The organism is Pseudomonas sp. HLT2-19-2 (genome assembly GCF_054898005.1).
In genome coordinates this window covers 1881470-1938551 of record NZ_CM142712.1, presented here as the reverse complement: position 1 = coordinate 1938551, position 57082 = coordinate 1881470, and the positions used below count along the sequence as shown (strand labels likewise).

Below are 57082 nucleotides of genomic sequence, written 5' to 3'. Positions count from 1 at the left end.
GGGCTTTCGCTACGAAACGGTAGAGTTTGCAGTTGTAACGAGCGCAGGTGACATGAGGCCTGAAGCATGCCGCAAAGCAGAGTTTTCACTCGCCTTGCGAGCAAATATTCACGGCCAGTTCACAAAGTGCAGTCAGCGACGAACAACCCCGAGCGAACGCTTCGGAAACAACGCCTAAATTAGCCATGATGCGTGACCTCCCCTTTCGGAGCTCACGGTAAATGCCAACCCGCTGCGGATTCTGCGCGCGGCAGCACCCGAATTATCAGGGATACGTGTAGGGTGGAGATGCACAACCGCTGGACTGTGTAGCAATAGGCTTTATCAAGACGCTTCATCTCGTCCACAGCCGCTGGTTGATTCCTCCTCCTGACTGAGTGCTTAAGTAGCCACAGCAAGCAGGACGCGTACGTCGCGACGCCGGCCCAATTGGCCGGGGTTCGCTAGACACTGGAGTGTCCAACCACTCCTGACGCACCTGACACCGACCATGAGAAGTCGTGTGTGCCGAACGCCGTTTCCGGCAGCCCGGAAACCGACGGTACTACATGAAAAGAATGCTGATTAACGCAACCCAACCCGAAGAGTTGCGTGTTGCACTGGTAGATGGCCAGCGCCTCTACGACCTGGACATCGAATCCGGTGCACGCGAGCAGAAAAAGGCCAACATCTATAAAGGCCGGATTACTCGCATCGAACCAAGCCTTGAGGCTGCCTTTGTCGATTTCGGCTCTGAGCGCCACGGCTTCCTGCCCCTCAAAGAAATCTCCCGCGGATACTTCAAGAAAGCCCCCGAAGGCCGCGTCAACATCAAAGACGTCCTGAGCGAAGGCCAGGAAGTCATCGTTCAGGTCGAAAAAGAAGAACGTGGCAACAAGGGCGCCGCCCTGACCACTTTCATCAGCCTGGCCGGTCGTTACCTGGTGCTGATGCCGAACAACCCGCGTGCCGGCGGTATCTCCCGTCGCATTGAAGGTGAAGAGCGCAACGAACTGCGTGAAGCCCTGAACGGCCTGGTTGCGCCAGCCGACATGGGGCTGATCGTTCGCACTGCCGGCCTGGGCCGCAGCAGCGAAGAAATGCAGTGGGACCTCGATTACCTGCTGCAACTCTGGACCGCCATCAAAGAAGCTTCGCTGGATCGTTCCGCGCCGTTCCTGATCTACCAGGAAAGCAACGTGATCATCCGCGCCATCCGCGATTACCTGCGCCAGGACATCGGCGAAGTGCTGATCGACAGCGTTGAAGCCCAGGACGAAGCCCTGACCTTCATCCGCCAGGTGATGCCGCAGTACGCCAGCAAGATCAAGCTGTACGAAGACAGCGTTCCGCTGTTCAACCGTTTCCAGATCGAAAGCCAGATCGAGACCGCTTTCCAGCGCGTCGTTGAACTGCCTTCCGGCGGCTCCATCGTTATCGATCCGACCGAAGCCCTGGTGTCCATCGACATCAACTCGGCGCGCGCCACCAAAGGCAGCGACATCGAAGAAACCGCCCTGCAGACCAACCTTGAAGCCGCCGAAGAAATCGCCCGTCAGTTGCGCTTGCGCGACATCGGCGGCCTGATCGTCATCGACTTCATCGACATGACCCCTGCCAAGAACCAGCGCGCCGTGGAAGAGAAAGTCCGCGAATGCCTGGAAGCCGACCGCGCTCGCGTGCAAGTCGGTCGCATCTCGCGCTTCGGCCTGCTGGAAATGTCCCGTCAGCGCCTGCGTCCATCGCTGGGCGAAAGCAGCGGCATCGTGTGCCCGCGTTGCAACGGCACCGGCATCATCCGTGACGTTGAATCGCTGTCACTGGCGATCCTGCGCCTGATCGAAGAAGAAGCCCTGAAAGACCGCACCGCCGAAGTTCGCGCACAAGTGCCAATTCCGGTCGCAGCCTTCCTGCTCAACGAGAAACGCAACTCGATCACCAAGATCGAACTGCGCACCCGTGCCCGCATCGTCATTCTGCCGAACGATCACCTCGAAACGCCGCACTTCGAAGTTCAGCGTCTGCGTGATGACAGCCCGGAAGCCAGCATCAATCAGTCCAGCTACGAAATCGCTGCTGCCGCTGCCGACGTCGAAGAAGTCCAGCCAGCCGCTGCGACACGTACCCTGGTTCGTCAGGAAGCCGCGGTCAAGACTGCACCGGCCCGCGCCAACGCTCCGGTTCCAGCCGAAGTCGTCGCTGCCGCACCTGTTGCAGCACCGGTCGCCGTGCCAGAGCCAAGCCTGTTCAAAGGCCTGGTGAAGTCGCTGGTCAGCCTGTTTGCGACCAAGGAAGAGCCTGCTGCTCCGGTTGTGGTTGAAAAACCGAACGCCGAGCGTCCGGCCCGCAACGAAGAGCGTCGCAACGGTCGTCAGCAGAGCCGCAACCGTAACGGTCGCCGCGATGAAGAACGCAAGCCTCGTGAGGAACGTGCACCGCGTGAAGAACGCGCACCACGTGAACCACGCGAAGAAACTCCAGCTGTTGTAGCCCGCGAAGAACGCGCCCCACGTGAAGAGCGCGCCCCACGCGCGCCTCGTGAAGAACGTGCACCGCGCGCTCCTCGCGAAGATCGCAAGCCACGTGGCGATCGTGAAGAGCGTCCGGTTCGTGAACTGCGTGAGCCTCTGGATGGCGCTCCGGTCGCCGCTGCTACCGCTGAAGAGCGTCCAGCTCGCCAGCCACGTGAAGAACGTGCTCCACGCCCACCGCGTGAAGAACGTCAGCCGCGTGCCGAACAAGCCGCTGCCGCAGTCGCTGAAGAAGAGCTGATCACCAACGAAGAGCAACTGCAGGAAGACGGTCAGGAAGGCGCCGAAGGCGATCGTCCACGCCGCCGTTCCCGTGGCCAGCGTCGTCGCAGCAACCGTCGTGAGCGTCAGCGTGATGCCAACGGTAATGTGATCGAAGGTTCGGAAGAATCCGAGTCTGCCGAAGGTAACGAAGCTGCCGACACCGACGAAGCGCCAAGCGCTGCCGATCTGGCCGCCGGCCTGGCTGTTACCGCAGCCGTTGCCAGCACCGTAATCAGCGCTCCAGCCGAAGCACAGGCTAACGAGCAAGCCGAACGCGCGACTGCTGCAACCCAGGAAACTGCTCCAGTGGAAGCGCCAGTGGTTGAAGCAACGACCCCGGTCGAAGCCACCGCTGCTCCGGAAATCGAAGTGGCCCCGGCTCGTGAAGCACAGCCTGTATTTGAAGCTGCCGCTGAGCCAGTGGTTGCCGCAGAACCGGTTATCGAAACATCAACCGAAACAGTGACCGAAGCTGTCCGTGAAGTTCGCGAAGAACAAACCGCGTTCAACTGGGTTGCCGAGCCAGCAGCCGCCGAAGCGCCAGAAGCGCCAGAAGCGCCAGAAGCGCCAGAAGCTGAGGCCATGGTGTCCGAGCCAGTGGTTGCTGCTGCCGAGCCTGCCCCGGTAGTTGAAGCGCCGGTTGTTGCCGAAGTGGCTGCACCGGAAGTCGAAGCCGCTCCTGTCAGCACGCTGACGCCAAGTGGCCGTGCGCCGAATGACCCGCGTGAAGTGCGTCGTCGCCAGCGTGAAGCCGAGCGTCTGCAGAAGGAAGCCGAACTGACTGCCGCTGCTGCACCCGTTGAAGCGGTTGTCGCTGCCGAGCCTGCACCGGTTGTTGCTGAAGTGGTCGAAGCTGCTCCTACTGCTGAGTCGGTCATCGAAGAAGCGCCGCGCTCCGTACAGGAAGCGGTCGAGCAACACGAACAAGCCCTGGAAAAAGAACACGAGCCTAAACCCCTCGTCTGATTCCATCGGCCACTAAAAAGCCCCGCCTGGTGATCCAGGCGGGGCTTTTTTTGTCTGATCGTTCCCACGCGCGTGGGAACGATCATTACTGGTAGAGCAACGCCGCCGGCACATCCACATCCCACAACACCCCGGGATCGTCCACAGCCGACTCGACCACCCTCGCCTGCGCAAACAACGGCTTGGCACCATGATCACCCGATAACGCCATCAACCCCGTCCCGAACGTGCGTCCGAACCCCACCGGATGCCCATACTCGCCTTGATGCACCGGTACACTGACGGCGTCATCGGTAATTCCCGCCACCACCCGCTCGATACTCGACGGCAAGATAAACGGCATATCCCCCAGCACAATCAGCCAGCCACTAAGCTGCGGACACGCCGCCACCCCGGCCGCGATGCTGTCACCCATCCCCGTCGACTCGATCAGCACAATCTCGCAGCCATAAGCCTTGGCCATGCGGATCACTTGCGGTCGATCCTCTGTGGTGACCAGGACGCGCTTCTCAAAGGAGGCCGGCAGATTCACCAGCACTTGCTCGATCACCGAACGAACAGTCCCATCGCGACCCGTACAATCCGCCAGCAGCTTGTCCTTCTCGGCACCCGCCGCCTGTCGAAACCGACTGCCCTGCCCCGCCGCCAACACGATGACGCCGATAGGTTCACTCATACGACCTCCTGCAACAGCTGCTTCTGCTTCAGTTCGACGCCGTTCTTGATCGCGACAATTTCGGCCAGCAGCGACAAGGCGATTTCCGCCGGTGTGTGGCTGCCAATGTGCAAACCGATCGGGCCATGCAGCCGCTCGATGGCCTGCTGTGACAAGCCTAGCTGAGCCAGGTTCTCCCGGCGCTTCAAGCTGTTGACCCGCGAGCCCAGCGCACCGACATAAAACGCCTTGGAGTCCAGGGCCGTGAGCAATGCCATGTCATCCAGTCGAGGATCGTGGGTCAGTGCAACGATGGCCGTACGCTCGTCGGTCTGGATGTTCAGCACCGCTTCGTCGGGCATGCCCGAGACAAATCGCCCGTGTTGCTCTTCCCAACCGTAAACGAACTCGGTGCGCGGATCGCAGATCAACACTTCGAAATCCAGCAGCCGCGCCATCTCGGCGACATAACGGGACAGTTGCCCGGCGCCGATCAGCAACAAGCGCCAACGCGGGCCGTAGATGGCGCGCAAGGTCTGCCCGTCAAACGTCAGCACATCAGCCTTGTTGGCCGGTTGCAAAACCACTTCACCGGTCTCGAGATTCAGTTCGCGCGCAACGATTTCATGGGCCTCGCAGCGCCTTAGCAACTCCGAGACCCACGCCGGGTCGCCGACTCGCTCCTCGGTCAGGCGCAAGGTGCCGCCGCACGGCAAACCAAATCGCGCCGCTTCCTCGCGGGTGACGCCATAGGTGATCAACTGCACCGGCGGTCCATCCGCAGGAATCCGACCGTCGTGCAACCGGGCGATCAGATCGTCCTCGACACAGCCACCGGACACCGAGCCAATCACCACGCCGTCTTCACGCAAGGCCAGCATGGCGCCAGGTGCCCGGGGCGCGGTACCCCAGGTCTGGACCACGCTGTACAACACCACCCGCTGACCGGCGCGGCGCCATTCCAGCACGCTGCGCAGGACGTTCAGATCAACGCTGTCCATCAGGCCTGCGCCTTCTGCCAACCTTGCAGCTGATAGCGAACCGGCAGGTCGCGGATGCGCTTGCCGGTGGCGGCAAAGATTGCGTTACACAGCGCTGGCGCAATCGGTGGCACGCCCGGCTCACCGACACCGCCTAATGGCACTACGCCCGGTGGTGTGACCAGATGAACCGCAACTTCCTTCGGTGCCAAGGACATGCGCGCCACTTCGTACATGTGGAAGTTGTCCTGCTGAACCTTGCCGTCCTTGAAACTGATTTCCCCCAGCACTGCGTTGCCCAGGCCCATGACGCAGGCGCCTTCGAACTGCGCACGAATCCGCTCGGGGTTGATCTGCGGACCGCAATCCACGGCGATATCGGCCTTGTGCACGATCAGCGTGCCGTCGTCTTTGACTTCAACCTCGAGCACCGCCGCCACATAGGTGACAAAGCTGTAATGCACCGCCAGACCCAAGCCTCGGCCCTTGGGCATTTCACGCCCCCAACCTGCGGCTTTGGCAGCGGTCTCCAGCACCGTGCGCAGCCGCGCCGTGTCGATCGGATACCGCTCGGGCGATTCGCCGTAGTTCCACTCTTCACTCAAGGTACGCGGATCGATCTGCCGGTCCGGGCCGAGCAATTTGATCTGGTACTTGAGCGGATCCTGGCCGGCCTTGTGCGCCAGTTCATCGACAAAGCTCTGAATCGCAAAACCGTGAGGAATGTTCGACACCGAGCGATACCAGCCCACTCGCGTGTGAATCGCCGCTTCCGGGTTTTCCAGGCGCACGTTGGGGATCGCGTAAGCCATGTTGGTAAAGCCCATACCCAGTTCGAAGGCCGCCTCGTGGTTCATGCCCGGCGCAAACAGCGCGGTGATGCTCGGCGCCACGGTGCGGTGCAACCAGCCGGACGGCAGACCGTCCTTGTTCAGGCTGGCCTTCAGGTATTCGGCCGACACCGTGTGGAAGTAGGAACAGTGGATGTCGTCTTCACGCGTCCATTGCACCCGCACAGCCTTGCCGGGGAATTCCTTGGCAAGGATCGCGGCTTCGATGATGAAGTCCGGTTTGGATTTACGACCAAAACCGCCGCCCAGCAAGGTGACGTTAAAGCTGACGTTACCGAACGGAATACCAAGGCGTTCGCCAATCCGTTCGCGGGTGACTTGGGGTGCCTGGCTGGGGGCCCAGGCTTCGCACACACCGTCCTTGAAGCGGGCGATGGCGACCATCGGTTCCATTGGCGCTTGCGTGAGGTGCGGCAGGTAGTAGGACGCTTCGAGCGTGCTGTCAGCGCTGCCCATGGCCTCGTCGATGTTGCCGGTATTGCGCACCACTTTGCCGGGTTTGAGGGACGCGGCTTCCAGTTCCTTGCGGTAGGCAATCGAGTCGTAACTGGCATGAGGGCCGTCATCCCACTCGATTTTCAGCGCCTCGCGACCTTTGATCGCGGCCCAGGTGTTGCTGGCCACCACGGCCACGCCGCCCAGCGGTTGAAACTCCAACGGCAGCGGACGATCTTCGATCTGCAGGACCTTGATCACGCCCGGGACTTTCATCGCGGCGCTGGAGTCGACGGACTTGACCTTGCCGCCGTAAACCGCTGGGCGCGCTATGGTGGCGTAGAGCATGCCGTCGAAGTGTACGTCTGCACCGTAAATGGCGCGGCCATTGACGATGTCGGCACCGTCGATAGCCTTGGACCCTTCCTTGCCGATGTAGCGGAATTCCGACGGCTGCTTGAGCCGCAGGCTGTCACGCGCCGGTACTGGCAACGCACCGGCAGCAGCGGCCAGGGCACCGTAACCGAGTTCACGGCCGGACGGTTTATGGATGACTTTATGCAGCTGTGCATGGCATTCGCTGACCGGCACTTTCCACTGTTCGGCAGCCGCTTGTTCGAGCATGGTCCTTGCGGCAGCACCGCAGCGACGCATCGGCTCATACCAGTGACGCATGCTGCGCGAACCGTCGGTATCCTGGTTACCGAAGCGCACTTCGTCGCCCGGCGCCTGCTGCACCTTCATCATCGCCCAGTCCGCATCCAGCTCATCGGCCACCACCATCGTCAGGCTGGTGCGCACACCCTGGCCCATTTCCGAACGGTTGCACACCACGGTCACACTACCGTCAGCGGCGATGCTGACGTAGACCTTCGGATCATCAATCCAGCCGTGGGGCATGCCGTCGGCGCCGAATTTCTTCTCTTCTTCAGCGAAAACATCCTGCCAGCCCCAACTCGCGGCCAGCACCAGCGCACTGGTCGCACCGGCGCCCTTGAGGAAGCCACGGCGACTGAGGTTGCTCAGCGCAAAATCATTCGGTAACTGGCTCATGCCTTGGCTTCCTTCAGGTGAGTGGATGCCTGGCGGATGGCGGTCTTGATGCGGTTGTAAGTACCGCAGCGGCAAATATTGCCGACCATCGCCTCTTCGATCTGTTCGTCGCTGGGGTTGGGGTTGGTCTTGAGTAGCGCCGTGGCGGACATGATCTGCCCACCTTGGCAGAAACCGCACTGAGCCACGGCGGTGTCGAGCCAGGCTTGCTGAACGATTTGCCCGACCGGGTCGGCGTGCAGATTATCGATGGTGGTGACGTTCTGGCCAACGACCGAACCGATCGGCGTGATGCAACTGCGCGCTGGAGCGCCTTCGATATGGATGGTGCAGGCGCCGCACAGGCCCATGCCGCAGCCAAATTTGGTGCCGTTGTAACCGGCCACGTCGCGGATCGCCCAGAGCAGCGGCATGTCCTCGGTGACATCGAGTTGATGGTCTTGACCATTGAGCTTCAGGGTGATCATGGGCACGCCCGCCATATTTTTTCTATTAAGAGATTGAGTTATGGGGTCGAGCAATCTGCCGCCGGGGTCGACGGTTGGTATCACGCAGATCGGCTCAGGCTAATGAGGCTCTCTTATGCGGACGATAGCGTCTGCAGCGGGCCTTTGATGGAGCAAACGTTTGCATCGTTAGGTGGCTAAGTTAACTCAGCATTAACAAAAAAGCCCTGCACATTTGCAGGTGTGCAGGGCTTTGAAATCAGTCTGGAAAGCATAGCCTCAATACCGATTGGGCTCCATTTCCAGGTCGACATGGAAACGTTCCGAAATGTCTTTCTGGATGCGTTGCGCCAGGTTCAGCAATTGCAGACCGGTCGCGTTGCCGTAGTTGACCAGCACCAACGCCTGCAATATATGCACGCCGGCATCAGCGTCACGGAAACCTTTCCAGCCGGCCCGTTCGATCAGCCAGCCCGCCGCCAGTTTCATTTGTCCGTTGGGTTGCGCGTAGGCGACCAGATCCGGGTACTCACCTTTGAGCCGAGCGACCAGCGCAGCGGGCACCAACGGATTTTTGAAAAAGCTGCCGGCATTGCCCAGCACCGCCGGGTCCGGGAGCTTTTCATTGCGGATACTGCAAATCGCCTGGCTGACGTCGGTGGCGGTCGGGTGATCGATGCCTTGCTCGGTCAGGCGCTGACGAACCGGGCCGTACTCCAAGTGCAGGCGCGCGGCGCGGTCCAAAATGAATCGTACCCGCAGGATCAACCAGCGCCCCGGTTCCTGTTTGAACAGGCTGTCGCGGTAGGCGAAGTTGCATTCTTCCAGGGTGAAGTCCCGCAGTTCGCCGCTCTTGCGATTCAAAGCCGTCAGGCCGGCGAAAACATCTTTGATCTCCACGCCATAGGCGCCGATGTTCTGCATCGGTGCAGCGCCGACGGTGCCAGGGATCAAGCTGAGGTTTTCCAGACCGGACAAACCCTGCGCCAGCGTGTGTTGCACGAACGGATGCCAAGGCTCGCCCGCCTCGGCTTCTATAACGACCTTGCTGCCGTCATCACTCAGGATGCGAATCCCGCGCGTGACCATGCGCAGCACCAGCGACTGGATATCAGCCGTCAGCAGCAGGTTGCTGCCTCCGCCAATCACCAGCAGCGGCACGTCATGTTCCGCCGCATAGGCCAAGGCTTCACGCACGTCGGCATCGCTATGGGCTTCGGCAAATAACCGGGCTTGAACGTCGACACCAAAACTGTTGAACGGTTTGAGCGAAACCTGGGGTTGAACCTGCAAACTCATAACCGTCCCTTCAATTCGATCACCAACAAATCACTGGCGCGCTCGATCAGGTCCAGCACCTGCTCAAAGCCTTGGTCGCCGTCGTAATACGGATCCGGCACTTCATCGATTTCCGACTGATAGCGACGCAGGAACAGATCCAGCTCGGCCTTGCCTTTGGCCGGTTGCAGGGCCTTGAGGTTGCGCAGGTTGCTGTTGTCCATCGCCAGAATCAGGTCGTAGGTGGCGAAATCCGCACGGGTCACTTGCTGGGCGCGCTGAACAGACAGGTCATACCCGCGCAGTTTCGCCGCAGCCTGGCTGCGCTTGTCCGGGGCCTTGCCGACATGCCAGTCACCGGTGCCGGCGGAGGCGACTTCGATTTGATTGGCCAGCCCCGCTTCGCGCAGTTTGTGTCGCAGCACACCTTCGGCCGTGGGTGAACGGCAAATGTTGCCCAGGCAGACGAACAAAACCCGCATCAGGCCTCCAGCAGGCGACGAATGCGCTCGAGGTCTTCAACGGTGTCGACGCCCGTGGGCGGTGCGATCAGCGCGTCGGCGACGTGAATCCGCACGCCGTGCCACAGGGCACGCAGCTGTTCCAGGGATTCGGTGTTTTCCAGCCAGCATGGACCCCAGCTGACGAAGTCATGCAGGAAACCGGCGCGGTAGGCATAAATGCCGATGTGGCGACGATACGGCACGCCTTCCGGCAATTGCTCGCAGCTTTTGGCAAACGCGTCCCGGGCCCACGGCAACGTGGCACGACTGAAGGTCAGCGCCAGGCCATTGAGGTCGCTGACGACCTTGACCACATTGGGGTTGAACAGGGTTTCCACGTCTTCGATCGGTTCGGCCAATGTGGCCATGCGCGCTTCGGTGTGAGCGGCCAGGTTGGCAGCCACCTGATCGATCACGCTCGGCGGGATCAACGGTTCGTCGCCCTGAACGTTGACCACAATGGCGTCCGGCGCCAGGCCCAGTTTCGTGGCGACTTCGGCCAGGCGATCGGTACCGGAATTGTGATCTTCGCGGGTCAGCACCACTTCCGCGCCAAACCCGTTGCAGGCCTCAACGATGCGCGCGTCGTCAGTGGCGACCACAACACGCTCGGCACTGCTTTTGCTCGCCTGCTCCCAGACGTGCTGGATCATCGGCTTGCCGGCGATCAGCAGCAGCGGCTTGCCCGGCAAGCGGGTGGAGGCGTAACGCGATGGAATGACAACGGTAAAGGCTGTGGTCATTTGTCCAGACGCTCGTCGGTGGTCAGGGTGCGGGCTTCGGTTTCGAGCATCACCGGGATGCCGTCGCGAATCGGGTAAGCGAGACCTGCGCCCTTGCTGATGAGCTCGGTTTTGTCGGCACTGAGCTTGAGCGGGCCTTTGCAGACCGGGCAAGCGAGGATATCGAGCAATTTGGTGTCCATGAGCATTCCCTGGATAAAAACGGATTTAAGGCAAAAGACGAGCCGGCAACAGGCGCATCAGCTGCGTATCGAACCAGGCCACGAAGGCCGGCGATGGCGCAGCATCGACCGCCAGGTACCACCAATCGGCGGCGGCGAAGGCACGGCACTTCACCGCGTCCTTTTCGGTCATCACCAACGGCAATGACGGTGTGAAATTCAAGGCCTGCACGCTGTATTCGGCGTGGTCGGCAAACGCATGCGGGACTGGCTGCCAGTGTAGCGTTTCGAGGGTCTTGAAGAAACGCTGCGGATTGCCAATCCCGGCCACGGCGTGCAGCGCTTGGCCAGCGGGGAAGTGGTCGAGGGGACGACGTTCATCGCTGTGCAGATTGACCAGTTCGGTGGGTTGAAGCTGGAAGGCAAAACCGTCTTCGCGATCCTCGGCGGCGCCGTTGAACAACACGGCGTCGACGCTTTGCAGTCGTTCGACCGGTTCACGCAAGGGGCCGGCCGGCAGGCAACGTTTGTTGCCCAAGCCTCGGGCGGCGTCGATCAGTACCAGTTCCAGGTCGCGGGCCAGCCGGTAATGCTGCATGCCGTCGTCGGACAGGATCAGGTCCAGCGGCTCACTCGCCAGCAACGCTTTGACGGCACTGCTGCGATCCGGGTCGATCATCAACGGCACGCCGGTGCGCTGGACGATCAACAGCGGTTCATCGCCTGCGATCTCGGCGCTTTGATCTGCCTCAACCCGCCACGGCAGTTGCGGCGGTTTGGCGCCGTACCCGCGGCTGACCACACCGACCCGCAGACCGCCGCGCTGGCAGTGCTGGATCATCCACAGAATCAGCGGCGTCTTGCCGGTGCCGCCAACAGTGATGTTGCCGACCACGATCAGCGGCACCGGTGGCTGATAGATTTCCCCTTCACCCGCCAGGAAGCGCTTGCGCTTGCTCATGACCACGCGCCGATACAGCCACTCCAGCGGCTGTAACAACTTCAAGGCCGGATGACCTTGGTACCACGCGTTGAGCAAGCGATCGGACATGGCCATCAGGGCGCGGGCGGCGCCGCCTCGACAGTGGTCATGCGCAAGTGGCTGAAACCAAGCTTGCCAGCGGCGTCCATGGCGGTGATGACGGACTGATGCTGAGTCTTGCCATCAGCGCTGATGGACAGCGGCAGGTTGGTGTCGCCACTGGATTCTTTCTGCAGCGCGTCCATCAGGGTCGCCAGGTCGTTCTTGGGCAACACCTGATTATTCACCGAGAACGCGCCTTCGGCACTGATGGCAACGTCCAGGTGTTTGACCTGCTGGTCTTCGGCAGGCGAACCGCTGACCGCTTCCGGCAGATCAACACGCAACTGGGTTTCACGGGTAAACGTGGTGGTGACAACGAAAAACAGCAGCAGGATAAACACCACGTCAATCAGCGACGCGAGGTTGATGTCTACATTCTCCCGTTGCTTGCGGCGAAATCTCACGCTTTGCCCCCATTCAAGTCAACATCACGGTCACCCTGTACCACCTCGACCAGCTTGATCGCTTCCTGCTCCATGCCCACCACCAGTTCATCGATCCGGCGTTGCAGGAAACGGTGGAAGAACACCGCCGGGATACCGACCATCAGGCCTGCTGCCGTGGTTATCAGCGCCTTGGAGATACCACCGGCCAATACGGCGGCGTTGGTGGTCATGCCCGAGCCCATGAACGCGCTGAAGATATCGATCATGCCCAATACCGTCCCCAACAGCCCCAGCAACGGGGCCATGGCGGCGATGGTGCCCAGCGCATTGATGTAGCGTTCGAGCTCGTGAATCACTCGCGCGGCAGCTTCTTCAATGCACTCTTTCATGATCTCGCGACCATGCTTTGAGTTGGCAAGGCCAGCCGCCAGGATCTCGCCCAACGGTGAGTGGGCGCGCAGTTCCTTGAGTTTGTCTTTATTGAGTTGTTTGTCCTTGATCCAGACCCAGACCTGCCCGAGCAAATGCTCCGGGGTCACACGGCTGGCTCGCAGGGTCCAGAGGCGTTCGGCGACGATCGCCATTGCCGCGATGGAACTCAGAATGATCGGTATCATCATCCATCCGCCGGATATGACCAATTCCCACACAGTGACAGTCCCCTCGAAAAAGTGCGCCACTCTAACATAGGGGGTGAGCGCACCGAAGACTGTGATGTCGCATCCGGTCGGGCTTTAATAGCTCCGGGTTATTGCGCAGAGCGCCAGAAACGCTGTTCTAGACGCATCGTCCACGGCTGCTTGAAGCGTCCCAGTTGCAGACGGATGGCACCCTGTTCGGCGCTGTCATAGATCAACATGCCGCGCTTTTGATAGCGCGCCATGACCGTGGGATGGGGATGACCGAATGAATTGCCCTGTCCGCGGGAGATCAGCACCGCTTTGGGTTGCAGCCCGTTGAGCAGCGCCATTGAAGATGAACTGCGACTGCCGTGGTGCGGCGCCTGCAGCCAGTCCGTAGGTACCGCCAGTGGACTGTCAAGCAGGGCTCGCTCGGCTGCGGCGTCTATATCACCGGTCAATAAAAGACGCTCACCGTTGGCTTCTATCTGCAGGACGCAGGATTTTTGATTGCTGTCGTTGGCTGAAGACCATTGCCAGAGCTGGAACCTCACATCGTCCCAGACCCATTGCTTGCCGCTCTCGCAGCCCTCTGCCTGCAACTCGGCAGGCAGTGCCAGGGGATCGCCACTGACGACCCGCTTCACCGGCAGACCATTGGCTACGGCCCGGGCGCCGCCAGCATGATCGGCGTCGGCATGGCTGATCAGCATCAGATCGAGTCCGTTCACACCCAGTTTGCGCAACGAAGGCAGGACCACCCGTTCGCCCAGGTCGAAATCGCCGAAACGTGGCCCGGTGTCATACAACAGCGTGTGATGACGGGTGCGCACCAGGATTGCCAGACCCTGGCCGACATCCAGCTGCCAGACTTCGACGATGCCTTCAGGCAAGATTTGCCGGGGCGCAAAAACCAGCAACAGCAGCATCGGCCAGCCCAACGCGCGAAACGGCACACCTCGAGGCATTAATAGTAGAAAGGCACCCAATGTGCCGAGTGCCCATATCCACAACGGGATCGCCACCGGCACCCACGCGGGCAAGAACCCGGCGATCAGCGCCAGGCCCTTGAACAAAAGGTCGATCAAACCGCCTGCCAACCACAGCAGCCCTTCGCCCACATAAGGAAGGGGTAAAAACAACGTACCCAACAACGCCGGAGGCAGCACGACCAGACTGATCCACGGCACCGCCAGCAAATTGGTCACTGGCCCGCTGAGGCTGATCGGCAACCCGAGCACCAGCAGCAGGGGGCACAGACCGATCGCGATCAGCCATTGAGCTCGGGTCCACGTTTGCCACCAACGCCATGGGCCCAACCGACCACCGAAGGTGAAGATCAACACCGCCACCGCCGCGAACGACAACCAGAACCCCGGTTGCAGACTCGCCAGCGGATCCAGCAGCAAAACACAGTCGAGCGCCAGCATCAGCGGCCACCAGGCGCCGAGGTGACGAAATCGCAGGCGCCACAACAGCACCAGACCGATCATCACGCAGGCCCGCCGCACCGGCACCTCGAAACCGGCCAGCAGCCCATAACCGAGAGCAGCCGCGAACGCCAGTCCACAGGCCCACGGCAGCCAAGGCAAGCGTCTGGGCCACAGGCCATAACGTGCCAGCCCGGCGATCAACAGATACACCAGCCCTGCCAACAACCCGATGTGTTGTCCGGAAATCACCAACAGATGGACGGTGCCGGTGTCTTGCAGCACCTGCCAGTCTTCGCGACTCAATCCGGCGCCATCCCCCAGCACCAACGCTGTCAGCGCACCGGTTCGCCCCTGAGCATCCACGGACTGCAAACGCTGGCGAATGCCGTCGCGCCAGGCCCACCGGGTTTCCATCAGCCGCTCGCCATCCTTGACCGTCCCGGTAGCGCCGATGCGTTGCGCCAGCAGCCAGGCGTCGTAATCGAACGCATGGGGATTGAGCCGCCCGGCAGGACGCTTCAACTTGATTGCCAGTCGCCATCGTTCGCCGCTGAGCACCGGCGGTCCGTCATACCAAGCCAGGCGTATCAGTTGCGGCAACTTACCGTGTCGAGACCGGGCGTCCGCCAGTTCGAAACGCACGACTGCCTCATTGTTCTGGGGCAATCCCACCACCCGCCCGTCAACCCAACGGGTTTCGCCATCGAGGCTCATCGGCAGCCGATCATCCAGTGCCCACTGCGCCTGCGCGCACGCCCAACTGAAGCCGAACAGCAAAAATGCCAGTGGATAGCTGCGAAACGGCAGCAACATCAAACCTATGAACGGCAGCAACATCCAAAACCAGACCGGCGGTAATACCGGTAAAAAACGCAGGATCAGCAGACCCAACGCCAGCGCCATCATCCCTGTGCGCATACGCCCGTCCTTGAGAGTCCCCTCCTAGGCATAGCCGGCTATCCGCACGGGCATCGTTATTAATTGTCACAAAGTCTGAATGGGCGGTTCATAAAATCCAGACATACTTGCCGCCTTAACCGACCGAGAAGCCTTATGCCCCGGCGCTTGTTCAAACGTTACATGCCAGACCCGACCAGCATCAGGGAACACAAATCCTTACGCTTTCTCGGCACGCTGCTGCATGACCCGAACCTCTGGCACCTCAACCGCCATTCCGTCGCACGGGCCATGGCTGTTGGTCTGTTCGCGGCATTCCTGCCGATTCCGTTGCAGATGCTGGTCGCCGCCATACTGGCAATCATGGTCCGGGGCAACATGCCAATTGCCGTCAGTCTGGTCTGGCTGACCAACCCGATCACCATGCCGGCTGTGTTCTTCTGCACCTACCAGACCGGTGCCTGGTTGATGGACGTCCCTGCACGCCATCTGCCGGATGAACTGACCTGGGAATGGATCAGCGGCGAACTCTCCTCCCTGTGGCAGCCGTTTTTGCTCGGCTCGGTGGTGATGGGGCTGGTACTGGGTGCCCTCGCCTATTGCCTGACCATGATGTACTGGCGCTGGTGGGTTGGGCGGCAGTGGCGGCGGCGCAAGCGCAGCCGGATGCAAGAATGAAAAACGGCGCCTGGAAAGGCGCCGTTTCTGGCTTGGAATACTTTTGTAGGAGCTGGCGAAGCCTGCGATCTTTGAGCGTCAGCTCAAGCAGCGCAATTCAAGATCAAGATCAAAAGATCGCAGCCTGCGGCAGCTCCTACGTACGCATCCCGCGACCGCTGACCAGCAGCCGTGCGCAACCGATATACAACACGATGGTCGCCACCAGCATGAAGGTGATCGCCACGCTGATCCTGATGTCCGAAACGCCAAGAATGCCGTAACGGAACGCGTTGACCATGTGCAGCACCGGGTTGGCCAGAGACACGGTCTGCCAAAACGGTGGCAGCAAGGAAATCGAGTAAAACACCCCGCCCAGGTACGTCAGCGGTGTCAGCACGAACGTCGGGATGATCGAGATGTCATCAAAGTTGCGCGCAAACACGGCGTTGATGAAGCCCAGCAGCGAGAAGATCGTCGCCGTCAGCACCACCACCAGAATGGTCACGCCCAGGTGATGCACCTGCAAATCGGTGAAGAACAGCGACAGCAGGGTCACGATGACCCCGACCATCAAGCCGCGCAGCACGCCGCCCAGGGTGTAGCCGATCAGAATCGTATGCGGTGATACCGGCGACACCATCAATTCTTCGATGGAACGCTGGAACTTGCTGCCGAAAAAACTCGAGACCACGTTGCCGTAAGAGTTGGTGATCACCGACATCATGATCAGCCCCGGCACGATGTACTCCATGTAGGTGAAACCACCCATGTCACCGATCTGCCGACCAATCAGATTGCCGAAGATCACGAAGTACAGAACCATGGTGATTGCCGGCGGCAGCAGCGTCTGCGGCCAGATCCGGGTAAAGCGTTTGACCTCTCGGTAAACGATGGTATTGAGGGCAACGAGGTTGGGTTGCAGCTCGGAACTCATACCGCCACCTTCGACAGATTTTTCTCCACCAGGGACACGAACAACTCCTCGAGGCGATTGGTTTTGTTACGCAGGCTCAGCACTTCGATGTTCTGTTGCGCCAATTGGGTGAACAGTGCGGTGATGCCCATGGCCTTGTCGACCTGAACTTCAAGGGTGTGGCTGTCGAGCAGCTTGGTCGGATAACCGAGCAACTGCGGCGCGGTTGGCAGCGTGTTTTTGATGTCTAGCAGGAACGTTTCCACATGCAGTTGGCCGAGCAACTGTTTCATGCTGGTGTTCTCGACGATGGTGCCGTGGTCGATGATGCCGATGTTGCGGCACAACTGCTCAGCCTCCTCCAGGTAGTGGGTGGTGAGGATGATGGTGATGCCTTTCTTGTTCAGCTCGGTGAGGAAGGTCCACATCGAACGTCGCAGTTCAATGTCCACACCCGCCGTCGGTTCGTCGAGGATCAGCAGGCGCGGTTCGTGAACCAGCGCACGGGCGATCATCAGGCGACGCTTCATGCCGCCGGACAGTGAACGCGACGGCGTATCGCGCTTGTCCCACAGGCCCAGTTGGGTCAGGTATTGCTCGGCGCGTTCCTTGGCGATTTTCGGCGGGATGCCGTAGTAACCGGCCTGGGTCACGACGATATCGAAGGTCTTTTCGAACTGGTTGAAATTGAATTCCTGGGGCACCACGCCGATGGAGCGCTTGAGCTGCGCGGGATTCTTGTCCAGGTCGTGACCGAAGATATTCACCGTCCCGCTGGTCTTGTTCACCAGGGTCGAGAGAATGCCGATGGTGGTGGATTTGCCAGCGCCGTTCGGGCCGAGCAAGGCGAAAAAGTCACCTTCGGCGACGTCCAGATCGATACCACTCAGGGCCTGGAAACCGTTGCCGTAGGTTTTGGTTAGCTGCCGGATGGACAGAGCGGAACTCATATCGGATTTACGCACCAAGAAGGGGAGAAAGGGACAATTAAGGGCGGGCGGCGACGAATACAACCGCGGCGCGTGAGCGCAATGGTGCTTGTCGCTGCCACACAAGTACAGTCAAGTGTGTCGATAGTGAGTATTAAGTCAACGCGGTCATAACCGCTTGCTGATACGCCGGACGCTGTTTCAGGCGTGCATACCAGGCTTGCAGATGAGGCTGCGGCGCGCGCTCGATCGGCATCTCGAACCAGGCATAAATGAAACTGCCCAAAGGAATGTCGCCCATGCCGATCTCATCGCCGGACAGGTACGGTTGAGTCGCCAGCGCCTGCTCGGCCATCGACAGCAAGCCTTCGCACTCCTTGGTCGCGGCGTTGATTGCCGGCCAGTCCCGTTGACTTTCCGGCGTGCGTAATACACCCCAAAACACAGTGCGAAACGGCCCGGCAAAGCTTGAAGTGGTCCAGTCCATCCACTTGTCGGCAGAGGCTCTGGCCTGCAGATCCTTTGGATACCAGGCTGTGCCGTTGGCGTGACGAGCCATCAGGTAACGCACAATGGCGTTCGATTCCCACAGCACGAAACCATCGTCTTCAATCACCGGCACGCGGCCATTGGGGTTCATCGCGCGGTACTCCAGCGTATCGACTACACCAAAGGCGCCGCCCGCATCAATGGCTTCATAAGCCAGGCCCAGCTCCTCGGCGGCCCACAACGGTTTTCTGACATTCGATGAGTTTTTCCGACCCCAGATCTTCAGCATGACCGCCTCTTTATGGATGAACGCGCAGGCAGCATACGCCGGATCAGGCGCGACTCAAATCGCTCTGCATGTCACCCAGCAACACTGGCAGTGTGTCGCTGAACAGATGCGGATAGCACTTCTCCAGGTGCTCGAAAAAGAACGCTTCAGGCACGTCGGTGAACTGGCCGTGGTCGACCAGGTACTCCATCAACTGCTCGCCGTCGCGATTGAAAGGATGGAATACGCTGTCGTTGATTCCGTCGAATTCCAGCGGTGCGACGTTGAACAGTTCGCAGAGTTTTTGGTTGAACGCCGGCGTGGCTTTGACCCAGCGACCGTTCAGATGTAGCTCCGTATAACCGTGCATGGCGAACACATCGCTCTTGAGCAACTCGAGCAACCGCGGCGTCGACAAATGATTTCGCACGTCCGCCAGACCGATCCGCGCCGGAATCCCGCAATGCCGGGCTGCGCCTGCCAGCAGTGTGGCTTTGGGCACGCAATAACTCTCCCCCGCTGCCAACGCATAACTGCCGCGCAAGGTGTCTGGGTCGCGACTGAAGGTGTAAGGGTTGTAACGCACAGCTTCGCGCACGGCGTAATAGAGATTGATCGCCTGCTCGAGCGGGTCACGACGGCTGCCGCGATGTTTTTCGGCGAACTCCACCACTGACGGGTGGTCACTATCGATGAAGCGGCCGGAACTCAGATACTCGTGCATGAGAACAATCTCCTGGGGAAGCCACGAGTCTAGCGACAGGTTCAGCACAGAGATAACGACGTTTCGGCCAAACATGGACGCTTTGCCGCCCGCCCAACGAACGATTTGCACGGCCCGGTGCCAACCGGTCCTACAGAACTCATCGAAGGTTTCCCACAAATTCAATCACATCGCTCTGACCACCCTGTTTTGCGGATGCCGTCTAAGCTCTGAAGGTTGGTTTTACCCTGGTTTCACGGAGGATTAAATATGCTGCTGTTATGGATACTGGTTCTGGTTGTCGGGATTGCGTATTTAGCCCACCGTCGTATCGCCCCACTGCCCGCCCTGTGCGTCGTTGCCGTGTACGTGGTGGCGATGGGCGCTTTCAGCCGCGCGCCAGGCTGGTTACTGCTGGTTCTCTGGGTGTTGATCGCGGCTGTCGCAGCGCCCTTGTTGCTCCCCGACCTGCGCCGTAAATATTTCAGTGCGCCGCTGTTCAGCTGGTTCCAGAAAACCCTGCCGCCAATGTCGGAAACCGAACGCGATGCGATCGATGCCGGCACCGTGTGGTGGGACGGCGAACTGTTCAGCGGTCGCCCGGACTGGAACATACTGCTGTCCTATCCAAAAGCGCAGATGAGCGAAGAGGAACAGGCCTTTATCGACGGCCCTACCGAAGAACTCTGCGCCATGGTCAGTGACTGGCAGATCGGTCAAGCCATGGACCTGCCTCCCGAGGCTTGGACCTTCATCAAGGAAAACGGCTTCTTCGCCCTGATCATTCCCAAGGAGTTCGGCGGCAAGGGCTTCTCCGCCTATGCCCACTCCCAGGTGGCGATGAAACTGGCGACCCGCAGCGGCGATCTCGCGTCCACCGTGATGGTCCCCAACTCCCTCGGCCCGGCGGAATTGCTGCTGCATTACGGCACCGACGAACAACGCAACCATTACCTGCCACGACTGGCGCGCGGTGACGACATCCCGTGCTTCGCACTGACCGGTCCACTGGCCGGCTCTGATGCCGGCGCCATGCCCGACACCGGGGTGATCTGCAAAGGTGAATGGGAAGGCAAGGAAACCTTGGGCCTGCGCCTGAACTGGGAAAAGCGCTACATCACGCTGGGTCCGGTCGCCACCCTCCTCGGCCTGGCCTTCAAGGCCTACGACCCGGATCACCTGCTGGGTGAGGAGGAAGACCTGGGTATCAGTCTGGCGTTGATCCCGACCGATACCGCCGGTGTTGAAATCGGCCGCCGTCACTTGCCGTTGGGCGCGTCATTCATGAACGGCCCGAACTCCGGCAAAGATGTATTCGTACCGCTGGAGTTCCTCATCGGTGGCCAGGAAATGCTCGGCAAAGGCTGGATGATGCTGATGAACTGCCTGTCGGTGGGGCGTTCGATTTCGTTGCCAGCGGTCGGCACCGGTGCCGCCAAGTTCACCAGTCTGGTGACCGGCCAGTACGCTCAGGTCCGTGAGCAATTCAATGTTCCTCTGTCGGCATTTGAAGGGATTCAGGAAGCGATGGCGCGCATCGGCGGCAACGCCTGGATGATGGACGCCGCGCGGATGCTCACCGCCAACGCGGTGGACCTCGGTGAAAAACCGTCGGTGCTGTCGGCGATTCTCAAGTACCACCTCACTGAACGCGGCCGCGAGTGCATCAGTCACGCCATGGATGTTCATGGCGGCAAGGCAATCATCATGGGGCCGAACAACTACCTCGGTCGGAGCTGGAATGGCGCACCGATTTTCATCACCGTGGAAGGCGCGAACATTCTCTCGCGCAACTTGATGATCTTCGGTCAGGGTGCGATTCGCTGCCATCCATTCGTATTGAAAGAAATGGCCCTCGCCGGCCGTGAAGACAAGGATCAGGCACTCATCGAATTCGACGGCTTGCTACTCAAGCACATCGGTTTTGCCGTGAGCAACGCCGCTAGCACCCTGGTGCTGAACCTTGGTTTCGGGCATTTCGAACACATGCCGGGCAACAGACTCAGCCAGGGTTACTTCCGCGCGCTCAACCGTCAGGCTGCCGCGTTCGCCATGCTGGCTGACCTGAGCATGATGTTGCTGGGCGGTGAACTGAAACGACGCGAACGTCTCTCGGCTCGCTTGGGGGATGTGCTCAGCAACATGTACCTCGCCTCCGCCGCGCTCAAGCGTTACCACGACCTCGATTCACCGGAACACATGGCGCCACTGTTTACCTGGGCCATGGAAGAAAGCTTGGGTCAGTCGGAACGCGCGCTGGATGAACTGCTGAGCAACTTCCCGAACAAGGTGCTGGGTTGCCTGCTGCGGGTCATCGTGTTCCCGTTTGGGCGTCGTCACAAAGGGCCGTCGGATAAACTCGGCGCCGAAGTGGCTGCGGTGATCGGCCGGGCCAAGGGCGATCCAACTCTGGAAGAGTTGCTCGGCGGTTGCTACCGTCCGCAATCGGCCGAAGACGCCGTCGGTGCTCTTCAACACGCCTGCAACCTGTTGAACGCAGCGCAGCCGTTGCAGAAAAAGCTGCATGTGGCGCTGAAAAGCGGTCAGGTCAAACCCGTCGCCGGGGAACACGCCATCGATGCAGCGCTTGAGGCTGGCGTGTTGCAGCCAGTGGAAGCGCAAACCCTGCGTGACGCCGAAGCCGCACGGCGCAAGGTGATCGATGTCGATGATTTCGACAAAGAGGAGCTGGCGCTGGCAGACGGAAAGGTCCGCTGATCCATGTTGTACTCTCCACCATGTAAAAACGGGCGCAGGGGCTTTATACTCCTGCGCCCGTTTTGCTCTTGAGGACTTATCTCGTGTCCAATGTCGTTGCCGACCATCTCGTCTTGCTTGACCACTTGCGCAGCATCCTGGTCGCCGTGGGTGAGGCCGAACAGGTTCCCGAAGAAAGCCATGCCTTGTTCCTGGAGCGCTTCGACGAACTGCGTGCGTTGCTGCCGGTCGACCCGATCGAAAGCCAATACCTGGGCCAGGACATTCTGTGCCAGGTGATCACCCGCTATCCGCAAATTGCCCACCTGGTCCCGCGCGACCTGTTGTGGTACTTCGCCGGTGACTGCCTGCATTACATGCCCGACGATGAAATCGACTTGTACCAGGCGCTGGAAGAACGTCGTTTCGAAGCCGAACAAAACGACGAACCGTTTGACTGGAACCAGGAAAAACAGCTGCTGGCGATGTCGAACCAGGACAGCAAGCACTGATCCACAGTCTGAAATGCAAAAGGCCCGCATGGTTGAACATGCGGGCCTTTTTTTGATCTTCGCTTCAGAGCAACCCATCACTCTCCGGCAACTCATACTCCGCCGCGACCTTGCCCGAATCACTCAACTTGCCTGGCTTGCTCAGGGTGGGTTCCTTTTCCAGGCACTCCACCAGGTAGTCAATCAGCACCCGTAACTTCGGTGGTAGATAACGGGTTGGCGAATGCAGCAGCCAGGCACCGCCGTGGTAAGACGCCAGAAAGGTCCAGTCCGGCAGCACTTGCACGATCAGCCCCTGCTCCAGCGCATAACGCGCGGTGAAATACGGCAGGCTGCCAATCCCGATGTGCTGCAACACCGCGCCCAACCGTACGCCGGTGTGATTGGCCGCATAACGTCCGCGTACACCAACAGTTACAGCCTTGGTGCCTTTCTTGAATTTCCAGCGCGCATCGCTCGGTGTTTCGCCCAGGTAGATGCAGCTGTGGTTGAGCAAGTCGTGAGGATGAGTCGGTGTGCCGTGTTCGGCCAGGTATTGCGGCGTTGCACAGAGCAAATGATCGATGGTCAGCAATTGCCGCCCTACCAGCCCCGCGGGGGGGCGATCAGTAATACGAATCGCCAGATCAACGTTGTCGTCGATCAAATCCACCTGGCGGTCTTCAAGCAACAACTCCACATCCACTTTGGGATAACGGCGCAGAAATTCCGGCATATGCGGATGAATCACGAAACGCCCCACCGCCTTCGGCACGCTGACTCGCACCAGTCCTTCCGCCTCATGGGTGAACTGACCGCTGATTTCCATCACCGACTTGGCCGCGCTGACCATCTCCTGGCAACGCTTGAACACCTCTTCGCCACCGTCGCTCAAGCGCAACTTACGCGTGGTTCGTTGCAGCAAACGAGTGGCGAGCGCCTTCTCCAGACGCGAAATGCTGCGACTGACCGCCGAGGGTGAAGCACCCAACTGGCGAGCTGCCTCGGAGAAGCTGCCGGTCTCGACAACCTTGACGAAAATCGCCATTTCACCGAGCAGCGGCAGTGGAAGATTTATGCTCAAAACGCAACAGTCCTTTGATGTTTGAACGGATTATCACGCAATTCCACGCTTCATATAATAAAAATAGAATTATTACTAAGGGCATGGAATATGACGCTTCGCCTCTTTTTCCATAGTGATGACCTCAAGGCCAATGTGGAAGTCCTGGATTGCACGCCCCACGAGAACGAATTTGCCGTGGTGCTTCGCGCCACGTTGTTTCACCCCCAAGGCGGCGGACAGCCCTTTGACACCGGCTGGATCGGTGAAAGCCGGGTGCTGCGCGTGGTTCAGGATCCGGACCGGATCATCCATTTCGTCGACCACCCGATAAAACTCGGCATGACTCAGATTCGGGTCGACGAACAACGCCGCCAGTTAAACACCCGCCTGCATTCTGCCGGCCATCTGATCGGCCACTTTGTCCAGGCCATGGGCTGGATGCCGATCAAGGCTCATCACTGGCCGGGCGAAGGACGTGTGCAGTTCAAACCGGCGGATTCAGCACAGGACGTTGATGCCCAGACCCTTCAGTACGGCATTGAGCAATGGATCGCCCATGACTTGCCGCGTCTGACGTCACTTCGCGATGGCGCCCGGGAAATCGGTTTCGGTGAATTGCCCGCCTACGGTTGCGGCGGCACCCATGTCCGTAGCCTGAAGGATTTGGCCACGGTCACGATCGTGTCCCTTTCGCAGAAAAAAGGAACGCTGTCAGTCCACTACAGCGTGGATTGAGCATTTGGGCGATGCCGTTCTCGTCATCGCTTGACGCCGGGGGAACCTGCGTTCGCGGGTTCTGTTGACTTTCTGATAGATGGACCTAATACATGATGCTTGACGTCGAGCGTCTCGATGAGACGTGCATAAAAAAACTGGCCAATGAAGAAGTCCTCGCCATCCGCCTCAAAGGCTTGTTGCCCAAGCCACTGGCGATTCAGATTGGCGACAAGATCCTCGCCCCTGGCTTCGAAGGCTATATCAATGCGCCGAGCATCGGCCGTATCGGCATGGCGTTTTATGAAGCGGAAAACCAGCCGCTGCTGATTGAAGATTATTTCGAACGCGCCACCCGCAACATTGCGGAATTGCGCAACCGGTGTGCGCCCTATTCGTCCCCCGTCGACACCCTGCGCTGCATGCTCGATGAGTCGTGGCCGGCGGGGGCGCACCTGGAAAACCTCTACGGTCGCAAGATGTACGTCGGGCTGTCCCGGGTGGTGAAACCCGGAATCTGCTTTCTGGCCCACCACGATATTTTCGCCAAGGACGCGCCGGACAGTTACCAGGCCAAAAGCCTGGAAGCGCAGTTTGCCTGCAATGTTTACCTGAACATGCCCACCGAGGGGGGTGCACTGCAGATGTGGGACCACGACATTTCTCCGGATCAGTTCGACGAAATGCGTGGCGACAGTTACGGCATCGATCCGGCTCTGCTCGGCACTCCGACCCTGGAGATTCGTCCCGAACCCGGTGATTTCATCATGTTCAATTCGCGCTGCATGCACTCGGTGACACCGGGTGTGGCCGATCCGCGCTTGAGCCTTTCGTTCTTTGTCGGCTATCGCGGCAATGCTTCACCCCTTACTTTCTGGAGTTGAGATGCTTTCGAATTACCTGGGCGAGTTTCTGGCGCTGGCAACTATCCACTTTCTGGCCGTTGTCGCACCCGGACCGGACTTCGCAGTGACCATCCGTCAGAGCGTTCGCTTCGGTCGATTGGTCGGGATTTGCACGGCGCTGGGCATCGGCGCAGGCATTTCTGTGCATGTGCTTTACACCCTGCTCGGGGTCGGCGCGTTGATGCACACCACGCCCTGGTTATTGACGGTGGCCAAGGTGGTGGGCGGTGCCTACATTCTGTACCTCGGCGTCAGCCTGGTGCGCAGCAAACCCAAAACCGTACTGGAGGGCGACAAGGGCGCAGACGAGCCGGTTATCGAGCAAACGATGCTGAAGGCCTTTACCACGGGTTTCCTGACCAACGCCACCAACCCGAAGGCCACGCTGTTTTTCCTGGCAATCTTCACCACCATCATCAGCGCTACGACACCTCTGAAAATTCAGGCGCTGTATGGGGTCTGGATGTGCTTCGTGAACGCGCTGTGGTTTGTCATCGTCGCGCTGTTCTTTTCCAGCACCCGGGTGCGCTTGCTGTTCATGCGCATGGGGCACTGGTTCGAGCGGACGATGGGGGTGATTCTGATTTTGTTCGCTGGACGCTTGATTCTGTCGATGTAACACCTGCACCCATGGAAAAGGCCCGCTCAATCAAACTGGCGGGCCTTTTTCGTTTCTGCGTCGCTTTTGCATTTCTGTGCGACAGATCCCACTTCAGGGACTCCCCTACCGCTCCCTCGTGGTGTTAGCTTGGAAACGTTTCTATCTCATCGATCAGAAACTTCTCACAAACTGCCTGCAAAGGAATGCCCCCAGCAATGAATTTCTCACTCAAGCACCTGGCTGCGTCAACCCTGATACTGGCCAGCTTTTCGTCGTTCACCCTGACAGCGCACGCCAACATCACCCCGCAACAGAACGCGGCCATCCTCAAGACTTTCAGTGACGCATCGGTAACGGATTTCAGGCAGTTCCTGCGAGGCCTGGCCAAGAGCGACCTCGCCAAAACCGACGATCTCGGCCCGGCCATCAGTACCTTCCTCGACAACAAGCCGCTTTCCGCTGAACAGCAGAACGAAATCCATCGCCTACTGGGCCTCTACACGCGCGTGAAGTACGGCAAACAGGCCCTCGAAACGCTGCGCGAACTAGTGGAAATCCCGACCTTCCGCAAGGAAGGTGTCGCTCAGCACGACAATCCGGAATTTCTGAAGATCGCCGACAAGATCAAAGACCTGGCGAAATCGTTCAACCTGAACTTCCGCAACATCGACAACCGCGTCTATGAAATATCCCTCGAAGGCAGCGGCGATGAAGTGGTGGGCATCCATGCTCACGCTGATGTGGTGCCGGTGACGCCGGAGAACTGGGTGCTGAAGGATGGCACCAAACTCGATCCATTCAAGATAACGCTGATCGGTGACCGCATGTATGGCCGGGGCACCGAAGATGACAAAAACGGCATCGTGGTGACGCTGTACGCGATGAAGGTGATCAAGGAAGAGAAGCTGCCGCTGGCGCGCAATTTCAAGCTGCTGGTGGATACCACCGAAGAAACCACGGGCGACGCCATTCCTTATTACTTCGAACAAAACCCGACCCCCAACTACAACATGGCCCTGGATGGCGGCTACCCGGTGGTGATTGCCGAGAAAGGCTACGGCACGGTGATGGCGAACTTCCCCAAACGCAAAGCCGAGGGCAAAGGCGCGGAAATCATTTCGATGACCGGCGGCCTGGCCAGCAACCAGATTCCGTCAGCCTCGGTCGTCATATTGTTGACCGACAAGCCCGCCGAACTGGCCGCCAGCCTGCAAAAAGCCGGTACTGAATATGCCAAGCGCAATGGCGGCGACTTCGAAGTGAGCGCCAAGGTCGACGGCAAAGACGTCAAACTGACCGTCACCGGCGTCTCTGCCCACTCCTCCGAGCCAGAATCCGGCGTCAACCCGGTGGCGAGGATGCTGGACTTCATCCACAGTCTGGACGGCAAGGTCGCGCTCAAGCACAACCACATCACGGACGCGGCCCGCTACGCCACCGACAACTGGGGCCTGGACTACAAGGGTGGCAAACTGGCCGTCGGTTTTTCCGATGCGTTCATGGGCCCGCTGACCACGTCCCTGACCTACGTCGGAATGGATGAAAAAACCTTCAAACTCGCGGTCAACCTGCGGGTGCCGAAAGGCAAATCGCCGGAAGCGCTCAAGGCGGAAATAGCCGAGAAGATTGCTGCCTGGAGCAAGAAAACCCATGTTGCCGCGACCTTTGACTACTCGATCGCCGAGCCGATGTACCGCAACCCTGAGGGTGAATGGGTCAAGGCGCTGCTGGCCGTGGCCAGCGAAAACCTTGGCATGGAAAACAAATACGGCACCTCCGCCGGCGCCACCTCGGTGCATGAACTGCCCAATGGCGTGCAATTCGGCTTGGCGCGTCCCGAGGTCAAGTACACCGGCCACACCGACAGCGAGTTCAAGACCGTCGACCAGTTCCTGCTGGATCTGCAGATCGTGACCGAGATGATGGGCCGCATCGGGCAGTTGCCGAAACTCTGATCCTCTTTCGGACCCGCTGTTCAGGCGGGTCCGACGCTTTGATCGTGTTGATTTCAATAAAAACAAAAAAAGGACCTTAAGGTCCTTGTTTATGGATGACGCACAAACAAAAACGCCGCTCATTGCTGAGCGGCGTTTTCGTTAAATATGGAGCGGGAAACGAGACTCGAACTCGCGACCCCGACCTTGGCAAGGTCGTGCTCTACCAACTGAGCTATTCCCGCAAATGGCGTCCCCTAGGGGACTCGAACCCCTGTTACCGCCGTGAAAGGGCGGTGTCCTAGGCCACTAGACGAAGGGGACACGCTAACTGAAACACATGGTGTGTATTTCAGTGCCCAAATCCGCATCCGAAGATACCGGTTCTGGTTTCACTCAGCCCTGCCCGAAAGCAACGCTGTTTAAAATTGGAGCGGGAAACGAGACTCGAACTCGCGACCCCGACCTTGGCAAGGTCGTGCTCTACCAACTGAGCTATTCCCGCAAATGGCGTCCCCTAGGGGACTCGAACCCCTGTTACCGCCGTGAAAGGGCGGTGTCCTAGGCCACTAGACGAAGGGGACACACGTACAACATTCACTCCCTACCGCGTTTCGCTGTGTGCTTTACGCTGTAAGTGGCGCGCATTCTATGGATGGATTGAGGGGTCGTCAACCCCCAGATATAAATTTATTTAAATCAATGACTTCGCCCTGCTTTGCGACTCTAATCCGGCTTTTCTGTCGCCCGGCGTTTGACGCCTATATTCTGACACCCACCAAGACGTTATAGTCCGCCCACCAAAGATGATGGCAATGTGCACCTCGCACGCTATTACTTATATAAGCAGGAACGCGGCCGATACAGGCAGTGCAGTAGCCGATTCAACTCGCCGAGCGGCGCTATGCGTCCCAATGCCAAGCCACTACACTCGCACGCGAACCCCATAAAGAGGTCTTACCGGTGACACCACTCATGATCACCCTGCTAGTCGTAGCCGGGATCGCACTATTGATCACCATTGGCTACATGAACCATGTGGTGGAAAACAATAAGCTGGAAAAGGCCCGCGCCAAGGTTGAGCTCAACGATCGTCTGCGTCGTTGCGGCGAAATCACCGAGACCTTCCCCGGCCAGTTTATGACACCGGCGCTCAAGCTGCTGTTGGCCCGACTGGAACTGAACGTCTGCCAACGCCTGCTCCATCTGGAAAAAACCAGCTCCAACCTCAAGGCACGGATTGGTGAATTGAGCGCCTTGGTTGGCCAGGGCGAATCGATCCCGGTCAACAACCCGCCGGCACCGATCCAGACCGAAGCCAAAGCCAAGGACGTACGCTTCCTGCTCGAAGCCCTGCACGGCCAAATCACCCGCGCCGCACAGGACGGCTTCCTGCCGACCAACGAAGCCAAACGCTGGATTCGCGAAGTTCGCCACCTCCTGGTCCTGCTGCACATCGAGTTCTTCAACAACCTCGGCCAGCATGCCCTGCAACAGAACCAACCCGGCCAGGCCCGCCTGGCGTTCGAACGCGGCGTGCAATACCTGCGCAAACAACAGGAACCCCAGGTCTACGCCGAACAGCTGGAATACCTGGAAAAACTGCTGGCTCGCGCCAACGCCCAAGTCATGGACAACATCGCCCCGGTAGAAGGCGAAGTGAACCAGCTGACCGAAGGCCTCAAAGACGTCGAGGCCGATGCGGACTGGAAGAAAAAAGCAATCTACGACTGATCAGAGAAAGCAAAAAAGCCACCTAAACAGGTGGCTTTTTTTTGCGTTGAGTTAGGCGTGTACACCCAGGAAAGACAGGTCGGCGATCAGGCCGCCTTCGCCCATGTACATCTAGAGCCTGAAGTGCCCCACCATCCCCTTCAACTCAACCCCCAACTGCGCCAACTCAATACTGGAAGCCGCATTCCCCTGCATCGCCAACGAAGACTGATCCGCGCTGGCGCGAATACTCGTGACACTGCGATTAATCTCCTCAGCCACTGAACTCTGCTCCTCGGCAGCCGCTGCAATCTGCTGGTTCATCTGCTGAATCAAAGACACTGCCGCTGCAATACTCCCCAGCGCACTCTCAGTCTGCAACGCATCACTCACCGCCAGCTTCACCAACTCCCCACTGTTCTGAATCTGCTGAACAGAAGACTGAGCCGCCGAGCGCAATGCACTCACCAGTCGTTCGATCTCCTCGGTCGATTGTTGAGTGCGCTTGGCAAGTGCCCGCACTTCATCGGCCACCACCGCAAAGCCCCTGCCCTGCTCGCCGGCTCGAGCCGCTTCAATGGCGGCGTTGAGGGCCAACAGATTGGTCTGCTCGGCCACACTCTTGATGACGCTCAGCACCGTACCGATGTTCTGGATTTCGGCACTCAAACTTTCGATACTCGAACTGGCCGAGGTGGCTGAATCCGCCAACTGCTCGATCCGCGCCATGCTTTGGCGCACCACCTGCTGGCCACTTTCAACCTTGCCATCCGCCGTCTGAGCCGCCTGGGCAGCCTCCTCCGCGTTACGTGCAACGTCATGCACGGTGGCGGTCATCTGATTCATCGCGGTAGCGACCTGTTCGGTTTCTTCCTTCTGGCTGCTGACTTCAAGATTGGTCTGCTCAGTCACCGCCGACAGCGACTGCGCTGAACTGGCCAACTGTTCGATGCCCGCCTGCAAACCGCTGACAATACTGCTTAGCCCGGCACCCATCTGTTGCATGGCCTGCATCAACTGCCCGATCTCGTCACGACGGGTCACTTCAACCGTCGCACTCAAATCGCCAGAGGCAATCTGTTGAGCAACACGGATCACACTGCGCAGCGGTGCCACGATCAACCGGGTAATCACCCAGGCCGCAATCAGCCCGACCAACAGCGCCAGCGCCGACGAACCGATGATCAGCAGCGAGTTCTTTTTCAGCTCCGCCTGCATCGACTGGTCTTCGGCGACATAGGCCTGATCCACCCGCTCCACCACCTGAGCGGCGCGCTGATGCAGCTGTTGATAAACGGTTTTTTCCTGCGCCAGCAGGCCGGTGTACTCGGCGAGTTTTTCGCTGAATCCGCCAATGTGCCCGACCACTTCATTGAGGACCGTTTGGTAACCCTCATCCTTAACCGTGGTTTTCAGCTGCTCGGCCTGGATCAGTGCCTGGTCGGCCTGCTCAATCTTGCCCTGCCCTGCGCTGTCATCGCCCTTGCGGCTCAGGTCGAGGCGCACACGTGCTTCGTTCATGGCTTGCAACATCAACCGCGACACCTGGCTGACCTGATTGGCCTGTTCGATGAACTGCCCACCGTCCTTGCCTTCGGATTCCTTCAAGGTATAAGCGCCGTCATCGGCCAGCCCGGCCTGCAGCACGTCGAGATTATTAGCCACGCTGGACACCGACCAACTGGCCATCTCCAGTGCCAGGTCCTTGGCCTGACTGAGCGAGACGAACTCGTCAAAGGCCTTGCGGTAAGCCCCCAAGGACTGCTCGACGTCATTCATCACCGGCACGTTGGCCGCAGACGCCGCTTTCAGTTGGGTTGCCAGAGCGATCAGGCCGTCAACGCCCTCGCGCAAGGCATCGGCGGTTTTGGGGTTACCGTGCAAGGCGTATTCCTGCTCGAGCAGCCTCACCTTGAGCAAACTGCTGTTGAGCGACGACATCTGCTTGAGCCCGTCGAAGCGCTGGCTGATGGTTTGCAGCGACCATACGCCGATGGCCGCCACCAAGGCTGTCAACAGCAGCACCAGTACAAACCCGACACCCAGTTTTTTAGCCATACCGAGGTTGGCAAAACGTCCTTGCACGGCCGAATTCATTGCACTTAGTCCCCTGACATAGTCTGTTGACGCAGATTCGCAACGGGCCTGTATCAACACAAGTCTCTGGCGTCTGAATAATGGCAAAAAGCTACGCTCACGTCGTTTTCAGAACGCTTGAGGTCGATCCACAGAGGTGGCTCGAAAGAAAGCCCGGGCTCGCGGATCACAGGCATAGGCCACATTGATACGCTGCCAGTCATTGGCCTCTCCGGTGGGACTGAATGCCGTCGCAGAAGACAACAGAACACCGAAGCGCTGTGCCTGAGTCCGCACCTGAGCGTAGTCGGAAATACGCGATCGCGCCCATATGAACAGGCCTCCGACCGGCTTGCCAAAAACCTCCCACTCGGCATCTTCAAGCACTTGCAACGCCGCCTCCCTGTCATTGCTCAAACGCTGACGCTGGCGCTGTACCAATTTGCGGTAGGCACCGTTGGCCAACAGGCTTGCCAGCACCGACTCGCAAAACCGTGAAGCACCCATGCTGCTGATCATCTTGACCTCGGCCAGACGCGAAATAACCCCGGCGCCGGCCACGACAAAACCGACCCGCAACGAACTGCTGAGGGTTTTGGAATAGCTGCCGACGTAGATCACGTTGTCATCAATATCGAGCGCGGCGAGCCGCGTACCGAGGCCGCTGTGCAAATCCGCATAGACGTCGTCTTCGATAACCAGAAGGCCATAGGTTTTGGCCAGTTGCAGAACCCGCTGCGCCACCGCCGGCGCCAGGCTGCTGCCCGTCGGATTGTGATAGAAGCTATTGATGAATATCCCGCGAGGTCGGTCCTTCACCAGCAGCGCCTCAAGCGCTTCAATGTCCGGCCCGCGCGGGGTTCGCGGCACCTCGATCATGCTGACACCGTGCAGCCTGAGCAGATCGAACAGCAAGGAATAACCGGGATTCTCTACCACCACGCAATCACCTGGCTTGAACAAGGTCCGCACAATCAGGTCAAGCCCCTGACTGGCACCCGCCGTTGTCAGGATCCGGCTTTCCTCAACCACAATATCCAGCTGTTTCAGGCGTTTGTGGATCTGCTGGCGCAAGGCTGGCAGACCCAGCGGCGTGCTGTAGTTGAACAAGCCAGCCATGTCGGTGCGGCTGACCTGACAGATCGCGTAGCTCAGGTCATCCGTTTCGCGCCAGCTCTCGGGCAGTCCGCCACACCCCAATTTAAGTTCGCCCGAGGTGCCGCCCTGCTTCGCTTCTGCCCCCTCGAACCAGGGGCAATCCTGTGATCCCTGAGCGGCCAGCGCTGGAGTGGCGACAATGAAACCGGCGCCATGACGCGACGCCAGCACCCCTTGAGCCACCAGACGCTCACAGGCTTCAACGACGTTGGACTGACTGAGTAAATTGATCCGGGCGATTTGCCGCACGGAAGGTAAACGCGTCCCCGGCGGCACCGAGCCACGGCGAAGCCAGCAGGCTAGCGCGTCAACGATTTGCTGTACGACCGGCACCAATGCCCGTCGATCGATTCTCAACTCCATGAGCAAGCAAACTCCTGTCCGTTTTGCGGGAAACAGTTAATCACAGGAGCGGTCGATGAGCTGTGCGACAACGCCGCCAAAACCCTCGGTTCTAACCATTTGAAACACATTGGCCGGCCCCTTTAAGGAACCGAAAAAAAACCCGCACAAATGCGGGTTTTTTCCTACGTTGCAGCGCCTGGTTTCAGAACGCTGTCACGCCACCGTCCACCGCCAGTGAATGCCCCGTGGTGAACGCTGCGCCATCGCTGCACAGGTACAGCACCGCACTGGCAATTTCCTCGACCTTGCCGATGCGCCCGACCGGGTGCATGGCATTGGCGAACTCACCTTTCTTCGGGTCGGCTTCATAGGCACGACGGAACATGTCGGTGTCGATCACGGCCGGACACACCGCGTTCACCCGAATCTTTTTCTTGGCGTATTCGATGGCCGCCGACTTGGTCAGGCCAATCACCGCGTGTTTCGACGCCGCGTAAATGCTCATCTTCGGCGCAGCCCCAAGACCGGCTACCGAAGCGGTGTTGACGATTGCTCCGCCGCCTTGGGCCAGCAGCAATGGCAACTGGTACTTCATGCACAACCAGACGCCTTTGACGTTGACGCCCATGATCGCGTCGAACTCATCGATCGTGCCTTCGGCCAACTTGCCTTTCTCAATCTCGATGCCGGCGTTGTTGAAGGCATAGTCGAGACGGCCGTAGGTATTGACCACCTCGTCCATCAGATTTTTTACATCGCTTTCCAGCGTGACGTTGCAGCGCACGAAGGTCGCTTCGCCGCCCGCCGTACGAATCAGCGCCACAGTGCCTTCGCCCCCGACCGTGTCCATGTCGGCCACTACCACTTTCAAGCCTTCAGCGGCGAACGCCTGGGCGGTCGCGCGGCCAATACCATTGGCGGCGCCCGTCACAACGGCGACCTGGCCAGAAAACGTCATGCTCATTGTTATGTCCTCGAAGAGAAGATGCGGGGGGTCGCGTGTTCTCAATCTAGCCACAAGGGTCTGCGGCACGGCAGCACTATCAGAAGGCCGGTTGGGCGCCCATGAGTGACAGTGATAAAACCGCTCGCCCGACTATCACTGCACTGGATCGATGTGCATTCGCCGCATCAGCCAAACTTGCGGCATCGATCTTGAAGGTCTATCAACAAGTCTTCATTCATCTTGAGTGCCTGTCATGACTACCCAGACCAATCGCCAGTTCCTGCTTGCCAAACGTCCGGTGGGCGCGGCGACCCGTGAGACCTTCACCTATCAAGAAGTACCGGTCGGTGAACCGGCCGCGGGTCAGATACTGGTCAAAAACGAATACCTGTCCCTGGACCCGGCCATGCGTGGCTGGATGAACGAGGGCAAGTCCTACATTCCACCCGTCGGTATCGGCGAAGTGATGCGCGCATTGGGTGTAGGCAAAGTCGTTGCCTCGAATAATCCCGGCTTTGCGGCCGGGGACTACGTCAACGGCGCCCTGGGTGTGCAGGATTACTTCCTCGGCGAGCCACGAGGTTTCTACAAGGTCGATCCGAAACTGGCGCCTTTGCCGCGTTATCTGTCGGCGCTGGGCATGACCGGGATGACCGCTTATTTCGCCCTGCTCGATGTCGGCGCGCCTAAGGCGGGTGACACCGTGGTGTTGTCAGGTGCTGCGGGTGCGGTTGGCAGCATTGCCGGTCAGATTGCCAAGATCAAAGGCTGCCGCGTGATCGGCATCGCGGGCGGCGCGGACAAGTGCAAATTCCTGATCGACGAACTGGGTTTTGACGGTGCCATCGATTACAAAAACGAAGACGTCCACGCCGGCCTCAAGCGCGAATGCCCGAAAGGCGTGGACGTGTATTTCGATAACGTCGGCGGCGACATCCTCGACGCGGTGTTGAGTCGCCTGGCCATGAAGGCGCGGGTGGTGATTTGCGGCGCCATCAGCCAGTACAACAACAAGGAAGCGGTCAAAGGCCCGGCCAACTACTTGTCATTGCTGGTCAACCGCGCGCGGATGGAAGGCTTTGTGGTAATGGACTACGCCGCACAGTTCGCCGCCGCCGGGCAAGAAATGGCCGGCTGGATGGCCAAGGGGCAGCTCAAGAGCAAGGAAGATATTATTGAAGGACTGGAGACGTTCCCGGAGACGCTGATGAAGTTGTTCAGCGGCGAGAATTTCGGGAAGTTGGTGTTGAAGGTTTAACGCAGAAGATCAAAAGATCGCAGGCTACGCCAGCTCCTACAGGGGAACGCGATCCCATGTGGAGCTGCCGAAGGCTGTGATCTTTTTACGCCAGTTCGGCGACTACGGCCGCCAACGCTTTGGCCGGATCCGCTGCCTGGCTGATCGGACGGCCGATCACCAGATAATCGGAACCGGCATCCAGCGCCTGACGCGGAGTCAGAATGCGGCGCTGATCGTCCTGGGCGCTGCCCGCCGGACGAATCCCCGGGGTCACCAGTTGCAGCGACGGGTGCGCCAATTTCAGGGCCTGGGCTTCCAGTGCCGAGCAAACCAGACCGTCCATCCCGGCTTTTTCCGCCAACGCTGCCAGACGCAACACTTGCTCCTGCGGCTCGATATCCAGACCGATACCCGCCAGATCCTCACGCTCCATGCTTGTCAGCACGGTCACGCCGATCAGCAGCGGTTTCGGACCGGTGCGCTGGTCGAGCACTTCGCGGCACGCGGCCATCATGCGCAAACCACCGGAGCAGTGCACATTGACCATCCACACGCCCATTTCCGCAGCCGCCTTGACGGCCATGGCGGTGGTGTTCGGGATGTCATGGAACTTGAGGTCCAGGAACACTTCGAAACCCTTGTCACGCAGGGTGCCAACGATTTCCGAAGCGCAGCTGGTGAACAGTTCTTTACCGACTTTGACCCGGCACAGTTTCGGGTCCAACTGATCGGCCAGCTTCAGTGCGGCGTCACGGGTGGGGAAATCCAGGGCGACGATGATAGGAGTCTGGCAGGCGGACATGAGTGGGCTCTCAGGCAGGTCGAAATCGGCGCGCATTGTAGCGGAACCAGCGCCTCTGCGGGACCCGATGATCGGTAATTCGTCGAGGCGGCTCAAGCAAGACTAGCCCTTGCGTCAATTGTGTCGAGTCAGATACACACCTGACACGCCTGCAACCCCCTTCAACGTTACCTTCGGCAGCCGCAACACGTCCTTACAGCACTTCCACCCTATCCTGATGCTCACTGCCCGCGGCGAACCGACAGACCGGATCATCGGCCTGGAACTGGGCGCCGACGACGACATGGGTGGACAGTTGAGCCTGGAAGAAACGCCCGGTGCTGGCCTGACAGCAGTGATTCGCCTGCCCCGAGCCTGATCACAACTCTGTGTGCCGTTCGGTACAAACCTCATATACCCACGACAACTTGCCCCTTGAGGCTGCATAAGCCGGTGCACCCACCGGTTACCCATTCCAAAGAGTGAGCCCAATGATCGGTAGCGTCAGCCGCGAGAGAAACACGGACAGCTCCACCGATCAGTCGAACGTGACCGAAGCCCTGAACAAAATGATCGCTAACCTGAGCAAGCAGTACTCGCTCGACAATGTGGCGACCGTGGGCAAGTACCTGAACGTGGCCACTTAAGTCAAAAGCCCACTGACCTTCACCGGTTCAGTGGGAACGATCAAGGGCGCCGATCTTCAACCCGAGACTGGCTCTTGCTCCAGTCGGTGAGCAGGCTGTAGGCCACCGCCAACAATGTCGGGCCGATGAACAAGCCAATAAACCCAAAGGCAATCAACCCGCCAAACACCCCGAGCAGGACAATCACCAACGGCAAATTGCCGCCACGGCTGATCAGATACGGTTTGAGCACGTTGTCGACGCCACTGATGATGAATATCCCCCAACTTCCGAGAAACACCGCCATCCCGTACTCACCCTTCCACGCCAACCACGCCGTGGCCGGAATCCACACCAGTGGCGGTCCCATCGGAATCAGGCTCAGCAAAAATGTAACAATCCCCAACACCAGCGCCCCGGGAACCCCGGCAATCAAGAACCCGATCAACGCCAGAACCGCCTGGGCCGCTGCCGTCCCGATCACACCGTTCACCACCCGCTGCACCGTGCCCGCCACCAATTCAATGTAATACCCGGCACGGTCACCAATCAGCCGTTCCAGCAACCCATGAACAAACGCTGCCAGACGCGGCCCGTCACGGTAGAAAAAGAACACAAAGACGATACTCAACGTCAGCTCGAGAATCCCGCCGCCAATCTGCGCACTGCGCGCCAGCAACCAATTGCCGACCTGGCCCAGATAAGGCTTGACCGCCAGCATCATCGCCGCGCCCTGCTGATCGATGCTGTTCCAGATCCCCACCAGCCGCTCACCCACCAAGGGCACACTGCCCAGCCAGGTCGGCGCTTCCGGCAGCCCATCGACTTGCACATCCTTGATGAACGCCGTGGCATCTCGCACATGGTCCGCGAGGTTGAACCCCAGCCACACCAACGGCACCGCCACCAGCAACATCCAGCCCAGCGTCAGCAATGCCGCCGCCAGCGACTCGCGACCATTGAGCCAACGCGTCAGCAAACGCATCAGCGGCCAACTGGCAAACGCCAACACCGCGCCCCAGAATAGCGCCGACCAGAATGGCGCCATCACCCAGAAGCTCGCGCCAAACAGCACCAGGAGCAGGATCTGCACCAACAGCCGATCGTTATTGATCATCTATATCTCGAAAAAGTCAGTCCGCAAAAGGGTAGGCGAACGCGGCTTGCACGTTCGCCTGATAAAGCTTATCGCAACAGTTCGATGTGTAAGCCTTCACCGTCGACGCTGCCGGCTTCCATCCTGGCGGTACGCACACCCTGCCCGATCAGTGCCTGACGCCAGGCTTCGGCCTTCGGCCCGGAAACACTGACCCGCAACGTGGTATCCAGATTCAATCCTCGGGATATCAGGCGCAGCCAGGTATCGTCAGGATCGCCGGTCAGTGTGGGCAAATCGAGTTCACCGGTGCTTTTGAGCTCCCGAAGCAAGGTTGCAGACGTCGGCAGCAAATCGCCCAGCGGCGCAGCGGCGTCGAACTGTTCGACATGCAGATAGGCTTTGCGATTGCCGCGCGTGATGCTGTAAAGCGCTACCAGCGTGTTGTCTTGTGGCGCCGCTAGACGCAACAGCAGATACGCCTGCTGATCATCAGCGCCATAGAGCTTGGCGTTGCTGAAGACTTCATTGGCCCACAGGCTGCTTTCGCCGCAATCACGCGCCTGACACCAGAACAGCAGCTCGGCGCCCTGTTTCTGCAGGGCTTCACGAGCGGCGGTGAAGGCGTCGGTAGAGGAGTGCTCCGGCGGCAACTCGTAGGTCACCGAAGTGGTTTGCCCCCGAGCGCTGACCTGACCGTCGAAACGTAACTGGCCGCTGATTTTGCGGATCGAACCCAGTGGATAGATCCGCTCAAGCTCGGCGACCGGACGATAGTCGACGATCTGCGCATCGGCCATACGCGGCACGATCGGCAGGTCCTGGCTGCCCGGGACATCGGCGGCAAACAACAGGGGACTGAAACAACACAGTGCCAGCAGACTGAGTGAACGCATGGATAGACTCATCGGATCAGCATGGCCTGGGCACCTTTGACGACACTGGCATCATCGATGCGGTCGGGAACCAGCAAACCACGCTGCACCGCCGGACGCGCCTCCATGGTCGCCATCCAGCGTTGCAGGGCTGGCAAGCCGTCCACCGCGACACCGGACCACTCGTGGCCACGAACCCACGGAAAAGTAGCGATGTCGGCAATGCTGTACTCGCCCGCAAGGAACTCTACGGCTTGCAGACGCGTGTCGAGCACTTCATAGAGGCGACGGGTTTCATGTTGATAGCGGTCGATGGCGCCTTGGAGTTTCTCCGGGAAATAACGGAAAAACACGTTGGCCTGGCCTTGCATTGGGCCGATCCCACCCATCTGGAACATCAACCATTGCAACACGACCGAGCGCCCCTTAGGGTCTTTGGGCAGCAGTTTGCCGCTCAGCTCAGCGAGGTAAATCAGAATGGCGCCGGATTCGAACACGGCAAAATCGCCGTTGGCGCGGTCGACAATCGCCGGAATCCGGCCATTGGGATTGATCTTGAGGAAGTCCTTGGACTTCTGTTCCTTTTTGTCGAAACTCAAGGCGTGCACCGTGTAGGGCAAGCCGAGCTCCTCGAGCACGATAGAGACCTTGTGGCCATTCGGGGTCGCAGCGGTGTAGAGATCTATCATGGTTGTCTCCCATTTCAACCCGCCCAGCCTCGACAGTTGCCCCGCGCAAGTCAAGGAACGGCGAAGAACCGATTGAAACAGTCTGCGACAAGGTCGGCGCCGGGTTTGTCATTCAGGTGCAAATGATGGCCGCCAGGCAGCTGTTCACGGCTAAAGGGTAGACGCTCCAGCAACTCAGGATGTTTGGCGAGCATGCCGTCTGCAGCCACCACCAGTTTTGCAGGACAACTGACCCGCTGGACGAAGGCCATCGCCTGTTCGGTGGTCAGACGCAGCGGCGACGGTAACGTGAGGCGGTTATCGGTGCGCCAGGTATAACCACCCGGCACCGGCATCAATCCACGTTGGGCCAGTAGTTCCGCGGCTTCGCGACTGACCGCAACCAAGCCTTTCATGCGCGCCTCGATGGCCCGGTCGAGCGTGTTGTAGACCGGTTTGCGCTTTTCCCGCAAATTCAGCTGCGCTTGCAGGGCCATGCCCATCCGCTCGGCAGCATTTTCGCCTTTGTCTGTAGGAGGAATGATGCCGTCGATCAACGCCAGATGGGTCACTCGCTCCGGCAACGAACCGGCCAGCACTAGCGAAACAATCGCGCCCATGGAATGCCCCAGCAGCGCGAAGCGTTTCCAGCCCAGTTGTTCGGCGACTTGCAGCACGTCATGGGCGTAGTCCCACAGCGCGTACCCTGCACCGGTCGGACGATGCCCGGAATGACCGTGACCGGCCATGTCCAGCGCAACGATGCGCAAGCCTTTGAGCTTCGGCGCCAGTCGGGCAAAGCTGTTGGCGTTGTCCAGCCAGCCATGCAAAGCGATCACCGGCATGCCGTCTTCGGGACCGAACAGGTGCGCTGCCAGCTCTATGTGCGGCAGGCTAAGGCGGACTTCCTCAACGACGTTGCTCATGCGCAATCCTGTTGGCGGCGACCTTCCCAGCGGCTGAACAGATTTTTCAGCAGCGTGGCCGTGTCCTGGGGACGCTCGAGGGGAAACATGTGTCCGCCGGGCATGGTCAAGGATTCGCCCAACGGCATGCGTCCGACGGAACTGGCGTGATGACGCATCACCACGCGGCTCTTGTGCCCTCGAACGACGGCCAGCGGCACTTTCAGCTGACGTGCGCGGCCGGGGCTGGTGTGCGGCACGCCGCGGTAGATGCTGATTTCCGTGGCCGGGTCGAAGCGCAAACGCAGCGTGTCGCCCACTTTGTGCAAGCCGTGTTGCAGGTAGGCGTCGAAGCATTCCGGATCGAAGCCACGGAACAGGGTTTTTCCAGCGAAATACAGCCGAGCCGCTTCCAGATCGGCGAACTCCTCCCGCCGTCCCAACGTACGGCCGGCCGGGGTCAGGCGGTCGATGAAACCAAAGCGTTTGGCCGCACGGATCACCCATTGATCGGCACGGGTCAGCACCGGCGAATCGAGCATCACCACGCCGCGATAGAGCTCAGGGCAGCGCAACGCCGCGTGCAGGTGCAGCACGCCACCGAAGGAATGGCCGACGCCCCATACCGGTTCCGATTGCTGCTTGAGGTGATGAATCAGCTCGTCCACCAAGTTGTACCAGTTGTCGTCCGCCGGAAAACGCGGGTCGTGGGCGTGCTGCTCCAGATGCGTCACCTGATACTCGGGCGCCAGCGCCGCGAACAACTTGCCATAGGTGCCCGAGGGGAAACCGTTGGCGTGGGCGAAAAATATCTGCTGCGACATACCGGTAGATCCATGAGCTAGAACAGGGGTTGATTGTCCGTAAGACTGGGGCTTACAGCAATGACCATAACTGCCAGGAATGGTGGTAGGAGATGTCGCGAAGATCAAAAGATCGCAGGCTTCGCCAGCGCCTACAGGATGTACGCAGCTAAATGTAGGAGCTGCCGCAGGCTGCGATCTTTTGATCTTGAAACATCAACGTCCCGGCGGATTCTCACCCAACGGCACCACCGCCATGGTCAACCGCGACACACAACTGGCCTTGCCCTCATCGCTGGTCAAACGGATATCCCAGACATGCGTCGTGCGGCCAATGTGAATCGGCTTGGCCACCGCCGTGACCCGCCCACTGCGCAAGCCACGCAGATGGTTAGCGTTGATTTCCAGGCCTACGCAGTAAAACTTGCTGGCATCGATGCACAGGTAGCTGGCCATCGAGCCGACGGTTTCGGCCAGCACCACCGAGGCGCCGCCGTGCAGCAAGCCGTAAGGCTGGTGAGTGCGGTGGTCGATGATCATGCTCGCGGTCAGGGACTCTTCGTCGAAGGCTTCGAAGCGAATATCCAGCACTTCGCCAATGGTGTTTTTCTGGATTGCGTTCAACTGCTCGACGTTGGGAGTGGTACGCCACAGACTCATCGTTGCTTTCCTTAGTTGGTTTTATTCGTGGCTCAATCCTGCCACAGCACCGCTTCACTGCGCGCGCTCCATTCTTCGAAACGGGCACCGTACGCGGCTTCGATCACGTTGCGCTTGATCTTCAGGGTCGGCGTCAGGAAGCCGTTTTCCACCGCCCAACTGTCCTTGACCACCACCAATCGATGCAAGCGCTCATGTTTGTCGAGGACGCCGTTGACCTCCTCCAAGAGTTTTTCCAGGCTTGAATGCAGCCCCGCCCTCGCCGTTCCGCTGGCGTCCTGCTGACCGACCGCCGAGAGCACGCACAACCCCAGCGGCGCACTCAGGCCATCGCCGACCACGCACACCTGCTCGATCCGCGAATGCTCCGCCAGACGATTTTCGATCGGTGCCGGTGCGACGTATTTGCCTTTGCTGGTCTTGAAAATCTCTTTCAGGCGCCCGGTCAGGCGCAGGTTGCCTTCGGCGTCCTCCTCACCCTTGTCGCCGGTGCGCAGGAAGCCGTCCTCGGTGATGGTTTCGGCGGTTTTCTCAGGCTCCTTGAAATACCCGAGCATGGTTGCGCCGCTGCGCACCATGACCTCCCCCGACTCAGCGATCCGCACCTCGACCTCCGGGCATGGCTTGCCGATCCAGCCGGGTTTGTTCTGGCCCGGCAGGCACACGTGCGAATAGCCGCAGCTTTCGGTCATGCCGTAGACCTCCAGCACATCCAGGCCCAGTTTGCGGTACCACAACAGCAAGGTTTGCGGCACTGGCGCGGCACCGGACAAGGCGATGCGCAAGGCATCCAGCCCGAGCCCGACGAGGACTTTGTGCCCGACCCGCTTGCCGATGATCGGCAGACCGAGCAGGAAGTCGAGACGCTTTGCCGGGATCTTGCTGTACACACCCATCTGGAATTTGGTCCAGATCCTCGGCACGCCGAACAGCGCAGTCGGTCGTGCGCGGCGTAAATCGGTCAGGAAGGTGTCCAGGCTCTCGGCAAAAAATACCGTTTGCCCGGTGTAGATCGACGCCAGCTCGACGAACATCCGCTCGGCGACATGGCAAAGCGGCAGGTAGGACAGCAGCCGATCCGACTCATTCAAGCCGAACAACTGCGTGCCGCGCGTGGTGGCAAACCCCAGATTGGCGAAGCTGTGCATCACGCCTTTGGGCATGCCGGTGGTGCCGGAGGTGTAAATGATGGTTGCCAACTGGTCGGCGGACGGCTTGGGATCGTCCTGGATCGGTGAGCTCTTTTGCAGGTCGGCCCAGCTGAAATCGAACGTGCCGGGTGGATGCAACGGCAGGCTGATCGTCGGCAGATCAGCGCTGACCCCGCGAGACATGCCAGGCCAGTCATCGAGTTTGCCGATGAACACCAGCGCCGCTTCGGAATGATCAAGCACCTGGGCCACGGTCTCGGCGGTGAGGTTCGGGTAGAGCGGCACCGACACATGGCCGGCCATCCAGATCGCCAGGTCGGCGATGATCCAGTGCGCGCAATTTTTTGAGATCAGGGCGATGTGGCTGCCTTGGGGCAGTTCGCGCGCGCGCAGCCAATGCGCAGCGCAGCGCGCCTGATGACCGACGTCGGCCCAGGTGAGCGTCTCGACTTGCCCGCCGCCGATGGGCTGGACCAAAAAGCGCTGGTGGGGATGGCGCGCTTCACGCTCGTAGAAAACGTCCAGCGGCAAACGGAAAGCAGCAGGCATGCGACTCGCTCCTTTATTTTTGGTCTGGAGCAAGCGTAGTCAACCAAGCAGTTGCTCGGTTGACTATTTTACGGGTGCTTAATGCCGGTGAGCTTCATCGCTCCGGCCCGCGGGCCTTCGCCTTCAAGTTCTGCAAGGCCGGCAGTTTTCACCGCCTCCGGGGCCTGAACATGGCCGTGCTGCAAGTAACCCAACAGGTTACCCACCAGCGGGTTATGGCTGACCAGTAGCGCGTGATCCACAGACACCAACTGCTCCGCCACCGCTTGCGGGTGGTTGTCGGGGGTCAGCCAGTCGACGGTGCGAATCTCCGGCGCGAAATTCAGCGCCGTACGCACAATTTCTGCCGTCTCCTGCGCTCGCAGGTAAGGACTGGCATAGATCGCGGTCAGCGGCTTGCCGGCCAACTCGGCGGCAGTGCGCAGCACTTCTTCACGACCATGGGCAGTCAGTGCCCGTTCCGAATCGGGACGCTTGCCGTGTGGTTCAGCTTCACCATGACGCAGTATCCAGAGTTTCATAGCTTGGGCTCCTCATCTCGTGCCGGATGCGGGGCTGGCGCCACAGCGTGCGGCGCTTCACCTTCCGGTGTACGCGGCGTCGGCCAGTCGGCGAACGGCCAGGGTTTCTGGTCGCTGTGGAAACTGCCGAAACGACCGATCTGCGCCAGAAACTGGCTCAGGCTGTCGCCGAAATTCATCAGGCTGGCGCTTGGGGCGCCATAGATCAAACGATAGATTAACTGCACCAGCACCACGGCGCCAAGGATGAATTGCGCCACTTGCCAGACCAGCACGTAGACAATCATCCACAACACACGCAGCAGGATGGATTCGTACTTGGCTTCTTCTTTCGGATCGTTCATGTCTCGCTCCCTGCCCCTGTCAATTGAGTGCTCAGTTGAAACCACTGGTGGAAATAAAATCGACATCGGTTTTCGGCTCGGCACGCATCAATAGACCGATCACCTGCTCCAGCGTGCGCCCTTCGAACAGGATGGCATGCAGCCCGGCGACCAGCGGCATATACACGCCCACCTCCTGAGCTTTGGCCTTGAGCACCTTGAGGGTGTTGACCCCTTCGGCAACTTCGCCCAGCCGTGTCACGGCATCTTCCAGACTCAAGCCCTGGCCGAGGGCGAACCCAACCTGGTAGTTACGGCTTTTCGGTGACGAGCACGTGACGATCAGATCGCCGACGCCCGCCAAACCGAGGAAGGTCATCGGGTTGGCGCCCTGATTCACCGCAAAGCGGGTCATTTCCGCCAACGCCCGGGTGATTAACATGCTCTTGGTGTTTTCGCCCATGCCCAGCGCCACCGCCATGCCGGCGATGATCGCGTAGACGTTTTTCAACGCGCCGCCCAACTCCACGCCGAAGCGGTCGGCGCTGGCGTACACACGAAAGGTCCGGCCATGCAGCGCTTCCTGAACTCGCTGGCAAAGCTCGTCGTCTTCGCTGGCGACCACCGTGGCAGTCAGCGCGTGTTCGGCGATTTCACGCGCCAGGTTCGGCCCGGACAGCACGCCGATGCGCGCTTGCGGGGCGATCTCTTCGAGGATTTCGCTCATCAGTTTGAAAGTGTGGGCTTCGATGCCTTTGGTCAGGCTCACCAGCAACTTGCTGCTCAAACGTGCGGCGTGAGGAGCCAGCACCGAGCGCAGCGCGCTGGACGGCAGCGCGACGAAGCACAGGTCGCAAGCTTCCAGAGTGGCCAGCAGGTCGGTGACAGGCTCGACGGCCGGAAGAATCTTGATGCCTTTGAGGTAACGCGGGTTCTCGCGATTGACCCGAATGGCTTCGGCCTGTTCAGGGTCACGCATCCACTGCCGCACCTGATGCCCGTTCTCGGCCAGCAAATTAGCTACGGCGGTACCAAAACTTCCGCCTCCCAGGACCGCAATTGGGCGCTGTTCAGTCATATGCAATCCGTTAATCCATACCAGTGGCGATGACGGCATTATACGGAGCAGCCCAGTGGCGGCCAGCCCCCACATCAATTACCGGCACTTGTAGGAAGAAGACCAAGAAAACCGAGGAAAATGCCCACAACGTGACTGGAAAAGTCATTGCGCTCGGTTAACATGCGCGCCAATTGTTCCCTATCAAGGATGTGCTGTGTCGTTTGGCTCCCCTTCACCTCTCTCGCCGCTGGTACTGGCGCTGATTTTCAGCTCGCCATTGCTCGCCGACGACTTGTTTCTCGACAGCGAGCCGCTGCCGCAAGTGCTGACCGCGACGCGGCTCAAGCAGTCGCCGGCCGCAGTGCCGGGGAGCATGACGGTGATCGACAGCGAACTGATCAACGCCAGTGGCGCCCGGGACATCAGCGAGTTGCTACGACTGGTGCCGGGAATGATGGTCGGCAACATCAGCGGTAACCAGGCGGCGGTGAACTATCACGGCACCAACGCGACCGAAGCGCGACGCTTGCAAGTGTTGATCGATGGCCGCTCGGTGTACCGCGCAGGCCTGGCCACGGTGGACTGGAGTGATATTCCGGTGGCCATGGAAGACATCGAACGCATCGAAGTTTTTCGCGGCCCGAACACCGTCAGCTACGGCGCCAATGCGCTGATGGCGGTGGTCAACATCATCACGCGCAACCCGGCCGACAGCCACGGAACGCGGCTGAAAGTCACCCGTGGGCAGCGCGGCATCGATGACTTTTACGCCAGCCAGGGTGTGGGCTGGGACGGCGGCGACCTGCGCCTGTCGCTGTCCGGTCAACAAGACGACGGCTTCGACTCGGACCGTAAAGGCGCCGATTACCGCGACAGCCGCCGCTTGAATCGCTTCAACCTCGCGGTCAGTCAGACGCTTAATGAAAACCAGAGCATCGACTGGCAATTGAATGCCAAGGACGGGACCAACCAGCGGCCGTATACCTACCGCCCGGTCTTCTCGGGGATTACCGCTGCCGGGAACAATTCCGACGTCATCGCCAAGGACTACGCTGGCTCGCTGCGCTGGAACCTCGACATCAATCCCGATCACAGCCTTTATATCCAAGGCTCGGCGCAACACTGGGATCGTCAGCAAACCTGGCGTGCCTGCGATGCCGAGGTTTCGTTCAGCCCGCAGTTGACCGAGCTCTGGCAGCTCAACCCCAATTACACCGAACGCCTGGCGCGCAACATGGAGCGCTACACCGGCCCCGGTGCGCCAGCCGGTGACCCGGCCCAGCGTGCACTGGCCAATCAAGTGCTGGACCAATGGCGAAACGGCGCCCGACAAACCCTCTGCGGTGACATCGACCAAAGCGCCCGGGAGTCGCGCTACGACCTCGAAGTGCAGGACACCCTCAGCCTGTCCGATAGTCTGCGGCTGGTCAGCGGCATGAATTATCGTTACGACCGGGCAGATTCCGAGACTTACTTCAATGGCACCCTCGACGACACCACCTGGCGGGCGTTCGGCCAACTCGAATGGCGCGCCACCGAGCATTGGTTGCTGCAGGGCGGGGCGATGTTCGAAGACACGCAATTGATCGGCAGTTCGCTCACCCCGCGGGTGGCGGTCAACTACCTGATCAACCCGCGCCATGGCCTGCGGGCGGTGTACTCGGAAGCCATCCGCTCGCCGGACATGTTCGAGAACAACGTCAATTGGAGTTATCGGGTGACCAACCTGCGGCCCAGTGCCTATGGCCAGTCCAGTGCCCGTTATTTCGTCAAGACCCGCGGCCCCGGCGACCTCGAACAGGAACACATGCGCTCCCGGGAGCTGGGCTACAACGGCTACTTTGCCGAGTGGGGACTGGCGGTCGATGTGAAGCTGTTCTACGACGAAATCACCGGGATGATCAGCGAACCGCTGCGCAACAATCAGTACATCGCCAGCAACTCAAACAGCTCGCGCTTCTCCGGGACCGAAACCCAGCTCGACTGGCGAATCAGCAGCGCCGACCGCCTGCGCCTGACGTATGCCTACGTCGACGCCGAGGCGAGCAATCCGCAGGATGCGCAACAGACGGCTCGAAACAGCGGTTCCGCCGGTTGGCTGCGCAACTGGGGCCATGGCTGGAATAGCGCGCTCTTCTACTATGGTGACGATGCCCTGAACGGCTATCGCTTCGAACGGGTCGACACACGCATCGCCAAACGCATCGGCCTGGGTAAGGCCAGCCTGGAATTGGCCGGTGTGCTCCAGCAACGCCTCGACAGCCAGCCCACGACCTTCGTCGACAATAACTACGACGAGCGCCGGGTGCTTTACATCAGCGCGGAGCTGGCGTTCTAAGATGCTGCATTGCCCGACACCGAAGACGCCAATCCTTGGCCGCCTGCTGGCCGGGTTGTGCCTGGTGTTTGCCGGCCTGCTGAGCCCATTGGAGGCCACCGCCGCGGACATTTTGCTGACCGGCGCCGAGGACAGCCCGGGCATGCAATCCTTCACCCAGGCCCTGAGCGAAGTGCGGCCGGCCGATAACGTGCGCTTCCAGCCACTGGCCAGTCTGCCGGCGCCGGGCAAACTGCCCGCCAGCACCCGCTTGATTCTGCTCGACCTGCCGAGCCTCGACTGGCGCCTGCAAGACGCCAAAGGCCCGGCGACGCTGGTGCTGCGCATCAGCCGCCTGCAAGCCCGTCAGCATCTGGGCGCCACCCTGCCCCCGCGCCTCAGCCTGCTTTGGAGCGATCCGCCCCTGGAGCGACAATTGCGCCTGACCCGACTGCTCCTGCCTCAGGCTAAACGGGTCGGCGTGCTCTTCGACAGCCACAGCGAATTCCTCTTGAAAGAGTTGCATCAGGCCGCCCACTCCCTGGGCCTTGAGGTGGTCACCGAGCGCTGGGATAACACTAACGACAGCCGGCCGCTGCAGACCTTGCTGAAAAACAGCGACGTGTTGCTGGGCCTTGATGATCCCGATTTGTACAACTCGAAAACCGCGAAGAACCTGTTGCTCAGCAGCTATGCACGGCAACTGGCGCTGATCGGTCCTAACGCAGGGTTTGTCCGGGCGGGAAGCCTGGCCAGCACCTACAGCGATCAGAGCGATTGGCTGGCGATACTCGACGAACTGCTCGACCGGCCACCCGCCACGTGGCCACGAACTTACTACCCGCAACACTTCAAAGTCTTAAGCAACCCACAAGTGGCTCGTTCATTAGGGATGGAACAGATGAATGAAGCCTCTGTCGCAACACAGTTGGCCGAAGGAGAAAAGCGCCCATGACCTTCCGTCGCCGTTGGGACATCAACACCCGCACACAAATCATCAGCCTCGGCCCTGCCCTGTTGCTGACGTTGCTGTTGATCAGCTTCTTCACCTTCGTGCGGATCCAGGACCTGCGCCAGGAGCTCAACCACACCGGGCAACTGATCGCCAACCAACTGGCACCGGCCACCGAATACGGAGTGATCTCGGGCAACAACGAGGTGCTCGACAGTTTGCTCAAGGCCACCCTGGCCACGCCCAATGTGCGCTTTCTGGAGGTCCAGGACAGCGCCAACCGGATTCTGGTGTACGTCGAGCAACCGTCGGAAACCCACAACCGCTCACACCAGGTTGAAGTGTTTCAGGCCCCGGTGCGGCTGCAACGAATCCCGCTGCACAATGATTTCCTCCAGGGCAGCAAAGCCACCAACTCGGCCCCCGCCGAGGATTACCTGGGGCGAGTGATCGTCGGCCTGTCCAATGACGCCTTCAGCCAACGTCAACAGGAAATCCTGTTCAAGGCCGGGATCCTGGCGCTGTTCGCCCTGCTGTTTACTTTTTTGGTGGCCCGGCGACTGGCCGCCAGCCTCTCGCAACCGATCCGCGACATCGGCAACGCGGTCAAGGCGATTCAGGACGGCGACTACAAGACGCCGCTGCCGATTGTCGACGACACCGAACTGGGCGCGCTGTCGCAACACATCAACAACCTTGCCGACGGCCTCGAACAAGCCAGCCGCGAACAGCATCAAGCGATGGCGCAGTTGATCCAGACGCGCGAGGAAGCGGAAAAGGCCAACAACGCCAAGTCCGATTTCCTCGCGATGATGAGCCACGAACTGCGCACGCCGATGAATGGCGTGCTGGGCATGCTGCAACTGCTGGAAACCACCGCGATGACCGAGGAACAGGTTGAATACGCGGCGCTCGCCTCGGAGTCCACCGAACACTTGCTCAAAGTCATCAACGACATTCTCGATTTCTCGCGCATCGAGCGGTCAGAACTGGAGTTGGAGCACATTCCGTTTAACCTCGCGGACCTGATCGGCAGTTGCGCCCAGTCGTTCACGCACAGCGCCCTGCAACGCGGGTTAACCCTGACGCTACAAATCCCCGAGGACATGCGCGCGTTGCAGGTTCAGGGCGACCCAACGCGCATCCGGCAGATCCTGGTCAACCTGATGGGCAATGCGCTGAAATTCACCGAACAGGGCCGTGTCAGCATCGAACCGCAATGGCAGTCGCTGGATCACGAACTGCTGTGGTTCACCTGCACCGTGCGCGACAGCGGGATTGGTATTTCGGCCGAAAGCCTGGAATTGATGTTCAACGCCTTCCAGCAGGCCGACAGTTCTATCTCGAGGCGTTACGGTGGCACCGGGCTGGGCCTGCCGATTGCTCGCACCCTGGCGGAACGCATGGGTGGCACGTTGCGCGCCCAGAGCGAGGAAGGTCGCGGCTCGGTGTTCACCCTGGAAATCCCGCTGGCACTCTATAAACAGACGCTGCCGGTATTGGCGCCGCGCACACTGACTGGCAACGGTGATGGCGAAGGGCGCAACGTGTTGCTGGTGGAAGACAATCCGGTCAACCAGACGGTCATCGAAGCAATGTTGCGCAGTCTGGGCTTTACTGTCAGCGTCGCCACCGATGGCGCGCAGGCGGTGCGCAGTGCCGAGAGTCTGATTTTCGAAGCCATTCTGATGGACTGCCGACTACCCATCATTGATGGCTATGAAGCCACCCGACAGATTCGCCAGTTGCCCGGCTGCGCTGACTTGCCGATCATTGCCCTGACCGCCAACGCCTTGCAGGGCGACCGTGAAGCCTGTTTATCGGCGGGAATGAACGATTACCTGGCCAAGCCCTTCAAACGCACTGATCTGCAGCAAATTCTGCAGCGCTGGGTGCAGTAGTGCAGGCCTTTCGGCTATCTGCGACTGGCGTGAAAGGCGAAAGTGCGGCAGTCTTAGGCACCCGAACAGGCCCGAAAAGGGGCTTGAATAAAAATTTCAGTGCACAAGTGTACATTCATGTCCTTGGTGCTGTGACTTTCACCACAACGCAATAGTCTATGAGTAGGCTGCTGACTCGAGGCATGAACGCTTCGATCGGCCGGGATGATTTGCCCCACCTGCCGCATGGGATTATTGAGGAGCTCGCATGACCAAACAAAACGCCTTTACTCGGGAAGACCTGCTGCGCTGCAGTCGCGGTGAGCTGTTCGGCCCAGGTAACGCGCAACTGCCCGCCCCCAACATGCTGATGGTGGATCGCATCACCCATATCAGCGAAGAGGGTGGCAAGTACGGCAAAGGTGAATTGGTCGCCGAGCTGGATATCACTCCAGACCTGTGGTTCTTCGCCTGCCACTTCGAAGGTGATCCGGTGATGCCAGGCTGCCTGGGCCTCGACGCCATGTGGCAACTGGTCGGTTTCTTCCTCGGCTGGCAAGGTTTGCCGGGCCGTGGCCGTGCGCTGGGTTCGGGCGAAGTAAAATTCTTCGGCCAAGTCCTGCCGACCGCCAAGAAAGTGACCTATAACATTCAGATCAAGCGCGTACTGAAGGGCAAGCTGAACCTGGCCATCGCCGATGGTTCGGTCAGCGTCGACGGCCGCGAGATCTACACCGCCGAAGGCCTTCGGGTCGGCGTTTTCACCTCCACTGAAAACTTCTAAGGGTTATCCGCATGCGCCGCGTCGTTATCACTGGTCTGGGCATCGTATCGTGCCTGGGCAATGACAAAGAGACCGTCTCCGCTAACCTGCGTGCAAGCCGCCCTGGCATCCGGTTCAACCCGGAATACAAGGAAATGGGACTGCGCAGCCAGGTTTCCGGCTCCATTGACCTTCCCCTCGAAGAGCTGATCGATCGCAAGATCTATCGCTTCGTCGGCCACGCGGCGGCTTACGCCTACCTGGCCATGAAAGACGCCATCACTGACTCCGGTCTGACCGATGAGCAAGTCTCCAACCCGCGTACTGGCCTGATCGCCGGTTCCGGTGGCGCCTCCACGCTGAACCAGATGGAAGCGCTGGACATCCTGCGCGAGAAAGGCGTCAAGCGCGTCGGCCCATACCGCGTGACGCGGACCATGAGCAGCACCGTTTCCGCTTGCCTGGCCACCCCGTTCAAGATCAAGGGCCTGAATTACTCCATCGCTTCTGCCTGTGCGACCAGTGCTCACTGCATCGGTACCGCCATGGAACAGATCCAGATGGGCAAGCAGGACATCGTGTTCGCTGGCGGCGGTGAAGAAGAACACTGGAGCCAATCGTTCCTGTTCGACGCCATGGGCGCACTGTCCAGCCAGTACAACGAAACACCGGAAAAAGCTTCCCGTGCCTACGACGCCAAGCGTGACGGTTTCGTCATCGCCGGCGGTGGCGGCATGGTCGTGGTCGAAGAGCTGGAACACGCTCTGGCCCGCGGCGCGAAGATCTACGCGGAAATCGTTGGCTACGGCGCGACCTCCGACGGCTACGACATGGTCGCCCCAAGCGGCGAAGGCGCCATCCGCTGCATGCAGATGGCCATGTCCACCGTTGACGCTCCGATCGACTACCTGAACACCCACGGCACTTCGACTCCGGTCGGCGACGTCGCGGAGATGAAAGGTGTGCGTGAAGTGTTCGGCGACAAGGCTCCGGCCATCAGCTCCACCAAGAGCTTGTCGGGTCACTCCCTGGGCGCCGCCGGCGTTCACGAAGCGATCTACTGCATGCTGATGATGGAAGGCAACTTCATGGCGGGTTCCGCCAACATCGACGAACTGGACCCGGAAGTGGCTGACATGCCGATCCTGACCAAGACTCGTGAAGACGCCACCATCAACACCGTGATGAGCAACAGCTTCGGCTTCGGCGGCACCAACGCCACGCTGGTACTGAAGCGCTGGCAGGGTAAGTAATACCCCGCCGCTTCACTGCACATAAAAACGCCCCGACTGGTTCGGGGCGTTTTTTTTGTGCCTTTGCTTTTGCTTTTGTAGGGGCCAGGCTTGCCGGCGAAGGCGCACCCAAGGACGCCTTCGCCGGCAAGCCTGGCTCCTACAGGTACCGGTTTCAATCCGCCGTTTTCATCGTCGCGAACATGAAGCTTTTGTCATAAAACTCAACGCCCTGCGACCGAATGTCGCGTATTTGGCGGGCTGCAGGACTTTCTCCGTTTTCGCAAAAATCCGTTATCAAACTCAGTCGTTTACTTAGCCAGCTAACCAAACATATAACAGAGTCCTGCACACGCCTTGCTGCAGATAACAGAGATTGGAGCTAGCAGATGACTGTAAAAGTAACTGAACGCGACGATTCACATAAATCCCATGAAGGTATAGCCGCCGGTATCCGTATCTGGGATGTACATCAACAAGACATGCTGGTGGGGATGTTCCACTCCGAAACCGATGCCCACAGCTACAAGGCCGAACTGGAAAAACTGGAGCAGCAACGAGAGCTCCAATCCGCATAAGCAATGACAGCATTGAAAACGACAAACCCCGCCATGAGCGGGGTTCGTCGTTGTTGCAGCCTTTAACGGCTCACCACATCAGATCGTCAGGGATCTGATAGGCCGCGTACGGATCGTCTTCGGCAATGACTTCTTCGGTCTGCACATTCAGCTGCACGATGCGCTGTGGATCGCGCTCCTGGATCTTCAGGGCCGCTTCACGCGGGATCACTTCGTAGCCGCCGGCATGGTGCACGATGGCCAACGAACCGCTGCTGAGCTTGTTGCGCATCAAGGTGTTGACGCAGATGCGCTTGACCTTCTTGTCGTCGACGAAGTTGTAGTAATCCTCGGTCGTCAGCTTCGGTAGACGCGAGACTTCGATCAATTGCTTGACCTGGGCGGCGCGGGCCTTGGCTTCTGCCTTCTCCTGCTGCTGACGGTTCAGCTCCTGGTCGCGCTTGACCTTCTCGGCCATGGCTTCCTGGGCGGCACGCTGCTGGGAGTCATCGAGTTCGATCTGACCTTTATGGGCCAGACGCTGCTGCTTCTGCTTGTCTTTGCCGACCTGTTTGGCCTGCTTCTGGTTGACCAGCCCTGCTTTGAGCAACTGGTCGCGAAGGGAAATGCTCATGGTGCTTATTACTCACTTAGGCAACTGCTCAACCGCAGCTGGGCAAATTCTTTTCCTGACGTTTGGCTTCGCCCCACAAGGCGTCCAACTCTTCGAGGGTGCAATCTTCTATGGGACGGTGGGTATCGCGCAATGCCTGTTCGATAAAACGGAAGCGTCTTTCGAACTTGCTGTTGGCACCTCGCAGTGCAGTTTCCGGATCGACCTTGAGATGACGCGCCAGATTGACTACGGAAAACAACAGATCACCGACTTCATCGGCAATCGCTGCCGAGTCATTGTCGGCCATGGCTTCGAGCACTTCATCAAGTTCTTCGCGGACTTTATCCAGTACCGGCAAGGCGTCCGGCCAGTCGAAACCGACCTGCCCTGCACGCTTCTGCAGCTTCGCGGAACGTGACAGCGCCGGCAATGCGGCGGGTACGTCATCGAGCAAGGACAGTTGTTCGGGCGCGGATGATTTCTCGGCGCGCTCTTCAGCCTTGATCTCTTCCCAGCGTTGCTTGACCTGCTCTTCACTCAACCGCGGGACATCCAGCGGCGCGTACAGATCGCCGGTAGGAAACACATGAGGATGACGGCGGATCAACTTGCGGGTGATGCTGTCGATGACGCCTGCAAATTCGAAGCGTCCTTCCTCCCGCGCCAGTTGGCTGTAATAAACCACCTGGAACAGCAAATCCCCCAACTCACCCTGCAAATGATCGAAGTCACCGCGCTCGATGGCGTCGGCGACTTCGTAAGCTTCTTCGAGGGTGTGCGGGACGATGGTTTCGTAGGTTTGCTTGATGTCCCACGGGCAGCCGAACTGCGGGTCGCGCAGACGGCTCATCAGGTGCAGCAAGTCTTCAAGGCTGTACATCGGTTTCACGGCGTCCGGTTACGGCGGGTTTCGATGATGTTCGGCAACTGGGAAATCCGCCCCAGCAACCGCCCCAGTGCATCCAGGCCCGGAATCTCGATGGTCAGGGACATCAACGCGGTGTTGTCCTCTTTGTTCGAGCGGGTGTTAACGGCCAGCACGTTGATCCGCTCGTTGAGCAGCACTTGCGAGACGTCACGCAGCAAACCGGACCGGTCGTAGGCACGGATGATGATGTCCACCGGATAGGTGAGCACCGGCACCGGCCCCCAGCTGACCTGAATGATCCGCTCAGGCTCGCGCCCGCCCAATTGCAGCACCGAGGCGCAGTCCTGACGGTGAATGCTCACGCCACGGCCCTGGGTGATGTAACCGACGATCGCATCCCCCGGCAGCGGCTGGCAGCAGCCGGCCATCTGGGTCATCAGGTTGCCGACGCCCTGGATCTGGATATCGCCGCGCTTGCCCGGTTTGTAGCCGGTGGCCTTGCGCGGGATCAGTTCCAGTTGCTCGTTGCCGCGTTCCGGCTCGACCAGTTGCTGCGCCAGATTGACCAGTTGCGCCAGGCGCAAATCGCCGGCACCGAGTGCAGCGAACATGTCCTCGGCGGTTTTCATGTTGGCCTTTTCGGCCAGCTTGTCGAAATCCACCGCTGGCAGACCGAGGCGATTGAGTTCGCGCTCGAGCAAGGTTTTACCGGCCGCGACGTTCTGATCGCGCGCCTGCAATTTGAACCAGTGAACGATCTTCGCCCGTGCCCGCGAGGTGGTGATGTAACCCAGGTTCGAGTTCAGCCAGTCGCGGCTCGGGGTGCCGTGCTTGCTGGTGATGATCTCGACCTGCTCACCCGTTTGCAGGCTGTAGTTGAGCGGCACGATGCGCCCGTTGATCTTGGCGCCGCGGCAGTTGTGACCGATTTCGGTGTGCACGCGGTAGGCGAAGTCCAGCGGCGTCGAGCCCTTCGGCAAGTCGATGGCGTGACCGTCCGGCGTAAAGATGTAGACCCGGTCCGGCTCGATATCGACCCGCAGCTGTTCTGCCAGGCCGCCGATGTCACCCAGCTCTTCATGCCACTCGAGGACCTGACGCAACCAGGAAATTTTCTCTTCGTAGTGGTTGGAACCGGATTTGACGTCAGTGCCTTTGTAGCGCCAGTGCGCGCAAACGCCCAACTCGGCTTCTTCGTGCATGGCGTGGGTGCGGATTTGCACTTCCAGCACCTTGCCCTCGGGGCCGATCACCGCGGTGTGCAGCGAGCGGTAGCCGTTCTCTTTCGGGTTGGCGATGTAGTCGTCGAATTCTTTCGGGATGTGCCGCCACAGGGTGTGGACGATACCGAGCGCGGTGTAGCAGTCGCGCATTTCCGGCACCAGCACGCGAACGGCACGCACGTCGTAGATCTGGCTGAATTCCAGACCCTTGCGCTGCATTTTGCGCCAGATCGAATAGATGTGTTTAGCGCGCCCGCTGATGTCGGCATCGACGCCGGTGGCGGTCAGCTCATTCTTCAGCTGGCTCATCACGTCGGCGATGAAGCGCTCGCGATCCAGACGCCGCTCGTGGAGCAACTTGGCGATCTGCTTGTACTGATCGGGCTCAAGGTAACGGAAGGACAGGTCCTCCAGCTCCCACTTGATGTGACCGATACCGAGACGGTGAGCCAAAGGCGCGTAGATATCGAAGACTTCGCGGGCGACGCGGTTACGTTTCTCGTCATCGGCGGTTTTCACCGCACGGATCGCGCAGGTGCGTTCGGCCAGTTTGATCAGCGCAACGCGAACGTCATCGACCATGGCGACCAGCATCTTGCGTAGGTTTTCGACCTGGCCTTGAGTGCCCAGCACCAGGGATTGACGGGGGCTGAGGCTGGCGCTGATCGCCGCCATGCGCAATACGCCGTCGATGAGTTTGGCGACCACCGGACCGAAGCGCTGGCTGATCGCCAGCAATTCAATCTGGCCTTCGCGCACGCCGCGATACAGGATCGCGGCAACCAACGAATCCTGATCGAGTTTGAGGTCGGCGAGAATCTCGGCGATCTCAAGGCCCGCGCGGAAACTCGAGGTCCCTTCGGACCATAGATTTTTCGCCGCGTTGGCCTGTTGTTCAGACACACGAGCGAACTCGCACGCTTCCTTCAAGGCTTCGCGATCCAGTGCCGGATCGACACTGACCGCATGATCGAGCCAAGCCTCGAGATTGATACTGCCGTCGGTGTTGATCGGCTGGTGTGCTCTCACCTGTACCATCTTGCTTACCTTCCCTACGACGCAAATTCAATGCGTCAAATCGCTGACCTTTTGTTACCCGTGAACGCTCGCGGGGCAAATGCGAGCGCAGCACGGGCGGGCCAGTCGGACCAGACGAGCCGTCCTAGCTCGCTTCAAATAACGCCATGGCCTCGACATGTGCCGTCTGAGGAAACATATCGAGAATCCCGGCACGTTTTAACCGGTAGCCCTGCTTGATCAATTCGACCGTATCGCGCGCCAGCGTTGCCGGGTTGCACGACACGTACACCAACCGTTTGGCGCCCAGGGAGGACAGCTTGCGCACAACCTCGAAAGCACCGTCACGTGGTGGGTCCAAGAGTACCGCACAAAAGCCTTCGCGCGCCCATTCGGCATCGGTCAAAGGCTGGGATAAATCGGCCTGAAAAAACTTTACGTTATTCAGATTATTGCTAGCGGCGTTTGCAGCTGCCCGCTCGACCATCGCCTGCACACCTTCCACCGCCACCACTTCACGAACGGC

General features: G+C 59.7%; 51 protein-coding genes, 4 tRNA genes and 3 pseudogenes (1 of these 58 only partly in view). 18 read left to right on the top strand and 40 right to left on the bottom strand.

The features are described from left to right. Positions 1-548 precede the first annotated feature (548 nt). The gene (rne, locus tag ACYZTU_RS08960) at positions 549-3740 is read left to right on the top strand and encodes a ribonuclease E (protein ID WP_461969502.1); all 3192 of its coding nucleotides are present in this window, start codon (positions 549-551) and stop codon (positions 3738-3740) included. Between the two features lie 85 nt (positions 3741-3825). Here the strand turns inward: rne and ACYZTU_RS08955 are convergent, their stop codons facing one another. From ACYZTU_RS08955 to ACYZTU_RS08900, 12 genes are all read right to left on the bottom strand, one after another. Then, complete coding sequence (locus tag ACYZTU_RS08955; protein ID WP_461969500.1) at positions 3826-4416, bottom strand: nucleotidyltransferase family protein; 591 nt, start codon at positions 4414-4416, stop codon at positions 3826-3828. Beyond that, positions 4413-5396, bottom strand: coding sequence for an XdhC family protein (locus ACYZTU_RS08950; RefSeq protein ID WP_461969498.1), 984 nt, complete (start codon positions 5394-5396; stop codon positions 4413-4415). Before ACYZTU_RS08950 ends, ACYZTU_RS08955 begins: the two co-directional genes overlap by 4 nt. Beyond that, a complete protein-coding gene (locus ACYZTU_RS08945) occupies positions 5396-7714 on the bottom strand; it encodes a molybdopterin cofactor-binding domain-containing protein (protein ID WP_461969496.1) in 2319 nt (772 codons plus the stop codon). The genes ACYZTU_RS08950 and ACYZTU_RS08945 overlap by 1 nt, the downstream gene beginning before the upstream one ends. Next, a complete protein-coding gene (locus ACYZTU_RS08940; protein WP_282481233.1) occupies positions 7711-8181 on the bottom strand; it encodes a (2Fe-2S)-binding protein in 471 nt (156 codons plus the stop codon). The genes ACYZTU_RS08945 and ACYZTU_RS08940 overlap by 4 nt, the downstream gene beginning before the upstream one ends. A 258-nt stretch (positions 8182-8439) precedes the next feature. After that, positions 8440-9459: a UDP-N-acetylmuramate dehydrogenase gene (gene murB, locus ACYZTU_RS08935; RefSeq protein ID WP_461969495.1), complete on the bottom strand. Its 1020-nt coding sequence runs from the start codon at positions 9457-9459 to the stop codon at positions 8440-8442. After that, positions 9456-9920 carry a low molecular weight protein-tyrosine-phosphatase gene (locus ACYZTU_RS08930; RefSeq protein WP_449645215.1) on the bottom strand — a complete coding sequence of 155 codons (465 nt, stop codon included), beginning with the start codon at positions 9918-9920 and terminating at the stop codon, positions 9456-9458. Before ACYZTU_RS08930 ends, murB begins: the two co-directional genes overlap by 4 nt. Next, a complete protein-coding gene (gene kdsB, locus ACYZTU_RS08925) occupies positions 9920-10684 on the bottom strand; it encodes a 3-deoxy-manno-octulosonate cytidylyltransferase (protein ID WP_461969493.1) in 765 nt (254 codons plus the stop codon). The genes ACYZTU_RS08930 and kdsB overlap by 1 nt, the downstream gene beginning before the upstream one ends. Continuing rightward, entirely contained in the window at positions 10681-10866 is a 186-nt protein-coding gene (locus tag ACYZTU_RS08920; RefSeq protein WP_007945752.1) for a Trm112 family protein, read from the bottom strand. The genes kdsB and ACYZTU_RS08920 overlap by 4 nt, the downstream gene beginning before the upstream one ends. Positions 10867-10891: 25 nt before the next feature. Next, entirely contained in the window at positions 10892-11902 is a 1011-nt protein-coding gene (gene lpxK / locus ACYZTU_RS08915; RefSeq protein WP_461969491.1) for a tetraacyldisaccharide 4'-kinase, read from the bottom strand. Further along, a complete protein-coding gene (locus ACYZTU_RS08910; RefSeq protein WP_461969489.1) occupies positions 11902-12333 on the bottom strand; it encodes an ExbD/TolR family protein in 432 nt (143 codons plus the stop codon). The genes lpxK and ACYZTU_RS08910 overlap by 1 nt, the downstream gene beginning before the upstream one ends. Beyond that, positions 12330-12965: a MotA/TolQ/ExbB proton channel family protein gene (locus tag ACYZTU_RS08905; RefSeq protein ID WP_449645218.1), complete on the bottom strand. Its 636-nt coding sequence runs from the start codon at positions 12963-12965 to the stop codon at positions 12330-12332. Before ACYZTU_RS08905 ends, ACYZTU_RS08910 begins: the two co-directional genes overlap by 4 nt. Positions 12966-13063: 98 nt before the next feature. Then, the gene (locus ACYZTU_RS08900; RefSeq protein WP_461969486.1) at positions 13064-15286 is read right to left on the bottom strand and encodes a DNA internalization-related competence protein ComEC/Rec2; all 2223 of its coding nucleotides are present in this window, start codon (positions 15284-15286) and stop codon (positions 13064-13066) included. A 135-nt stretch (positions 15287-15421) separates the two neighbouring features. Here ACYZTU_RS08900 and ACYZTU_RS08895 point away from each other — a divergent pair, with 135 nt between their 5' ends. Further along, positions 15422-15943 (top strand): DUF2062 domain-containing protein, encoded by a 522-nt coding sequence (locus tag ACYZTU_RS08895; RefSeq protein WP_461969484.1) that lies wholly within the window; start codon positions 15422-15424, stop codon positions 15941-15943. 136 nt (positions 15944-16079) lie between these two features. Here the strand turns inward: ACYZTU_RS08895 and ACYZTU_RS08890 are convergent, their stop codons facing one another. The 4 genes from ACYZTU_RS08890 to ACYZTU_RS08875 all read right to left on the bottom strand — a co-directional run bounded on the left by ACYZTU_RS08890 (position 16080) and on the right by ACYZTU_RS08875 (position 19248). Next, positions 16080-16859 carry an ABC transporter permease gene (locus ACYZTU_RS08890; RefSeq protein WP_449645220.1) on the bottom strand — a complete coding sequence of 260 codons (780 nt, stop codon included), beginning with the start codon at positions 16857-16859 and terminating at the stop codon, positions 16080-16082. Continuing rightward, positions 16856-17788 (bottom strand): ABC transporter ATP-binding protein, encoded by a 933-nt coding sequence (locus ACYZTU_RS08885; RefSeq protein WP_461969482.1) that lies wholly within the window; start codon positions 17786-17788, stop codon positions 16856-16858. The genes ACYZTU_RS08890 and ACYZTU_RS08885 overlap by 4 nt, the downstream gene beginning before the upstream one ends. Before the next feature lie 133 nt (positions 17789-17921). Beyond that, the gene (locus ACYZTU_RS08880) at positions 17922-18545 is read right to left on the bottom strand and encodes a glutathione S-transferase family protein (protein WP_461969480.1); all 624 of its coding nucleotides are present in this window, start codon (positions 18543-18545) and stop codon (positions 17922-17924) included. 43 nt (positions 18546-18588) lie between these two features. Then, the gene (locus ACYZTU_RS08875; protein ID WP_461969478.1) at positions 18589-19248 is read right to left on the bottom strand and encodes a transglutaminase-like domain-containing protein; all 660 of its coding nucleotides are present in this window, start codon (positions 19246-19248) and stop codon (positions 18589-18591) included. Between the two features lie 249 nt (positions 19249-19497). On the opposite strand from ACYZTU_RS08875, the gene ACYZTU_RS08870 reads away from it, so the two are divergent. Beyond that, a complete protein-coding gene (locus ACYZTU_RS08870) occupies positions 19498-21945 on the top strand; it encodes an acyl-CoA dehydrogenase (RefSeq protein WP_461969476.1) in 2448 nt (815 codons plus the stop codon). An 83-nt stretch (positions 21946-22028) separates the two neighbouring features. Continuing rightward, the gene (locus tag ACYZTU_RS08865) at positions 22029-22436 is read left to right on the top strand and encodes a PA2817 family protein (RefSeq protein WP_007905217.1); all 408 of its coding nucleotides are present in this window, start codon (positions 22029-22031) and stop codon (positions 22434-22436) included. 64 nt (positions 22437-22500) lie between these two features. On the opposite strand, the gene ACYZTU_RS08860 is transcribed toward ACYZTU_RS08865, so the two are convergent. Beyond that, positions 22501-23499 (bottom strand): LysR family transcriptional regulator, encoded by a 999-nt coding sequence (locus tag ACYZTU_RS08860; RefSeq protein WP_461969474.1) that lies wholly within the window; start codon positions 23497-23499, stop codon positions 22501-22503. A 90-nt stretch (positions 23500-23589) separates the two neighbouring features. On the opposite strand from ACYZTU_RS08860, the gene ACYZTU_RS08855 reads away from it, so the two are divergent. The 4 genes from ACYZTU_RS08855 (at position 23590) to ACYZTU_RS08840 (ending at position 27656) form a co-directional block, all read left to right on the top strand. Next, the gene (locus tag ACYZTU_RS08855) at positions 23590-24216 is read left to right on the top strand and encodes an alanyl-tRNA editing protein (protein ID WP_461969472.1); all 627 of its coding nucleotides are present in this window, start codon (positions 23590-23592) and stop codon (positions 24214-24216) included. Positions 24217-24308: 92 nt separating this feature from the next. Then, positions 24309-25079, top strand: coding sequence for a 2OG-Fe(II) oxygenase (locus ACYZTU_RS08850; protein WP_461969470.1), 771 nt, complete (start codon positions 24309-24311; stop codon positions 25077-25079). A gap of 1 nt (position 25080) precedes the next feature. Then, the gene (locus ACYZTU_RS08845) at positions 25081-25719 is read left to right on the top strand and encodes a LysE family translocator (RefSeq protein ID WP_461969468.1); all 639 of its coding nucleotides are present in this window, start codon (positions 25081-25083) and stop codon (positions 25717-25719) included. Positions 25720-25916: 197 nt separating this feature from the next. Next, positions 25917-27656 carry a dipeptidase gene (locus ACYZTU_RS08840; protein WP_461969466.1) on the top strand — a complete coding sequence of 580 codons (1740 nt, stop codon included), beginning with the start codon at positions 25917-25919 and terminating at the stop codon, positions 27654-27656. 148 nt (positions 27657-27804) lie between these two features. Here ACYZTU_RS08840 and ACYZTU_RS08835 read toward each other — a convergent pair. The 4 genes from ACYZTU_RS08835 to ACYZTU_RS08820 form a co-directional block, all read right to left on the bottom strand. Then, a tRNA-Gly gene (locus tag ACYZTU_RS08835) sits at positions 27805-27880 on the bottom strand. A 3-nt stretch (positions 27881-27883) separates the two neighbouring features. Then, a tRNA-Glu gene (locus ACYZTU_RS08830) sits at positions 27884-27959 on the bottom strand. 105 nt (positions 27960-28064) lie between these two features. Next, positions 28065-28140: transfer RNA gene (locus ACYZTU_RS08825), tRNA-Gly, on the bottom strand. Positions 28141-28143: 3 nt separating this feature from the next. Next, positions 28144-28219: transfer RNA gene (locus ACYZTU_RS08820), tRNA-Glu, on the bottom strand. Positions 28220-28610: 391 nt separating this feature from the next. On the opposite strand from ACYZTU_RS08820, the gene ACYZTU_RS08815 reads away from it, so the two are divergent. Further along, positions 28611-29369, top strand: a complete 759-nt coding sequence (locus tag ACYZTU_RS08815) for a hypothetical protein (RefSeq protein WP_461969464.1) — start codon at positions 28611-28613, stop codon at positions 29367-29369. Between the two features lie 111 nt (positions 29370-29480). Here the strand turns inward: ACYZTU_RS08815 and ACYZTU_RS08810 are convergent, their stop codons facing one another. From ACYZTU_RS08810 to ACYZTU_RS08795, 4 genes and pseudogenes are all read right to left on the bottom strand, one after another. Then, entirely contained in the window at positions 29481-30344 is an 864-nt protein-coding gene (locus ACYZTU_RS08810; protein ID WP_375154723.1) for a methyl-accepting chemotaxis protein, read from the bottom strand. Then, positions 30342-30566 (bottom strand): annotated as a pseudogene (locus ACYZTU_RS08805) (HAMP domain-containing protein); the annotation flags it as partial. The pseudogene ACYZTU_RS08805 and the gene ACYZTU_RS08810, both read right to left, overlap by 3 nt. 987 nt (positions 30567-31553) lie before the next feature. Continuing rightward, positions 31554-32945, bottom strand: coding sequence for an aminotransferase-like domain-containing protein (locus ACYZTU_RS08800; protein WP_461969462.1), 1392 nt, complete (start codon positions 32943-32945; stop codon positions 31554-31556). A gap of 184 nt (positions 32946-33129) precedes the next feature. Next, entirely contained in the window at positions 33130-33891 is a 762-nt protein-coding gene (locus ACYZTU_RS08795; protein WP_461969460.1) for an SDR family oxidoreductase, read from the bottom strand. Positions 33892-34126: 235 nt separating this feature from the next. Between ACYZTU_RS08795 and ACYZTU_RS08790 the strand changes: the two genes are divergently transcribed. Further along, on the top strand, positions 34127-35131 hold the full coding sequence (locus ACYZTU_RS08790; RefSeq protein WP_461969458.1) for an NADP-dependent oxidoreductase: 1005 nt from the start codon (positions 34127-34129) through the stop codon (positions 35129-35131). A gap of 85 nt (positions 35132-35216) precedes the next feature. Here the strand turns inward: ACYZTU_RS08790 and pyrF are convergent, their stop codons facing one another. Continuing rightward, positions 35217-35915 (bottom strand): orotidine-5'-phosphate decarboxylase, encoded by a 699-nt coding sequence (pyrF, locus tag ACYZTU_RS08785; protein WP_461969457.1) that lies wholly within the window; start codon positions 35913-35915, stop codon positions 35217-35219. 208 nt (positions 35916-36123) lie between these two features. Here pyrF and ACYZTU_RS08780 point away from each other — a divergent pair. Next, positions 36124-36201, top strand: a pseudogene (locus tag ACYZTU_RS08780) (DNA-binding response regulator); the annotation flags it as partial. 202 nt (positions 36202-36403) lie between these two features. After that, positions 36404-36541 (top strand): annotated as a pseudogene (locus ACYZTU_RS08775) (histidine kinase); the annotation flags it as partial. A 40-nt stretch (positions 36542-36581) separates the two neighbouring features. Here the strand turns inward: ACYZTU_RS08775 and ACYZTU_RS08770 are convergent. From ACYZTU_RS08770 to ACYZTU_RS08725, 10 genes are all read right to left on the bottom strand, one after another. Continuing rightward, entirely contained in the window at positions 36582-37637 is a 1056-nt protein-coding gene (locus ACYZTU_RS08770) for an AI-2E family transporter (RefSeq protein WP_461969455.1), read from the bottom strand. A gap of 68 nt (positions 37638-37705) precedes the next feature. Further along, entirely contained in the window at positions 37706-38512 is an 807-nt protein-coding gene (locus ACYZTU_RS08765; protein ID WP_461969453.1) for a DUF4892 domain-containing protein, read from the bottom strand. 8 nt (positions 38513-38520) lie between these two features. Next, positions 38521-39180 carry a glutathione S-transferase family protein gene (locus ACYZTU_RS08760; protein WP_461969451.1) on the bottom strand — a complete coding sequence of 220 codons (660 nt, stop codon included), beginning with the start codon at positions 39178-39180 and terminating at the stop codon, positions 38521-38523. A 50-nt stretch (positions 39181-39230) separates the two neighbouring features. Further along, positions 39231-40085 carry an alpha/beta hydrolase gene (locus tag ACYZTU_RS08755; protein WP_461969449.1) on the bottom strand — a complete coding sequence of 285 codons (855 nt, stop codon included), beginning with the start codon at positions 40083-40085 and terminating at the stop codon, positions 39231-39233. After that, a complete protein-coding gene (locus tag ACYZTU_RS08750) occupies positions 40082-40888 on the bottom strand; it encodes an alpha/beta fold hydrolase (RefSeq protein WP_461969447.1) in 807 nt (268 codons plus the stop codon). Before ACYZTU_RS08750 ends, ACYZTU_RS08755 begins: the two co-directional genes overlap by 4 nt. 195 nt (positions 40889-41083) lie before the next feature. Continuing rightward, positions 41084-41527, bottom strand: coding sequence for a hotdog fold thioesterase (locus ACYZTU_RS08745; RefSeq protein WP_461969445.1), 444 nt, complete (start codon positions 41525-41527; stop codon positions 41084-41086). A gap of 32 nt (positions 41528-41559) precedes the next feature. Further along, positions 41560-43227 (bottom strand): AMP-binding protein, encoded by a 1668-nt coding sequence (locus ACYZTU_RS08740; RefSeq protein WP_461969443.1) that lies wholly within the window; start codon positions 43225-43227, stop codon positions 41560-41562. 68 nt (positions 43228-43295) lie between these two features. Continuing rightward, positions 43296-43748 (bottom strand): phosphohistidine phosphatase SixA, encoded by a 453-nt coding sequence (gene sixA / locus ACYZTU_RS08735; protein ID WP_461969441.1) that lies wholly within the window; start codon positions 43746-43748, stop codon positions 43296-43298. Beyond that, positions 43745-44092: a DUF4389 domain-containing protein gene (locus ACYZTU_RS08730; RefSeq protein ID WP_461969439.1), complete on the bottom strand. Its 348-nt coding sequence runs from the start codon at positions 44090-44092 to the stop codon at positions 43745-43747. The genes sixA and ACYZTU_RS08730 overlap by 4 nt, the downstream gene beginning before the upstream one ends. 31 nt (positions 44093-44123) lie before the next feature. After that, positions 44124-45149 (bottom strand): NAD(P)H-dependent glycerol-3-phosphate dehydrogenase, encoded by a 1026-nt coding sequence (locus tag ACYZTU_RS08725; protein WP_461969437.1) that lies wholly within the window; start codon positions 45147-45149, stop codon positions 44124-44126. Positions 45150-45345: 196 nt separating this feature from the next. On the opposite strand from ACYZTU_RS08725, the gene ACYZTU_RS08720 reads away from it, so the two are divergent. The 6 genes from ACYZTU_RS08720 (at position 45346) to ACYZTU_RS08695 (ending at position 52853) form a co-directional block, all read left to right on the top strand. After that, the gene (locus tag ACYZTU_RS08720; RefSeq protein ID WP_461969435.1) at positions 45346-47469 is read left to right on the top strand and encodes a TonB-dependent receptor plug domain-containing protein; all 2124 of its coding nucleotides are present in this window, start codon (positions 45346-45348) and stop codon (positions 47467-47469) included. A gap of 1 nt (position 47470) precedes the next feature. Then, on the top strand, positions 47471-48403 hold the full coding sequence (locus ACYZTU_RS08715; protein WP_461969433.1) for an ABC transporter substrate-binding protein: 933 nt from the start codon (positions 47471-47473) through the stop codon (positions 48401-48403). Next, complete coding sequence (locus tag ACYZTU_RS08710) at positions 48400-50301, top strand: ATP-binding protein (RefSeq protein ID WP_461969432.1); 1902 nt, start codon at positions 48400-48402, stop codon at positions 50299-50301. Before ACYZTU_RS08715 ends, ACYZTU_RS08710 begins: the two co-directional genes overlap by 4 nt. Positions 50302-50548: 247 nt before the next feature. After that, the gene (gene fabA / locus ACYZTU_RS08705) at positions 50549-51064 is read left to right on the top strand and encodes a 3-hydroxyacyl-[acyl-carrier-protein] dehydratase FabA (RefSeq protein WP_042560484.1); all 516 of its coding nucleotides are present in this window, start codon (positions 50549-50551) and stop codon (positions 51062-51064) included. An 11-nt stretch (positions 51065-51075) separates the two neighbouring features. Further along, positions 51076-52296, top strand: coding sequence for a beta-ketoacyl-ACP synthase I (gene fabB / locus ACYZTU_RS08700; protein WP_461969430.1), 1221 nt, complete (start codon positions 51076-51078; stop codon positions 52294-52296). Positions 52297-52664: 368 nt separating this feature from the next. Then, a complete protein-coding gene (locus ACYZTU_RS08695; protein ID WP_282375654.1) occupies positions 52665-52853 on the top strand; it encodes a hypothetical protein in 189 nt (62 codons plus the stop codon). A 70-nt stretch (positions 52854-52923) separates the two neighbouring features. Here the strand turns inward: ACYZTU_RS08695 and ACYZTU_RS08690 are convergent, their stop codons facing one another. The 4 genes from ACYZTU_RS08690 to rlmD form a co-directional block, all read right to left on the bottom strand. Next, entirely contained in the window at positions 52924-53466 is a 543-nt protein-coding gene (locus ACYZTU_RS08690; protein ID WP_461969428.1) for a DUF2058 domain-containing protein, read from the bottom strand. 28 nt (positions 53467-53494) lie between these two features. Then, complete coding sequence (mazG, locus tag ACYZTU_RS08685; RefSeq protein WP_282375766.1) at positions 53495-54328, bottom strand: nucleoside triphosphate pyrophosphohydrolase; 834 nt, start codon at positions 54326-54328, stop codon at positions 53495-53497. A 5-nt stretch (positions 54329-54333) separates the two neighbouring features. Next, positions 54334-56577 carry a GTP diphosphokinase gene (gene relA, locus ACYZTU_RS08680; protein ID WP_461969427.1) on the bottom strand — a complete coding sequence of 748 codons (2244 nt, stop codon included), beginning with the start codon at positions 56575-56577 and terminating at the stop codon, positions 54334-54336. A 124-nt stretch (positions 56578-56701) separates the two neighbouring features. Continuing rightward, a protein-coding gene (gene rlmD, locus ACYZTU_RS08675) for a 23S rRNA (uracil(1939)-C(5))-methyltransferase RlmD (RefSeq protein WP_461969425.1) crosses the window boundary here: on the bottom strand, positions 56702-57082 show its end. It continues 972 nt past the right edge of the window; 381 of the gene's 1353 nt are visible here — the last part of the coding sequence; its start codon lies beyond the right edge, outside the window; the stop codon is at positions 56702-56704.

Coding starts and splice junctions, on each gene's coding strand:
- rne (WP_461969502.1), top strand. CDS start 549: ATGAAAAGAATGCTGATTAACGCAACCCAACCCGAAGAGTTGCGTGTT.
- ACYZTU_RS08955 (WP_461969500.1), bottom strand. CDS start 4,416: ATGAGTGAACCTATCGGCGTCATCGTGTTGGCGGCGGGGCAGGGCAGT.
- ACYZTU_RS08950 (WP_461969498.1), bottom strand. CDS start 5,396: ATGGACAGCGTTGATCTGAACGTCCTGCGCAGCGTGCTGGAATGGCGC.
- ACYZTU_RS08945 (WP_461969496.1), bottom strand. CDS start 7,714: ATGAGCCAGTTACCGAATGATTTTGCGCTGAGCAACCTCAGTCGCCGT.
- ACYZTU_RS08940 (WP_282481233.1), bottom strand. CDS start 8,181: ATGATCACCCTGAAGCTCAATGGTCAAGACCATCAACTCGATGTCACC.
- murB (WP_461969495.1), bottom strand. CDS start 9,459: ATGAGTTTGCAGGTTCAACCCCAGGTTTCGCTCAAACCGTTCAACAGT.
- ACYZTU_RS08930 (WP_449645215.1), bottom strand. CDS start 9,920: ATGCGGGTTTTGTTCGTCTGCCTGGGCAACATTTGCCGTTCACCCACG.
- kdsB (WP_461969493.1), bottom strand. CDS start 10,684: ATGACCACAGCCTTTACCGTTGTCATTCCATCGCGTTACGCCTCCACC.
- ACYZTU_RS08920 (WP_007945752.1), bottom strand. CDS start 10,866: ATGGACACCAAATTGCTCGATATCCTCGCTTGCCCGGTCTGCAAAGGC.
- lpxK (WP_461969491.1), bottom strand. CDS start 11,902: ATGGCCATGTCCGATCGCTTGCTCAACGCGTGGTACCAAGGTCATCCG.
- ACYZTU_RS08900 (WP_461969486.1), bottom strand. CDS start 15,286: ATGCGCACAGGGATGATGGCGCTGGCGTTGGGTCTGCTGATCCTGCGT.
- ACYZTU_RS08895 (WP_461969484.1), top strand. CDS start 15,422: ATGCCCCGGCGCTTGTTCAAACGTTACATGCCAGACCCGACCAGCATC.
- ACYZTU_RS08890 (WP_449645220.1), bottom strand. CDS start 16,859: ATGAGTTCCGAGCTGCAACCCAACCTCGTTGCCCTCAATACCATCGTT.
- ACYZTU_RS08885 (WP_461969482.1), bottom strand. CDS start 17,788: ATGAGTTCCGCTCTGTCCATCCGGCAGCTAACCAAAACCTACGGCAAC.
- ACYZTU_RS08880 (WP_461969480.1), bottom strand. CDS start 18,545: ATGCTGAAGATCTGGGGTCGGAAAAACTCATCGAATGTCAGAAAACCG.
- ACYZTU_RS08875 (WP_461969478.1), bottom strand. CDS start 19,248: ATGCACGAGTATCTGAGTTCCGGCCGCTTCATCGATAGTGACCACCCG.
- ACYZTU_RS08870 (WP_461969476.1), top strand. CDS start 19,498: ATGCTGCTGTTATGGATACTGGTTCTGGTTGTCGGGATTGCGTATTTA.
- ACYZTU_RS08855 (WP_461969472.1), top strand. CDS start 23,590: ATGACGCTTCGCCTCTTTTTCCATAGTGATGACCTCAAGGCCAATGTG.
- ACYZTU_RS08850 (WP_461969470.1), top strand. CDS start 24,309: ATGATGCTTGACGTCGAGCGTCTCGATGAGACGTGCATAAAAAAACTG.
- ACYZTU_RS08845 (WP_461969468.1), top strand. CDS start 25,081: ATGCTTTCGAATTACCTGGGCGAGTTTCTGGCGCTGGCAACTATCCAC.
- ACYZTU_RS08840 (WP_461969466.1), top strand. CDS start 25,917: ATGAATTTCTCACTCAAGCACCTGGCTGCGTCAACCCTGATACTGGCC.
- ACYZTU_RS08815 (WP_461969464.1), top strand. CDS start 28,611: ATGATCACCCTGCTAGTCGTAGCCGGGATCGCACTATTGATCACCATT.
- ACYZTU_RS08810 (WP_375154723.1), bottom strand. CDS start 30,344: ATGGGTGCCGGGCTAAGCAGTATTGTCAGCGGTTTGCAGGCGGGCATC.
- ACYZTU_RS08800 (WP_461969462.1), bottom strand. CDS start 32,945: ATGGAGTTGAGAATCGATCGACGGGCATTGGTGCCGGTCGTACAGCAA.
- ACYZTU_RS08795 (WP_461969460.1), bottom strand. CDS start 33,891: ATGAGCATGACGTTTTCTGGCCAGGTCGCCGTTGTGACGGGCGCCGCC.
- ACYZTU_RS08790 (WP_461969458.1), top strand. CDS start 34,127: ATGACTACCCAGACCAATCGCCAGTTCCTGCTTGCCAAACGTCCGGTG.
- pyrF (WP_461969457.1), bottom strand. CDS start 35,915: ATGTCCGCCTGCCAGACTCCTATCATCGTCGCCCTGGATTTCCCCACC.
- ACYZTU_RS08770 (WP_461969455.1), bottom strand. CDS start 37,637: ATGATCAATAACGATCGGCTGTTGGTGCAGATCCTGCTCCTGGTGCTG.
- ACYZTU_RS08765 (WP_461969453.1), bottom strand. CDS start 38,512: ATGCGTTCACTCAGTCTGCTGGCACTGTGTTGTTTCAGTCCCCTGTTG.
- ACYZTU_RS08760 (WP_461969451.1), bottom strand. CDS start 39,180: ATGATAGATCTCTACACCGCTGCGACCCCGAATGGCCACAAGGTCTCT.
- ACYZTU_RS08755 (WP_461969449.1), bottom strand. CDS start 40,085: ATGAGCAACGTCGTTGAGGAAGTCCGCCTTAGCCTGCCGCACATAGAG.
- ACYZTU_RS08750 (WP_461969447.1), bottom strand. CDS start 40,888: ATGTCGCAGCAGATATTTTTCGCCCACGCCAACGGTTTCCCCTCGGGC.
- ACYZTU_RS08745 (WP_461969445.1), bottom strand. CDS start 41,527: ATGAGTCTGTGGCGTACCACTCCCAACGTCGAGCAGTTGAACGCAATC.
- ACYZTU_RS08740 (WP_461969443.1), bottom strand. CDS start 43,227: ATGCCTGCTGCTTTCCGTTTGCCGCTGGACGTTTTCTACGAGCGTGAA.
- sixA (WP_461969441.1), bottom strand. CDS start 43,748: ATGAAACTCTGGATACTGCGTCATGGTGAAGCTGAACCACACGGCAAG.
- ACYZTU_RS08730 (WP_461969439.1), bottom strand. CDS start 44,092: ATGAACGATCCGAAAGAAGAAGCCAAGTACGAATCCATCCTGCTGCGT.
- ACYZTU_RS08725 (WP_461969437.1), bottom strand. CDS start 45,149: ATGACTGAACAGCGCCCAATTGCGGTCCTGGGAGGCGGAAGTTTTGGT.
- ACYZTU_RS08715 (WP_461969433.1), top strand. CDS start 47,471: ATGCTGCATTGCCCGACACCGAAGACGCCAATCCTTGGCCGCCTGCTG.
- ACYZTU_RS08710 (WP_461969432.1), top strand. CDS start 48,400: ATGACCTTCCGTCGCCGTTGGGACATCAACACCCGCACACAAATCATC.
- fabA (WP_042560484.1), top strand. CDS start 50,549: ATGACCAAACAAAACGCCTTTACTCGGGAAGACCTGCTGCGCTGCAGT.
- fabB (WP_461969430.1), top strand. CDS start 51,076: ATGCGCCGCGTCGTTATCACTGGTCTGGGCATCGTATCGTGCCTGGGC.
- ACYZTU_RS08695 (WP_282375654.1), top strand. CDS start 52,665: ATGACTGTAAAAGTAACTGAACGCGACGATTCACATAAATCCCATGAA.
- ACYZTU_RS08690 (WP_461969428.1), bottom strand. CDS start 53,466: ATGAGCATTTCCCTTCGCGACCAGTTGCTCAAAGCAGGGCTGGTCAAC.
- mazG (WP_282375766.1), bottom strand. CDS start 54,328: ATGTACAGCCTTGAAGACTTGCTGCACCTGATGAGCCGTCTGCGCGAC.
- relA (WP_461969427.1), bottom strand. CDS start 56,577: ATGGTACAGGTGAGAGCACACCAGCCGATCAACACCGACGGCAGTATC.